This is a genomic window from Paracoccus hibiscisoli, from assembly GCF_005048265.1.
GTDB lineage: Bacteria > Pseudomonadota > Alphaproteobacteria > Rhodobacterales > Rhodobacteraceae > Paracoccus > Paracoccus hibiscisoli.
On sequence record NZ_SUNH01000001.1, the window covers coordinates 1 to 55111 of the forward strand.

56 protein-coding genes (1 of these 56 cut by a window edge) are annotated in these 55111 nt (G+C 69.3%); 25 read left to right on the top strand and 31 right to left on the bottom strand.

All coding sequences use genetic code 11. The features are described from left to right. Positions 1 to 120: 120 nt before the first annotated feature. Positions 121 to 1767: an MFS transporter gene (locus FA740_RS00010; RefSeq protein ID WP_246053351.1), complete on the bottom strand. Its 1647-nt coding sequence runs from the start codon at positions 1765 to 1767 to the stop codon at positions 121 to 123. 363 nt (positions 1768 to 2130) lie between these two features. Between FA740_RS00010 and FA740_RS00015 the strand changes: the two genes are divergently transcribed. The 3 genes from FA740_RS00015 to FA740_RS00025 all read left to right on the top strand — a co-directional run bounded on the left by FA740_RS00015 (position 2131) and on the right by FA740_RS00025 (position 5204). Then, entirely contained in the window at positions 2131 to 3072 is a 942-nt protein-coding gene (locus FA740_RS00015; protein WP_136854726.1) for a L,D-transpeptidase, read from the top strand. 141 nt (positions 3073 to 3213) lie between these two features. Beyond that, entirely contained in the window at positions 3214 to 4215 is a 1002-nt protein-coding gene (locus tag FA740_RS00020) for a hypothetical protein (RefSeq protein ID WP_136854727.1), read from the top strand. Between the two features lie 53 nt (positions 4216 to 4268). Further along, entirely contained in the window at positions 4269 to 5204 is a 936-nt protein-coding gene (locus FA740_RS00025) for a lytic transglycosylase domain-containing protein (RefSeq protein WP_136854728.1), read from the top strand. Here FA740_RS00025 and FA740_RS00030 read toward each other — a convergent pair whose 3' ends face one another. Continuing rightward, the gene (locus tag FA740_RS00030; protein WP_136854800.1) at positions 5205 to 7403 is read right to left on the bottom strand and encodes a primosomal protein N'; all 2199 of its coding nucleotides are present in this window, start codon (positions 7401 to 7403) and stop codon (positions 5205 to 5207) included. Between the two features lie 119 nt (positions 7404 to 7522). On the opposite strand from FA740_RS00030, the gene fsa reads away from it, so the two are divergent. From fsa to FA740_RS00055, 5 genes are read left to right on the top strand one after another with little or no spacing between them, the layout of a single operon-like run. Beyond that, positions 7523 to 8176: a fructose-6-phosphate aldolase gene (fsa, locus tag FA740_RS00035; protein WP_136854729.1), complete on the top strand. Its 654-nt coding sequence runs from the start codon at positions 7523 to 7525 to the stop codon at positions 8174 to 8176. A 24-nt stretch (positions 8177 to 8200) separates the two neighbouring features. After that, positions 8201 to 8881, top strand: a complete 681-nt coding sequence (locus FA740_RS00040; RefSeq protein ID WP_136854730.1) for a DUF484 family protein — start codon at positions 8201 to 8203, stop codon at positions 8879 to 8881. Beyond that, positions 8878 to 9813: a tyrosine recombinase XerC gene (locus FA740_RS00045; RefSeq protein WP_136854731.1), complete on the top strand. Its 936-nt coding sequence runs from the start codon at positions 8878 to 8880 to the stop codon at positions 9811 to 9813. The genes FA740_RS00040 and FA740_RS00045 overlap by 4 nt, the downstream gene beginning before the upstream one ends. A 52-nt stretch (positions 9814 to 9865) precedes the next feature. Then, on the top strand, positions 9866 to 10441 hold the full coding sequence (gene msrA, locus FA740_RS00050) for a peptide-methionine (S)-S-oxide reductase MsrA (RefSeq protein WP_136854732.1): 576 nt from the start codon (positions 9866 to 9868) through the stop codon (positions 10439 to 10441). Next, complete coding sequence (locus FA740_RS00055) at positions 10441 to 11310, top strand: 50S ribosomal protein L11 methyltransferase (protein ID WP_136854733.1); 870 nt, start codon at positions 10441 to 10443, stop codon at positions 11308 to 11310. The genes msrA and FA740_RS00055 overlap by 1 nt, the downstream gene beginning before the upstream one ends. Before the next feature lie 88 nt (positions 11311 to 11398). Here the strand turns inward: FA740_RS00055 and FA740_RS00060 are convergent, their stop codons facing one another. Together FA740_RS00060 and FA740_RS00065 are read right to left on the bottom strand one after the other, a co-directional pair. Continuing rightward, a complete protein-coding gene (locus tag FA740_RS00060; protein WP_136854734.1) occupies positions 11399 to 11593 on the bottom strand; it encodes a DUF1127 domain-containing protein in 195 nt (64 codons plus the stop codon). Positions 11594 to 11784: 191 nt separating this feature from the next. Further along, on the bottom strand, positions 11785 to 12504 hold the full coding sequence (locus FA740_RS00065; RefSeq protein ID WP_136854735.1) for a 16S rRNA (uracil(1498)-N(3))-methyltransferase: 720 nt from the start codon (positions 12502 to 12504) through the stop codon (positions 11785 to 11787). Positions 12505 to 12519: 15 nt separating this feature from the next. Here FA740_RS00065 and ubiA point away from each other — a divergent pair, with 15 nt between their 5' ends. The 3 genes from ubiA to FA740_RS00080 all read left to right on the top strand — a co-directional run bounded on the left by ubiA (position 12520) and on the right by FA740_RS00080 (position 16011). Beyond that, positions 12520 to 13458 (top strand): 4-hydroxybenzoate octaprenyltransferase, encoded by a 939-nt coding sequence (gene ubiA, locus FA740_RS00070; RefSeq protein ID WP_136854736.1) that lies wholly within the window; start codon positions 12520 to 12522, stop codon positions 13456 to 13458. A gap of 61 nt (positions 13459 to 13519) precedes the next feature. Beyond that, positions 13520 to 15685, top strand: a complete 2166-nt coding sequence (locus FA740_RS00075; RefSeq protein WP_136854737.1) for an OmpA family protein — start codon at positions 13520 to 13522, stop codon at positions 15683 to 15685. Further along, on the top strand, positions 15682 to 16011 hold the full coding sequence (locus FA740_RS00080) for a hypothetical protein (protein ID WP_136854738.1): 330 nt from the start codon (positions 15682 to 15684) through the stop codon (positions 16009 to 16011). Before FA740_RS00075 ends, FA740_RS00080 begins: the two co-directional genes overlap by 4 nt. 18 nt (positions 16012 to 16029) lie before the next feature. Here the strand turns inward: FA740_RS00080 and FA740_RS00085 are convergent, their stop codons facing one another. From FA740_RS00085 to smpB, 3 genes are all read right to left on the bottom strand, one after another. Beyond that, entirely contained in the window at positions 16030 to 17211 is a 1182-nt protein-coding gene (locus FA740_RS00085; protein ID WP_136854739.1) for an amino acid aminotransferase, read from the bottom strand. Next, positions 17211 to 18062: a 3-mercaptopyruvate sulfurtransferase gene (gene sseA, locus FA740_RS00090; protein ID WP_136854740.1), complete on the bottom strand. Its 852-nt coding sequence runs from the start codon at positions 18060 to 18062 to the stop codon at positions 17211 to 17213. The genes FA740_RS00085 and sseA overlap by 1 nt, the downstream gene beginning before the upstream one ends. A 62-nt stretch (positions 18063 to 18124) precedes the next feature. Next, the gene (gene smpB, locus FA740_RS00095) at positions 18125 to 18598 is read right to left on the bottom strand and encodes an SsrA-binding protein SmpB (protein WP_136854741.1); all 474 of its coding nucleotides are present in this window, start codon (positions 18596 to 18598) and stop codon (positions 18125 to 18127) included. 91 nt (positions 18599 to 18689) lie between these two features. On the opposite strand from smpB, the gene FA740_RS00100 reads away from it, so the two are divergent. From FA740_RS00100 to FA740_RS00120, 5 genes are all read left to right on the top strand, one after another. Further along, positions 18690 to 19127, top strand: a complete 438-nt coding sequence (locus FA740_RS00100; protein WP_136854742.1) for an ion channel — start codon at positions 18690 to 18692, stop codon at positions 19125 to 19127. 3 nt (positions 19128 to 19130) lie between these two features. Beyond that, complete coding sequence (locus tag FA740_RS00105) at positions 19131 to 20789, top strand: thiamine pyrophosphate-binding protein (RefSeq protein WP_136854743.1); 1659 nt, start codon at positions 19131 to 19133, stop codon at positions 20787 to 20789. Continuing rightward, positions 20786 to 21775 (top strand): P1 family peptidase, encoded by a 990-nt coding sequence (locus FA740_RS00110; RefSeq protein ID WP_136854744.1) that lies wholly within the window; start codon positions 20786 to 20788, stop codon positions 21773 to 21775. The genes FA740_RS00105 and FA740_RS00110 overlap by 4 nt, the downstream gene beginning before the upstream one ends. 190 nt (positions 21776 to 21965) lie before the next feature. Then, positions 21966 to 23438, top strand: a complete 1473-nt coding sequence (locus FA740_RS00115; RefSeq protein WP_136854801.1) for an NAD-dependent succinate-semialdehyde dehydrogenase — start codon at positions 21966 to 21968, stop codon at positions 23436 to 23438. A 99-nt stretch (positions 23439 to 23537) separates the two neighbouring features. Continuing rightward, positions 23538 to 23792: a GlsB/YeaQ/YmgE family stress response membrane protein gene (locus FA740_RS00120; RefSeq protein ID WP_136854745.1), complete on the top strand. Its 255-nt coding sequence runs from the start codon at positions 23538 to 23540 to the stop codon at positions 23790 to 23792. 160 nt (positions 23793 to 23952) lie between these two features. Here FA740_RS00120 and FA740_RS00125 read toward each other — a convergent pair whose 3' ends face one another. Continuing rightward, the gene (locus FA740_RS00125; protein ID WP_136854746.1) at positions 23953 to 24711 is read right to left on the bottom strand and encodes a DUF1013 domain-containing protein; all 759 of its coding nucleotides are present in this window, start codon (positions 24709 to 24711) and stop codon (positions 23953 to 23955) included. Between the two features lie 146 nt (positions 24712 to 24857). Here FA740_RS00125 and FA740_RS00130 point away from each other — a divergent pair, with 146 nt between their 5' ends. Then, the gene (locus FA740_RS00130) at positions 24858 to 25535 is read left to right on the top strand and encodes a ribonuclease T2 family protein (protein WP_338119650.1); all 678 of its coding nucleotides are present in this window, start codon (positions 24858 to 24860) and stop codon (positions 25533 to 25535) included. Here the strand turns inward: FA740_RS00130 and FA740_RS00135 are convergent. Further along, positions 25532 to 26518: an NAD(P)H-quinone oxidoreductase gene (locus FA740_RS00135; protein WP_136854747.1), complete on the bottom strand. Its 987-nt coding sequence runs from the start codon at positions 26516 to 26518 to the stop codon at positions 25532 to 25534. The two genes, FA740_RS00130 and FA740_RS00135, sit on opposite strands and share 4 nt — an antisense overlap. Before the next feature lie 9 nt (positions 26519 to 26527). Beyond that, entirely contained in the window at positions 26528 to 27181 is a 654-nt protein-coding gene (locus FA740_RS00140; RefSeq protein WP_136854748.1) for a COQ9 family protein, read from the bottom strand. Positions 27182 to 27273: 92 nt separating this feature from the next. On the opposite strand from FA740_RS00140, the gene rpsU reads away from it, so the two are divergent. Continuing rightward, positions 27274 to 27480 (top strand): 30S ribosomal protein S21, encoded by a 207-nt coding sequence (gene rpsU, locus FA740_RS00145; RefSeq protein WP_081994671.1) that lies wholly within the window; start codon positions 27274 to 27276, stop codon positions 27478 to 27480. Positions 27481 to 27563: 83 nt separating this feature from the next. On the opposite strand, the gene FA740_RS19870 is transcribed toward rpsU, so the two are convergent. Continuing rightward, a complete protein-coding gene (locus tag FA740_RS19870) occupies positions 27564 to 28232 on the bottom strand; it encodes a hypothetical protein (protein ID WP_211243614.1) in 669 nt (222 codons plus the stop codon). 67 nt (positions 28233 to 28299) lie between these two features. Next, a complete protein-coding gene (locus FA740_RS00155; RefSeq protein WP_136854749.1) occupies positions 28300 to 28761 on the bottom strand; it encodes an Lrp/AsnC family transcriptional regulator in 462 nt (153 codons plus the stop codon). Positions 28762 to 28893: 132 nt separating this feature from the next. On the opposite strand from FA740_RS00155, the gene ald reads away from it, so the two are divergent. Continuing rightward, on the top strand, positions 28894 to 30012 hold the full coding sequence (gene ald, locus FA740_RS00160) for an alanine dehydrogenase (RefSeq protein WP_136854750.1): 1119 nt from the start codon (positions 28894 to 28896) through the stop codon (positions 30010 to 30012). A gap of 4 nt (positions 30013 to 30016) precedes the next feature. On the opposite strand, the gene mscL is transcribed toward ald, so the two are convergent. The 3 genes from mscL to FA740_RS00175 all read right to left on the bottom strand — a co-directional run bounded on the left by mscL (position 30017) and on the right by FA740_RS00175 (position 31746). Then, the gene (mscL, locus tag FA740_RS00165) at positions 30017 to 30463 is read right to left on the bottom strand and encodes a large conductance mechanosensitive channel protein MscL (protein ID WP_136854751.1); all 447 of its coding nucleotides are present in this window, start codon (positions 30461 to 30463) and stop codon (positions 30017 to 30019) included. 105 nt (positions 30464 to 30568) lie between these two features. Then, entirely contained in the window at positions 30569 to 31192 is a 624-nt protein-coding gene (locus tag FA740_RS00170) for a DsbA family protein (protein WP_136854752.1), read from the bottom strand. A gap of 29 nt (positions 31193 to 31221) precedes the next feature. Beyond that, entirely contained in the window at positions 31222 to 31746 is a 525-nt protein-coding gene (locus FA740_RS00175) for a DUF721 domain-containing protein (protein WP_136854803.1), read from the bottom strand. Positions 31747 to 31831: 85 nt separating this feature from the next. On the opposite strand from FA740_RS00175, the gene FA740_RS00180 reads away from it, so the two are divergent. From FA740_RS00180 to FA740_RS00190, 3 genes are all read left to right on the top strand, one after another. Further along, complete coding sequence (locus tag FA740_RS00180; RefSeq protein WP_136854753.1) at positions 31832 to 32857, top strand: A/G-specific adenine glycosylase; 1026 nt, start codon at positions 31832 to 31834, stop codon at positions 32855 to 32857. A gap of 10 nt (positions 32858 to 32867) precedes the next feature. Then, on the top strand, positions 32868 to 34001 hold the full coding sequence (locus FA740_RS00185) for an alkane 1-monooxygenase (RefSeq protein WP_136854754.1): 1134 nt from the start codon (positions 32868 to 32870) through the stop codon (positions 33999 to 34001). 272 nt (positions 34002 to 34273) lie between these two features. Beyond that, the gene (locus FA740_RS00190) at positions 34274 to 34717 is read left to right on the top strand and encodes a BLUF domain-containing protein (RefSeq protein ID WP_136854755.1); all 444 of its coding nucleotides are present in this window, start codon (positions 34274 to 34276) and stop codon (positions 34715 to 34717) included. Between the two features lie 105 nt (positions 34718 to 34822). On the opposite strand, the gene FA740_RS00195 is transcribed toward FA740_RS00190, so the two are convergent. The 5 genes from FA740_RS00195 to FA740_RS00215 all read right to left on the bottom strand — a co-directional run bounded on the left by FA740_RS00195 (position 34823) and on the right by FA740_RS00215 (position 40064). Next, entirely contained in the window at positions 34823 to 35953 is a 1131-nt protein-coding gene (locus tag FA740_RS00195) for a site-specific DNA-methyltransferase (protein ID WP_136854756.1), read from the bottom strand. A gap of 89 nt (positions 35954 to 36042) precedes the next feature. Beyond that, positions 36043 to 36672 (bottom strand): ribonuclease HII, encoded by a 630-nt coding sequence (locus FA740_RS00200; RefSeq protein ID WP_136854757.1) that lies wholly within the window; start codon positions 36670 to 36672, stop codon positions 36043 to 36045. After that, entirely contained in the window at positions 36669 to 37148 is a 480-nt protein-coding gene (locus tag FA740_RS00205) for an ureidoglycolate lyase (protein WP_136854758.1), read from the bottom strand. The genes FA740_RS00200 and FA740_RS00205 overlap by 4 nt, the downstream gene beginning before the upstream one ends. Before the next feature lie 10 nt (positions 37149 to 37158). Then, positions 37159 to 38859, bottom strand: coding sequence for a glycosyl transferase family 90 (locus FA740_RS00210; RefSeq protein WP_136854759.1), 1701 nt, complete (start codon positions 38857 to 38859; stop codon positions 37159 to 37161). Next, positions 38856 to 40064: an MFS transporter gene (locus FA740_RS00215; RefSeq protein WP_136854760.1), complete on the bottom strand. Its 1209-nt coding sequence runs from the start codon at positions 40062 to 40064 to the stop codon at positions 38856 to 38858. The genes FA740_RS00210 and FA740_RS00215 overlap by 4 nt, the downstream gene beginning before the upstream one ends. A 195-nt stretch (positions 40065 to 40259) precedes the next feature. Between FA740_RS00215 and FA740_RS00220 the strand changes: the two genes are divergently transcribed. After that, complete coding sequence (locus tag FA740_RS00220; protein ID WP_136854761.1) at positions 40260 to 41015, top strand: GntR family transcriptional regulator; 756 nt, start codon at positions 40260 to 40262, stop codon at positions 41013 to 41015. 4 nt (positions 41016 to 41019) lie between these two features. Here the strand turns inward: FA740_RS00220 and FA740_RS00225 are convergent, their stop codons facing one another. The 11 genes from FA740_RS00225 to FA740_RS00275 are packed head-to-tail and all read right to left on the bottom strand — an operon-like array spanning position 41020 to position 52909. Beyond that, positions 41020 to 42522, bottom strand: coding sequence for a class I adenylate-forming enzyme family protein (locus FA740_RS00225; protein ID WP_136854762.1), 1503 nt, complete (start codon positions 42520 to 42522; stop codon positions 41020 to 41022). Beyond that, entirely contained in the window at positions 42519 to 43328 is an 810-nt protein-coding gene (locus FA740_RS00230; RefSeq protein ID WP_136854763.1) for an oxepin-CoA hydrolase, alternative type, read from the bottom strand. The genes FA740_RS00225 and FA740_RS00230 overlap by 4 nt, the downstream gene beginning before the upstream one ends. Next, a complete protein-coding gene (locus FA740_RS00235) occupies positions 43325 to 43723 on the bottom strand; it encodes a PaaI family thioesterase (protein ID WP_136854764.1) in 399 nt (132 codons plus the stop codon). Before FA740_RS00235 ends, FA740_RS00230 begins: the two co-directional genes overlap by 4 nt. Next, positions 43720 to 44718 carry an acyl-CoA dehydrogenase family protein gene (locus tag FA740_RS00240; protein WP_169306179.1) on the bottom strand — a complete coding sequence of 333 codons (999 nt, stop codon included), beginning with the start codon at positions 44716 to 44718 and terminating at the stop codon, positions 43720 to 43722. Before FA740_RS00240 ends, FA740_RS00235 begins: the two co-directional genes overlap by 4 nt. A gap of 4 nt (positions 44719 to 44722) precedes the next feature. Beyond that, positions 44723 to 45904: an acyl-CoA dehydrogenase family protein gene (locus tag FA740_RS00245; protein WP_136854766.1), complete on the bottom strand. Its 1182-nt coding sequence runs from the start codon at positions 45902 to 45904 to the stop codon at positions 44723 to 44725. Next, on the bottom strand, positions 45904 to 47079 hold the full coding sequence (locus FA740_RS00250; protein WP_136854767.1) for an acetyl-CoA C-acyltransferase: 1176 nt from the start codon (positions 47077 to 47079) through the stop codon (positions 45904 to 45906). Before FA740_RS00250 ends, FA740_RS00245 begins: the two co-directional genes overlap by 1 nt. After that, positions 47076 to 49160 carry an FAD-dependent oxidoreductase gene (locus tag FA740_RS00255; RefSeq protein ID WP_136854768.1) on the bottom strand — a complete coding sequence of 695 codons (2085 nt, stop codon included), beginning with the start codon at positions 49158 to 49160 and terminating at the stop codon, positions 47076 to 47078. The genes FA740_RS00250 and FA740_RS00255 overlap by 4 nt, the downstream gene beginning before the upstream one ends. A gap of 10 nt (positions 49161 to 49170) precedes the next feature. Continuing rightward, positions 49171 to 50013, bottom strand: coding sequence for an IclR family transcriptional regulator (locus tag FA740_RS20300; RefSeq protein ID WP_136854769.1), 843 nt, complete (start codon positions 50011 to 50013; stop codon positions 49171 to 49173). Continuing rightward, positions 50013 to 51341: a TRAP transporter large permease gene (locus tag FA740_RS00265; RefSeq protein WP_136854770.1), complete on the bottom strand. Its 1329-nt coding sequence runs from the start codon at positions 51339 to 51341 to the stop codon at positions 50013 to 50015. The genes FA740_RS20300 and FA740_RS00265 overlap by 1 nt, the downstream gene beginning before the upstream one ends. Continuing rightward, positions 51341 to 51847 carry a TRAP transporter small permease gene (locus FA740_RS00270; RefSeq protein ID WP_136854771.1) on the bottom strand — a complete coding sequence of 169 codons (507 nt, stop codon included), beginning with the start codon at positions 51845 to 51847 and terminating at the stop codon, positions 51341 to 51343. The genes FA740_RS00265 and FA740_RS00270 overlap by 1 nt, the downstream gene beginning before the upstream one ends. A 3-nt stretch (positions 51848 to 51850) precedes the next feature. Further along, complete coding sequence (locus FA740_RS00275) at positions 51851 to 52909, bottom strand: C4-dicarboxylate TRAP transporter substrate-binding protein (protein ID WP_246053353.1); 1059 nt, start codon at positions 52907 to 52909, stop codon at positions 51851 to 51853. A gap of 145 nt (positions 52910 to 53054) precedes the next feature. Here FA740_RS00275 and FA740_RS00280 point away from each other — a divergent pair, with 145 nt between their 5' ends. Both FA740_RS00280 and FA740_RS00285 read left to right on the top strand, forming a co-directional pair. Next, complete coding sequence (locus FA740_RS00280; protein WP_136854772.1) at positions 53055 to 54338, top strand: L,D-transpeptidase family protein; 1284 nt, start codon at positions 53055 to 53057, stop codon at positions 54336 to 54338. After that, positions 54335 to 55111, top strand: partial view of an extensin-like domain-containing protein gene (locus FA740_RS00285; protein ID WP_136854773.1) — the 5' portion only. It continues 36 nt past the right edge of the window; only the first 777 of its 813 coding nucleotides appear in the window; its start codon is at positions 54335 to 54337; its stop codon lies beyond the right edge, outside the window. Before FA740_RS00280 ends, FA740_RS00285 begins: the two co-directional genes overlap by 4 nt.

Consider the following 55111-nt stretch of genomic DNA (forward strand, 5'->3'; position numbering starts at 1 on the left):
CGCGGCAAGCCGCATAAGGTTGTCATCATCGCCATTGCACGCAGGCTGGTCACCATCGCAAACGCAATCCTCAAAACCGGCAAGACATGGCGGACTCAGCCCCGCTGATAGACGCAATTGCTAGGCGATCTCGATCTTGCCGACCAGGGGCACGTCGTCCTGGGGGCCAACGCTGTGGCGCTCGATCATGCGGTGGACCAGGGGATCGCTGTCGCCCTTGTGCAGCGCACGCAGGGCCACGGCGACCTCGGCATCGGATTTGGTGCGGCGCAGGTTGTGGCGGACATATTCGTCCCAGGTCGCGATGTGATAGCTTTCGCTCCACTGGTCGGGGTGCTCAAGGTCGCGCAGCAGCGCCCAGTTGCGCGCCCCGTCGCGCCTGCGGATGTTGCGGCGGCGCTGCATCAGGCGCAGGAATTCCGGCACGTCGGCCTGGTCGATGCGGTAATCGACCATGACCATGATCGGCCCCGACCGGCCGCGCAGGTCCAGCATCAGCGCGGGTTCGCGGAACCGGTTGACCGGGTCCAGATCGACCGTGCCGAATTCCGGCGCCCGCAGCCACAGCCCGATCAGCGCGCCCGCCAGCAGCACCAGCCCCGCCGCCGTCAGCGCCGTGTCCAACCCCTGGGCGCCCGCGACCATGCCCCAGATCCAGGCGCCCGCCGCCATGCCGCCAAAGGTCGCCATCTGATACAGCGCCAGCGCGCGGGCCACGACCCACCGCGGCGTGGATAGCTGCACCGTCACGTTGAACAGCGACAGCGCCAGCACCCAGGCCGCCCCCGCCGGCAACATCGCCGCCGCATGCAGCCAGACCGAATCCGTCTGGCCCAGCACCAGCGCGGCGACCGCAAAGCCCGCAAAGGCCATGCGCACGACATGTTCGTTGTCCAGCCGCGCCCGGATGCGCGGGTTCAACAGTGCCCCCATAATCGCACCGACGCCGTAGCAGCCCAAAAGCCCCCCGAACAGCAGAGAGCCCCCCTCGGGGTGGCTTTTCGCCACCAGCGGCAGCAGGGCCAGCACCGCGATGGCCGCGAAGCCGAACAACCCCCCGCGCAGCAGCACCCGCATCAGGTTGGGCGACAGCGCGACATAGCGCAGCCCCGCCCCCACCGCGGCCAGGAACGGCTCGGGCGTGGTGACGCGGGGGGCCAGCCGCGGCTTCCAGCGCGCCATCGCCCCCAGCAGCGGCAGATAGCTGAGCGCGTTGACCGCGAAGGCCGCCGACGCGCCAAGCGTCGCCACGATCAGCCCGCCCGCCGCCGGACCCACGCTGCGCATCAGGTTGAAGCCCACGGAATTCAGGCTGACCGCCGCGGGCAGGTCCTTGCGCGCGACCAGATCGCCCATGCTGGCCTGCCAGGGCGGGTTGTAGATCGCCTGCCCCGCCCCCAGCAGGAAGGTGAACCCCAGCAGCAGCCAGGGCGTCAGCCCGCCGCTCCAGGCGACCACCGCCAGCGCCAGCGACACCGCCGCCATGAACAGCAGCGACCCCATCAGCAGCGCCTTGCGGTCGAAGATGTCGGCCAGCGCGCCCGACCCGATGGCCAGCAGCATGATCGGCAGGGTGTTGGACGCCTGGACCAGCGCGATCAGCGTGGCGCTGTCGGTCAGCTGGGTCATCAGCCAGGCCGCCCCCACCGCCTGCACCAGGCCGCCGAAATTCGACACCAGCGTCGCGCTCCACAGCAGGCGGAAATCGGGATAGGAGAGGGGCGCCAGGGCTGCGGGGCGGGCGGGGTCTGGGGACGGGCGGGTCACGAAGTCAGCCTCCTGGAACGCGGTCGGCAGGGGCAGCCTAGGCCCCCCGGCCGGGGGCTGCAACGGCACAGCCCCCATGAAAAATGCGGATATTCGCATCCGGGGGTGCAACCCGAATACACGCCAAGTTGTTCAACCCACGCACAAAGGTGATTCACCTGACGCCGTTTCGCCACATAGGCTGGACGCAGACGGCGAACCGACCGCGTGACGGGTGGCGCGGGGTTGACGACGCTTTGCGGTCGGCCTCATGGAAGCGCATGCGAATCGTGCCCGACCCCGGTCCGGGCGCCAGAGAACATAGATGCTGCCTCGGGCCTGCCTCTGCCGGTGGGTCCGACGATGAACAAGGAACATGCAACGATGCGCCTCGCTTCCCTTTTCGCGGCGCTGGCCCTGGGGCTGGCGGCTTGCGGTCCCACGCAGGAAACCGCCGCCCCCACGACCCAGCAGCCGGTCCAGATCCCCGAGATCTATCAGGCCCGCACCGATACCGGCCCCAATGGCGAGCCCATCCCGATCCAGGCGGTGCGCGCGGCCTATCTGAACGACCGCAACCGCCGTCAGTTGGTGCCCTATAACGGGTCGGAATCGGCGGGCACGATCGTCGTCGATCCATATGCGCGGGTGCTGTATCACGTGCAGCCCGGCGGGCAGGCAATGCGCTATGGCGTGGCCGTGGGCCGCGCGGGCCTGACCTTCGAAGGCCGCGCCACCATCGCGCGCAAGGCGTCCTGGCCCAGCTGGCGCCCGACCGACAACATGCTGCGCACCGAGCCGCAACTGTATGGCCAGTTCCGCAACGGCCTGCCCGGCGGCATGCAGAACCCCCTGGGGTCGCGCGCGCTGTATCTGTATCAGGGCAGCGTCGACACCTATTACCGCATCCACGGCACGCTGGACCCCTCGTCCATCGGCAAGGCGACCTCGGCGGGCTGCATCCGCATGTTCAACCAGGACGTGATGGACCTGTTCGAGCAGATCCCGACCGGCACCCAGGTCATCGTCCGCTCTCAGGCCGAGAGCGTGCGCATGGAAGGCCCGATGATCGAGACGCCCGAGGGCTATGTCGTGCCCGCCACCGCCGTTGCCGACCCGGCGATGGACCCGGCCGCGGCGCCCATGGCCGCCCTGCCCATGCAGACGGCGATGGCGCCGGTCGCCTCGGCTCAGCCGGTGATGGACCCCTATGCCGCGATGTCGGCGGTGCCCGCCGCAGGGTCGATCCAGCCCGCGCTGGTCAGCGACCCCTTTGCCTCGGGCGCGTTCTTGTCGCCGGTCGAAAGCGCGGTTCCGGCCCGCTGATCGGTCCTCCGCCGCGACCTGCGGCGCTTATGCACATGGTTCATGGCCCCGGTTTCGACCGGGGCCTTTCCAATTGCAAAATCCCGCATTCCTGCGCAATGTCATGCGCGACAGCCCTCCCGCCCTGCCGAAGGTCCCGCGATGCCCAATTACGCCAAGCGCGAACAGGAAACGCTGAGCGCCGACCAGCTGAGGCTGGCCGAGCAAAGCCGTCAGCCCGTGCTGGGCGGGCTGGACGATCCGACCCTGCTGGCGCTGATTCTGGCGCTGCGGTCGGCGCGCCGGGAGGCCCAGACAGGCGACCGTTCGGGCGACCCCGGCCCCGCCGAGATGCTGAACGCCGCCCTGCGCCGCGCCGACATGGAGCGGCGCAAGCGTGGCCTGCGCCTGCCGGCCGCCACGGACGCATCGCCCGAGCCCGGTCCCCCCAAGCCCGCCACCGCTGCGACCATCGCGGTCCCGCCCAAAGCCGTCACCGCGCGGCGCAAGCCCGCGACGCTGCCGCGCACCCCCGCAGGACGCAAGCCCGCCGAGGCGCGCAAGACCGATCTGCGCACCGAACCCCATCGCGTGCCCAAGCGCCGGGCCAAGCCGGACGTGGCACAGACGCCCCCCTCCCCCACCGATCCCGTAACGAGGACCTCTGTCATGAGCGACGATCAGGCACAGAAGGCCGCGAAACAGGCGGCGCGCAAGGCCCAGAAGGACGCCGAAAAGGCTGCCGAGAAAGAGGCTGCCAAGGCCGCCCGCAAGGCCGATAAGCAGGCCGCCAAGCGGGCGGAGAAGGACGCCGCGAAAGCCGCTCGCAAGGCGGAGAAGGAAGCCGCCAAAAACGCGCGCCGCGCCGCCCGCAAGGCCGAGAAGCAGGCCGAAAAGCAGGCCGCCAAGGCCGCTGGCACCGCGCCAAAGCCGAAGGATGCTGGCAAGGCCAAGGATGCCAAGCCCGCCTCCGGCAAGGCAAAGGCCGCCACTGACACCGGCAGCCAGGATCAGGCTGTCGCCGACAAGCCCAAGGCCGGGCCCGGCAAGGCAGCCGCTGGCAAGGCTGGCGGCAAGGCGGGGGCGGCCAAGGCGGGCGGCGGAAAAGCCGCCTCGGGCAAGGCGGGCGCGGGCAAGCCCGGCGCCGCCAAGAAAGCCAAGTGAGGTCTTGGCCTGCGCCCTGACCCGGGCGCAGGCAGCTCCGTTGTGATGCCCGCATGATCCGCCCCCTTCTGCACGCCGTCCTGGTCCTGGCCCTGGGGTTCGTCCCGGCGTCAGAGCTGTCGGCGCGCCCGGCGGTCGACGCGCTGCATGGCCGTCCCGCCCCCCGGGTCACCGAGGACCGGCGCTGTTCGGATGACGGGCGCGACTGCATCGACCGCGACAGCTATGCCGCCGATGTCTGCAAGCTGATCGAGCGCAACGCCGCCGATCACGGGCTGGACCCTGCCTTCCTGGCCCGTCTGCTGTGGAAGGAAAGCCGGTTCGAACCCTCGGCCGTCAGCCCGGCGGGGGCGCTTGGCATCGCGCAGTTCATGCCCGGCACGGCTGATCTGTACTGGCTGGACGACCCGTTCAACCCCGCGCAGGCGATCAGCAAGGCGGCGTGGTATCTGGCCCATCTGCGCGACCGGTTCGGCAATATCGGCCTGGCCGCCGTCGCCTATAACGGCGGAGAGAACCGCGCCGCGCGGTTCATCGGCCAGATGACGACCCTGCCCTATGAGACCATCGACTATGTCGAATCGATCACCGGCTTCAGCGCGCATCGCTGGCGCGACAACCCGCCCGCGCCGGGAGAGCTGCGCCTGGCGCTGGCCCCGGATCAGCCCTTCCGCCCCGCCTGCGAACGCATGGCCGGAGAGCGGTCGCTGCGCGAATTCAACACCCAGCCCCCGGCGATGCCCTGGGGCGTGGTGGTGGCCAGCCATCCCAGCCAGGCTGGCGCGGCCCAGCAGGTCGCCCGCCTGAACCGCACCCTGCGTCCGATCCTGGAGGACGGGGCCCGCGTGGGCTATGTCCGCAAGCGGATGAACGGCATGCCGCGGGCGGTCTATACCGCCCAGATCGGCTATGGCAGCCGGACCGAGGCCAACCGCTTTTGCGCGCGGTTCAAGACCCTGGGCGGGCGCTGCATCGTGCTGAAGAACTGATCACAGAAAGCTCTGCGGGTCGATATCGACCGACAGGCGCAGGTTCGTGGGCAGCTTGACCCCCGCCAGCCAATCCGCGATCGCCGCCTGGATCGGTGCCTGACGCGGCGCGCGGATCAGCATGCGCATGCGGTGCCGCCCCCGGACCCGCGCGATGGGCGCGGGCGCGGGGCCCCACAGCTCGGCCCCGACCTCGGCCAGGGGGGCGGCGCGTCCGGCCAGATGGCGCGCGAAATCGGCGACGGTGGCCAGGTCGGGATGGGACAGGATGATCCCCGCCAGCCGGCCGAATGGCGGCATGCCCGCCGCCTGACGGCCCGCGGCCTCGGCGTCCCAGAAATCCTCATCGCGCCCCGACAGGATGGCACGGATCACCGCGTGATCGGGCTGGTGCGTCTGCAGCAGCGCCAGCCCCGGCGCGGCGCCGCTGATGCGCCCCGCGCGCCCCGCCACCTGCCGCATCAACTGAAAGCTGCGTTCCGCCGCGCGCAGATCGGCGCCCTGCAGGCCCAGATCGGCATCGACAACCCCCACCAGCGTCAGGCGCGGAAAGTTGTGCCCCTTGGCCACGATCTGGGTGCCGATGATGATGTCCGTGTCACCGTCCGAAATCTGGGCGATCGTCTCCTTGAGCGCGCGGGCCGAATGGAACAGGTCCGATGACAGTACCGTGGCCTTGGCGTCGGGAAAGCGCGCTGCCACCTCCTCGGCGATGCGTTCGACGCCGGGACCAATGGGGGCCAGCTTTCCCTCGACCCCGCAGGACGGGCAGGCGGTGGGGATGGGCCGCGTCTCGCCGCATTGGTGGCAGACCAGGCGGTTCTGGAACCGATGTTCCACCATCCGGGCGTCGCATTGATGGCAGCCGATCTGCTCGCCGCAGGCACGGCAGACGGTGACGGGCGCGAAGCCGCGGCGGTTCAGGAAAATCAGCGACTGTTCGCCGCGCGCCAGCCGCGCGGTGACCGCCTGCGCCAGCGTGGGGGAGATCCAGCGCCCCTGCTCCATCGCCTCGGCCCGCAGGTCGATGGCGGCCATCTGCGGCAGCTCGGCCTCGCCATAGCGGGACCGCAGATCCAGCCGCGCATATTTGCCGCTGGCTGCGTTCACCCAGCTTTCCAGGGACGGCGTGGCGGATGCCAGCACCACCTGCGCGCGGTTGATGGAGGCGCGCAGCACCGCCATGTCGCGGGCGCTGTAATAGACGACGTCTTCCTGCTTGTAGCTGCCGTCATGCTCCTCATCGACGACGATCAGGCCCAGATCCGCAAAGGGCAGGAACAGCGCGGACCGCGCGCCGACGACCAGTCCGACCTGCCCCCGCCCGGCCATGTGCCACAACCGGCGGCGTTCGGTGCGGGTGATGCCGCTGTGCCATTCGCCGGGGCGGGCGCCGAACCGCGCCTCGACCCGGTCCAGGAATTCGGCCGACAGCGCGATCTCGGGCAGCAGGACCAGCGCCTGCCGCCCCTGCGCCAGGCATTCGGCCACGGCCTCAAGATACACCTCGGTCTTGCCCGACCCGGTGACCCCGCGCAGCAGCGTGGTGCCATAGCCGCCCGCCCGGATCGCGCCGCGCAAGATGTCGGAGGCCGCCTGCTGGTCGGGGGCCAGCGGCTTGCCCGCCCGCGTGGGGTCCAGCGCGGGATAGGGCAGATCGCGCGGCGCCTCGATCTCGGCCAGGGCGCCGCTGGCGACCAGGCCCTTGACCACGGAGGTGCCGACACCCGCCAGTTGCGCCAGCTCGGACGCGGCGAAGCTGGCGCCGCCGTGATCGGCCATGACCTGCAGCACGCGGGTCCGGGCCTCGGTCGCGCGGCCGGGCTGGCCCGATCCGGGGACGATGATCCGGCGCGCGGTGGGCGGCTGGTCGATGTCGGGCGCGCGCGTCGCCATGCGCAGCATCAAGGGCAGCGGCGTCAGCGTGTAATCCGCAGCCCGGGTCAGAAAATCCAGGAACCCCGCGTCAAAGGGCTGCGCGTCCAGCACGCGGGCCACGGCGCGCAGCTTGGCCAGGTCGAAATCGCCGACCCCCGGTCCCCAGACCAGCCCCAGCACCCGGCGCGGCCCCAGGGGGACCAGCACCAGCTGGCCCTGTCGCACGCCGTCATCGGGGGACAGATAGTCCAGCACACCGACCGTTTCGGCGGTCAGCACCGCGATGCGGGCGCGGGGGGGGAAGAATTCGGGCGGGGTCATGGTGGCGCGATAAAGACGGGGCGCGGGGCGGGTTGCAAGCCCCCGCATGGGTTGTGCCCCTTCCAGCCCGGCCCCATCTGCAGTATCACCCAGACAAACGCACCCTGAGGAGACGGGCCATGAAATTCTTTGTCGACACCGCCGATATCGCCGCGATCAAGGAACTGAACGACCTGGGGATGGTCGACGGGGTCACCACCAACCCGTCGCTGATCCTGAAATCGGGCCGCGCCATCGCCGAGGTCACCGCCGAGATCTGCGCCATGGTCGAGGGCCCGGTCAGCGCCGAGGTCGTGGCCGAGAAGGCCGACGACATGATCGCCGAGGGCCGCCACCTGGCCAAGATCGCGCCCAATGTCTGCATCAAGGTGCCGCTGACCTGGGACGGCCTGAAGGCCTGCCGCGTGCTGTCCGACGAGGGCCACAAGCTGAACGTCACGCTGTGCTTCAGCGCCGCGCAGGCGATCCTGGCGGCCAAGGCGGGCGCGACCTTCATCAGCCCCTTCATCGGCCGGCTGGACGACATCCACATGGACGGCATGGACCTGATCGCCGACATCCGCGAGATCTATGACAATTACGGCTACGAGACCCAGATCCTGGCGGCCTCGATCCGCACGGTGAACCACATCGTGGACGCGGCCAAGATAGGCGCCGACGTGATCACCGCGCCGCCGTCGGTCATCAAGTCGATGGCGAACCATGTCTTGACCGACAAGGGCCTGGCGCAGTTCAATGCGGACTGGGCACAGACCGGCCAGAAGATCCTCTGACCGCCACGGCCCCCGGAGGACCGCATGACCGACGCGCTGGACCCTGAAACCCGCGACCGGCTGCTGGCCGATCCGGGGGCCATCCTGGCCGACCGCGACCTGATGCGCGCCCTGGTGGCCGCGCGCGAGGCCGAGGTCGGAGAGAATGTCATCGACATCCGCGGCCGCGCCATGCAGGTCCTGGAGACCCGGCTGCAGCGGCTGGAATCCACGCATGAAAGCGTGATCGCCGCCGCCTATGACAACCAGTCCGGCATGGCGGTGATCCACCGCGCCGTGCTGGGCCTGCTGGAGACGGCCGATCTGGCCGATTTCACCGCCGCCCTGCAGACCGACATCGCGCCGCTGCTGCGCGTCGAGACCCTGCGCCTGGTGGTCGAGGAAGACCCCCCGCTGGACCTGCCCCCTGATGTGGTGATCGCGCCCCCGGGCACGCTGGACCGCATCCTGACCGCCGGGCGTCGTGCCCCGCGCGGCGACGACATCGTGCTGCGTGCGGCCCTGGTGGTGACGCGGCCCCTGCATGGCCGGACCGTCGCCTCGGAGGCGCTGCTGCCGGTCGATCTGGGGGCGGAGCGTCCGCGTGCGGTGCTGTTGATGGGCAGCGCGGATGCCGACCGCTTCATGCCCGCGCATGGCACCGACCTGCTGCGCTTTTTCGGGCAGGTGTTCCGACTGGCGCTGCTGGCGCGGCTGCCCGCATGACGGATGACCCCTGGGGCGGCCTGCTGTCTCCGGCCATGGCCGAGGCGCTGGACCGCTGGCTGCTGACCGAGGCGGCGACCCGCGACCGATCCATCCATACCGTCACCGCCTATCGCGCCGACCTGCTGGCCTTTCTGCATTTCCTGGCGCTGCATTGGGGCGAATCGGTGCCGCCATCCGGTCTGGCGCGGCTGCGGCAGACCGACATGCGCGCCTTTGCGGCCTCGGAACGCACGCGGGGCCTGGGGGCGCGGTCGCTGGCGCGGCGCATGTCCGGGGTGCGGTCCTTTCTGCGCTGGACCGCCGACCGCGAGGGGCTGGACGTGTCCGCGGCCCTGTCCACCCGCAGCCCGAAATACACCCGCAGCCTGCCCCGCCCCCTGACCCCCCTGCAGGCGCAGGACACGCTGGACCGGGTCGCGGATCACGGCACGCCTTGGGTCGGCGCGCGTGATCTGGCGGTGCTGACGCTGCTGTGGGGGTCGGGGCTGCGCATCTCCGAAGCCCTGGCGCTGGAAGGCACCGACTGGCCCTTCCCCGAGGGTCTGGTGATCCGCGGCAAGGGCGGGCGCGAACGTCAGGTGCCGGTGCTGGATGTCGCCCGGCAGGCGGTGGCGCGCTATCTGGACCTGTGCCCCTGGGGCCATCAGGCCGACCGCCCGCTGTTTCGCGGCATCCGCGGCGGCCGCCTGACCGCCGGCGCGGTCGAGGCCGCGATGCGTCAGGCCCGCGCCGCCCTGGGCCTGCCCGCCAGTGCCACGCCCCATGCGCTGCGCCACAGCTTTGCCACGCATCTGCTGTCGGCGGGCGGCGATCTGCGCACGATCCAAGAACTGCTGGGCCATGCCAGCCTGTCCACCACCCAGGTCTATACCGGGGTGGACAATGCCCAGCTGATGGCCGTTTATCACGCCGCCCATCCGCGCGGGTGAACCCTGACCCCGCCTTGCGCGTTCGCTCCATCATCTAGACACGAGGCCCCCGATGACCGACCACGCCATCTTTCACCGCCCCCTGGGTGCCACCCCGCCCGCCGGTTACGATCAGGCGATCTTTGGCATGGGCTGCTATTGGGGGGTCGAACGCCTGTTCTGGAAGCAGAGCGGCATCTGGCTGACCGAGGTCGGCTTTGCCGGCGGCGATGTCCAGAACCCGACCTATGACCAGGTCAAGCGTGGCGATACCGGCCATGCCGAGGTGGTGCGGGTGATCTATGACAGCTCTCTGGTCAGCTATGACCACCTGCTGCAGCTGTTCTGGGAAAACCACGACCCGACGCAGGGCGACCGGCAGGGCAACGACGTGGGCAACCAGTATCGCAGCCTGATCATGACCTTCACCGACCTGCAGGAAGCCGCGGCCGAGGCGTCCAAGATCGACTATGACAACCGCCTGGCCGTTCAGGGTCTGGACAAGATCACCACCCAGATCGTCCCTGCGGGCCCGTTCTGGCTCGCGCATGAGGCACATCAGCAATATCTGGAAAAGAACCCCGACGGTTATTGCGGGCTGAAGGGCACCGGCGTACAGGCCAGCATTCCCAACCCGGACCCGATCTGATGCCCACATACACCGCGCTGACCCATCTGAAAGGCCGCGAGGCTGCCGAGGCCCTGGCCGAAGCCTGCGAGGATCTGACCCCCGAACCCGTCGGCACCGGCATTTTTGAGATCGAGGATGGCAGCGAGCGGTGGGAGGTCGGCGCCTATTTCACCGAGGCCCCCGACGAGATCACGCTGGCGATCCTGGCTGCCGCCTATGGCGCGAACCCCTTTGCCATCTCGGAGCTGCCCGAGGTGGATTGGGTGGCCCATGTCAAACGAGAGCTGACCCCCGTGCGCGCGGGCCGGTTCTATGTGCATGGCAGCCACGATGCCGACGATATCCCCGAGGGCGTCGAGGCGCTGTGGATCGAGGCCGCGATGGCCTTTGGCACCGGCCATCACAACACCACCAAGGGCTGTCTGGAGGCGCTGGACCGCCTGGCGACCGACGGGTTTCAGGCGACCCGCATCGCTGATATCGGCTGCGGCACGGCGGTGCTGGCGATGGCTGCGGCGCGGCTGTGGCCGGTCACCGTGCTGGCCAGCGACATCGACCCGGTCGCGGTCGATACCGCCGCCGCCAACGTCATCGCCAACGGGCTGGACGGCCGGGTGGAATGCCTGGAGGCTGCGGGCTTTGACCACCCGATGCTGGAGGGGGCGGCGCCCTATGATCTGGTGCTGGCCAATATCCTCAAGCAGCCGCTGATCGACCTGGCGCCCGACATGGCCCGCCACGTGGCGCCCGCCGGGCGGATCATCATGTCGGGCATCCTGACCACGCAGGCCGACGAGGTCGTGGCAGCCTATCGCAAGGCGGGCTTTGCGCCCGGCCGGCGCGACGACATGGGCGACTGGACCACGCTGGTCATGACCCACGGCTGATCCCGCCCGCCGGACATCGACAAGCCGGACATGGAAAACCCCCGCAAGCGCAAGCTTCGGGGGTTTGATCGTCATGGGGTGCGGGCTGTCAGACGCCGCGCGCAATCCGCTCGATGTCGCCGCGGCACAGACCGATATCGTCCAGCTCGCGATCCGACAGACGGCTCAGTTCGCGGCGCGTCACGCGGGTTTCCCGCCAGGACGCCACCAGCGACACGATATGCGCGACGACGTTGCCCACGCCTCCGACAGCCACGCTGCGGTTCGTTTCGATCGTCGACATCAGTTCACCTGTTTTCATTTTGCCCGACCTTCGGGCAGATTTCCGATGAACAGGAGATAGTTTGGGCAGCCCACAAAGAGTAGCCGTGAAACCGGCAACCCCGCCATGCGATTTCTGCAACAGCGGGGGCCGATTCTGTCGCAAAAAGGCCACGAATGGCCGCTTGCGTTGATTCGCTAAAGAAACCGTGGTTAACGCCAATCGCCCAAGGCCGCCTGCCACAGCGCCAGCGCCGCGACCGCCGCCGTATCGGCGCGCAGGATGCGCGGACCCAGACTGACCGGCGTCACGAAAGGCAGGCGCGACAGACGCGCCCGTTCCCCGGCCGAGAACCCGCCCTCGGGGCCGATCAGGATCGCCCAGGGACCGGGGGGCAGCCCGGCCAGCGTCTGCGCCGGGCCCGCGCGCGATTCGTCGGCCCACAGGATGCGCCGCGCGGGGTCCCACCCGTCCAGCAGGCGCGACAGGGGTGCCAGATCGGCCACCGGGGGCACGAAGGTGCCGCCACATTGCTCGGCGGCCTCGATCGCGTGCGCCTGCAGGCGATCCTGGCGGATGCGGTCGGAATTGGTGTGGTCGGTCTGCACCGGCAGGATGCGGGCCGCGCCCATCTCGGCGGCCTTTTCAACGATGAAATCGGTGCGCGCCTTCTTGATGGGCGCAAAGATCAGCCACAGGTCGGGCGGGTCCTGCTGGGGCGCGGTCTGGGCCAGCACGATCAGGCTGCCGCCGCGTTTGCCGGCCTCCTGCAGGCTGGCCTGCCATTCCCCGTCGCGCCCGTTGAAGACGGCCACCGCATCGCCCTGCCGCAGGCGCATGACGCCCGAGAGATAATGCGACTGGCCCGCGTCCAAGGGGACGGCTTGTCCTGCAACCAGCGGGTGATCTATGAACAGTCTGATCTTAGCCATGATGGGCGCGACGCTATGCAAAGCCAGACCGAAAGGCCAGATGCCGTCTTTGACGCGCCGCCCGACAATTGGGTGGACCGCTTTGCGCCGCCTGCCTCCCGCCCCTGGCTGCGCCTGAGCCGGGCTGACCGGCCCATCGGGACATGGCTGCTGCTGATCCCCTGCTGGTGGGGGATCGGGCTGGCGATGATGGCGGACGGGCCGCGGCTGTTCGATCTGTGGATCGCGCTGGCCTGCGCTATCGGCGCCTTTGTCATGCGCGGCGCGGGCTGCACCTGGAACGACATCACCGACCGCGACATCGACGCGCAGGTCGCGCGCACCCGGTCGCGGCCGCTGCCCTCGGGGCAGGTCAGCCTGCGGGGGGCGTATTTCTGGCTGCTGGCGCAGGGGTTGGTGGGGCTGGTGATCCTGGTGACCCTGGGGCGGGCGGCGGTGTGGATGGGGGTGGCGTCGCTGGCGCTGGTCGCGATCTATCCCTTTGCGAAACGCTTTACCTGGTGGCCGCAGCTGTTTCTGGGCTTTGCCTTCAACTGGGGGGTGATGCTGGCCTATGCCGCGCATATGGGGCGTGTCGATCCGGCGCCGGTGGTGGCCTGGCTGGGCGCCATCGCCTGGACGATCTTTTACGACACGATCTATGCCCATCAGGATGCCGATGACGACGCGCTGATCGGGGTGAAATCCACGGCCCGGCTGTTCGGCGACCGCAGCCCGGCGATCCTGGCGGGCTTTGCGCTGGTCTCGGTGGCCGTGCTGGCGGTGGCGGTGGCGCTGACGGGTCGCAATCTGTTGATGGCCTGGGCGGGGGTTCTGGCCTTTGGCCTGCATCTGTTGTGGCAGCTGCGGAATTTCCAGCCCGATCAGGGGGATGTCTGCCTGCGCCTGTTCCGGTCGAACCGCGATGCGGGGCTGATCCTTGCGCTGTTTCTTGCTGTCGCGGGGCTGGCATGATTGCACCGCAGCGACCCCCTCGCTAGACGTGACCCGCTTGCAACAGCACAAGGTTTCCCGCATGGCCCGACCGCGCCGCCTTTCGACCTCATTGGCCACCGTCCTTGTCCTGGCCGGGGCGGGCGGATTGTCCTGGATGGGCGCCGAGGCTGCCGCCACCTATATCGAGACGCGATCGGCGGGTGCGGTCGCGGCGGCGCTGCAATCGGGCGGGCATGACTGGGCGCAGGTGCAGACCGACGGACTGCGCGTCACCCTGACCGGCACCGCCCCCTCCGAGGTCGAGCGGTTCCGCGCCTTGGGTCAGGCCGGCACGGCGGTCGATGCCAGCCGCCTGCAGGACGCGATGACCGTCGCCTCGATCGAGGCGATGACACCCCCCGACTTCAAGGTCGAGATCCTGCGCAGCGATGAGGGGCTGTCCCTGATCGGGCTGGTGCCCGCCGCGACCGACCGTGACGCGATGCTGCGCGATCTGCGCCCGGCGGGGAATGCGGTGTCCGATCTGCTGGAACAGGCCGACCACCCCGTCCCCGACGGCTGGCCCGAGGCGCTGCGCCTTGGGCTGCAGGCGGCGGGCATGACCGAACAGGCCAAGATCTCGGTGGCGCCGGGCCAGGTCACCGTCGCGGCGCTGGCCGCCGACCGTGACGACCAGATCCGACTGGAGACCGCGCTGCGCCGCGCGGCCCCGCCGCAGGTGACGCTGGATCTGCAGATCACCGCGCCGCGCCCGGTCATCGCGCCCTTTACGCTGCGGTTTGTCATCGACCAGACCGGCCCGCATTTCGATGCCTGCGTGGCCACCGACGACGATGACCGCGCCCGCATCACCGCCGCCGCCCAAGCGGCGGGCATGGCCGCCGTGCCGTCCTGCACCCTGGGCCTGGGCGCGCCGTCCGAGGATTGGGCCGATGCGGCCACCGCGGCCATCGCGGCGGTCGCCCAGTTGGGCCAGGGCCAGGTCACCCTGTCGGACGAGGATGTCACGCTGAACGCCCCGGCTGCGGTTCCGCGCGCCCTGTTCGACCAGGTGACCGGCCAGCTGGAGCGCGCCCTGCCCGCGACCTATCATCTGCAGGCCCAGCTGGAGCAGGCCGAGGTCGTCCAGACCGCCCCCATCGAGTTCCAGGCCACCCTGCCCCCCTCGGGCAGCCTGTCGATGCGGGGCCGCATCGCGGATGCGCAGATGCGCCAGGCGGTCGACAGCTTTGCCCGGTCGCGCTTCACCGTCGCGCAAAGCGGGCTGCGCACCGACCCGGCCGTGCCCTCAGGCTGGACCGTCCGCGTGATCGCCGGGCTGGAAGCGATGGGCACGCTGCAGGCGGGCGAGGTTCGCGTGACGCCCGACCTGATCGACCTGCGCGGCGTCTCTGGCGACCCGCAGGCCAGCGACCGCGCGGCGGCCCTGCTATCCGAGCGGCTTGGCACCGGCGCGCGCTATCAGTTGACGATCAGCTATGACCGCCGCCTTGACCAGGCGTTGGGCCTGCCCAGTGGCGAGGAATGCGTCGCCCGGCTGAACATCATCATGTCCGAGAGCGAGATCGGGTTCGAGCCCAACCGGTCGTCCATTGCGGGCAACCCGGAACAGACGATGGACCGCTTTGTGCGCGCCATGGCCGATTGCAGCGATTTCCAGATCGAGGCCGGCGGACATACCGATTCGCAGGGCTCGGAGGCGTTCAATGCCGAACTGTCACGCTCGCGCGCGCAGGCCATCGTGTCGGCCATGGCCGAGGCCGGGATCAGGGTCGCGAACATGACCGCCCGCGGCTATGGCGAAAGCCGCCCCGTCGCCACCAACCAGACCGAGGAAGGCCGCGAGATCAACCGCCGGATCGAGTTCCGCCTGCTGTCCCCGCATCCGCTGGACGCGACCGGCCTGCCCGCCCCCGTCACCGTGTCGGGCATCACCGGAGAGACCACTGAGCCCGATCCGGCCCCCGAACCCGCACAGGGCCCGCAGCTGCCGCCGATGCAGGGGCCGGACCTGCCCGCCTCGACCGCGCAGATGCAGGGACCGCAGCTGCCGCACAGCCGCGACGCATCCGGCATGGTGCCGATGACCGTGGGCGTCGCCGAAGAGTTCCAGACGCTGGACGAACGCGAGGAAAACCTTAGGGTACCCGTGCTGACGCCCGATGATGACACCCCCCGTCCCGGTCCCCGCCCCGACAGCGTCGCGGCCCGGTCCGGTGGCCAAGACGAAGCGACAGACGAATGAGCAGATCAGAATTCATCGCCGTGACCGCCCTGATCCTGTTCGGGGCCTTTGTCCTGGGCTGGATCGCCAGTTGGCTGGTGCATCGCGTGGCCCGTCCGGCGCGCGCCGACATGTCCGAGCTGGACCGCATGGCCCAGCAGCTGCACGAGGCCGAGGATCAGCGCGACGCCGCCAACGCCGCCCTGCAGGAGCGTGAGGCCGCGCTGACCGCGCGTCTGGCGGGCACCCAGGCCGAGCTGCGCGCGGCGATGGACGGGCTGCGCGACAGCCGCAGCGAGGTCGAGGAATTGCGCGATTACATCGAACAGGCGCTGGCGCGCCGCTGACGCGCCAGCAGGTGGGGATCAGATCCCTGCGTCGATGATCGCGCGGGCCAGCACCGGCACGGTGTCGCGGTTCAGGCCCGCGATGTTCAGCCGCGAATCGCCCACCATATAGATGGCCGCATCGGTCTTGAGGCGCTGCACCTGTTCCGCCGTGGCGCCAAGGCGCGAGAACATGCCGCGATGGTTGCGGATGAAATCGAACCGGTCGCTGCCCGACAGATCGCGCAGCTCTGCCGCCAGCTGATCGCGCAGGCCCAGCATGGTGTTGCGGACCTCCTCCAGCTCGGCTGCCCAATCGGCACGCAAGGCGTCGTCGGTCAGGATGGTGCTGACGATGCGCGCGCCATGATCCGGCGGGAAGGAAAAGTTCTGGCGGTTCAGGAAGGCCATCGACCCCTGCGCCAGATCGCGCGCCTTGGTGTTGTCGGCCAGCGCGATCAGGATGCCCGTGCGTTCCCGATAGATGCCGAAGTTCTTGGAGCATGACGCCGCGATCAGCACCTCGGGCAGGCTGCGGGCGACCAGGCGGGTGGCCTCGGCATCCGCGTCCAGACCGTCGCCAAAGCCCTGATAGGCCAGGTCGATCAGCGGCACCGCACCCGATTTCTCCAGGATCGCCACGACCTCGGACCATTGATCCAGGGTCAGGTTGGCGCCGGTCGGGTTGTGGCAGCAGCCGTGCAGCAGCACGATGTCACCCTTGCCTGCCTGCGCGATGTCGGCCTTCATGCCCTCGAAATCGACGCCGCGGGTTTCGGCGTCAAAGTAACGGTATTCGGTATAGGGCAGGCCCATGAAGGCCATGATCGACAAATGGTTTGGCCAGGTCGGGTTCGAGACGAACACCCGCACGCCCGGATTGGCCAGCCGCGCCAGCTCCAGCGCCTGACGGATCGCGCCCGTGCCACCGACCGACGCGACCGAGGCCAGACGGTCGGCAGGCAGTTCGCCCAGCACCATCGTGGCCAGCGCGTTGCGATAATCGGCCTCGCCCGCCAGCCCGGTATAGGCCTTGGTGGTCTGGGTCTCCCAGATGCGCTGTTCGGCGGCCTTGACCGCGCGCATGACCGGAGTGACGCCCTGCGGGTCCTTGTAGACGCCCACGCCCAGGTCGATCTTGCCCTGTCGGGTATCGGCCTTGAACTCCTCGATCAGCATCAGGATCTTGTCGGGGCTTTGGGCTTTCAGGTCGGTCAGCATCAGGCGTCTCCGGTTGCGATGTTCAGGTCGGCAAAGCTGCCCCATTCGGTCCAGCTGCCGTCGTAAAGCGAATGGTCGCGGTGGCCCGCGCGCTCCAGCGCAAAGGACAGCGCCGCCGCCGTCACGCCGCTGCCGCAGGTGGTAATGACCGGGCGCGCAAGGTCGATGCCCGCATCCGTGAAGGCCGCGCGGATCGCATCCGGCGCGATCATCGTGCCGTCGGCGTTGAACAGCCGACCGAATGGCAGGTTGCGCGACCCCGGAATATGGCCTGCGCGCAGGCCCGCGCGGGGTTCGGGCTGATCGCCGCGGAACCGTTCCGGGCTGCGCGCGTCCACGATCTGCGGATCGCCCAGCTTGCTGGCGGCAGCCACCTGCGTGACGTCGCGCACCAGGCCCGCCTGGCGCTGGACGGTGATGTGGCGGTCGCGCATGACGGGGGGCATGTCCTCAGTCGGGCGGCCTTCGGCCAGCCATTTGGCAAAGCCGCCGTCCAGAACGGCCACGTCGGTCTTGCCCATCAGGCGGAAGGTCCACCACACGCGAAACGCGCTGCGCACGTCGGAATTGTCATAGATGACCACCTGATGCCCGTCGCCCACGCCCATCGCGCGCAGGCGGCTGATGAACATCTCGGGCGGGGGGGCCATATGCGGCAGGGTCGAGCGTTTGTCGCTGATCGCGTCGATGTCAAAGAACCGCGCGCCGGGAATGTGGCCTGCGTCATAGTCCGTACGCGCATCGCGACCCGATGCGGGCATGTGCCAGCTGGCGTCGATGATACGCAGATCGGGGTCGGCCAGATGCGCCGCCAGCCAGTCGGTCGAGACCAGTGTCTTCGGATCGTCCATGGCCCGCCCCCCTTGTTGCGCCGCGCCCCGATTTACAGGGGCGGAGGCGGGGCTGCAATGGCCTATCCCTGCTTCAGCAGGCGCGCCTTCTGGCGGTTCCAGTCGCGGGCGGCGCTGGTTTCGCGCTTGTCGTGGTTCTTCTTGCCCTTGGCGACGGCGATCTTCAGCTTCACGATGCCGCGGTGGTTGAAATACATCACCAGCGGAACCAGCGTCATCCCCTCGCGCGCGGTCGACTGCCACAGCCGGGCCAGTTCACGCGATTTCACCAGCAGCTTGCGGCGGCGGCGCTCCTCGTGGCCGAACACGCCTGCCCGCGACAGGGCCGCGATATAGCTGTTGATCAGCCACAGCTCTCCGCCCTCGACCGAGGCATAGCTTTCGGCAATGTTGGATTGGCCGACGCGCAGCGACTTGACCTCGGAGCCGGTCAGCATGATGCCCACCTCAAGATCGCTCTCAATGGCATAGTCATACCGGGCCCGCCGGTTCTCGGCGATCACCTTGTAGTTCTTGCTGTCGTCATCCTTGGCCATGGCTGGTCAGATAGGCGCGGCGGGGGCATCTGTAAAGGCATGCGTTGCGCGATGGCAGCGCCCTGGGCTAGGTCTGTCGCCAGGGGGGACCATGCTGGGACAGATCGCGTTCGGGTCGGTGCTGATGGTGATCAGCGTGCTGATGGCCGCCTTGGCCATCTGGGCGCTTGAGACGGCGTTCGCGCGCAATGCCCGCTGGCTGGCCCGCGCGCCGCACCGGCCCAAGCTGGCTTTGGTCATCGTGGCGACCAGCCTGGCGGTGCTGGCGATGGTTACGGCGTCCGTCTGGCTGTGGGCGGGGGCGTTCCACCTGCTGGGCGTCTTCGCCAGCTTCGAGGAGGCCATGTATTTCACCTTGGTCACCTTCACCACGCTTGGCTACGGCGACGTGCTGATGCCGCAGGACTGGCGCATCCTGGGTGGGCTGGCGGCGGCGAACGGGCTGTTGCACTTTGGCCTGATGACGGCATTCATGGTCGAGGCGTTGCGCCACGTCCGCGTGCGCCAGATCGAATTCACGGAAGGGTAGCCGATGCGGCATGGCGGTCAGATCTTGGTGCAGGCGCTGCGCGCGAACGGCGTCACGCGGGTGTTTTCGGTTCCGGGCGAAAGCTTTCTGGCGGCGCTGGACGGGCTGGTCGACAGCGGCATCCGCAATGTCGTCTGCCGCCACGAAGGCGGCGCCGCGATGATGGCCGAGGCCACGGGCAAGCTGACCGGCCGGCCCGGCGTGGCCTTTGTCACCCGTGGACCGGGGGCCACGAACGCCAGCGCAGGCGTGCATGTGGCGCGTCAGGACAGCACGCCCATGATCCTGTTCGTGGGCCAGATCGCCCGCGGCGATCAGGACCGCGAGGCGTTCCAGGAGGTCGATTACCGCGCCATGTTCGCCCCCTTGGCGAAATGGGTGGCCCAGATCGACGCGACCGACCGCATCGCCGAATATGTCGCCCGCGCGTTCCACGTGGCGATGTCGGGCCGCCCCGGCCCCGTGGTGCTGGCCCTGCCCGAGGACATGCTGTCCGGCCATGCCGACATTCCCGACCTGGCCGCCGCCACCACCCCGCTGTCCCATGTCGCGCCGCAATCGGTGCAGGCCGTGGCCGATGCGCTGGCGACGGCAAAACGCCCGCTGGTCGTCGCCGGCGGCAGCCAGTGGTCGCAGGACGCGGCCGAGGATCTGGCCCGCTTTGCCACGGCCTGGGATCTGCCCGTGGCCGTGCCCTTTCGCCGCCAGGACCGCATGGACAACACCTTGCCCCATTACGTGGGCGATCTGGGCGTGGGCATGAACCCGGCCCTGGGGGCGGCGCTGCGCGAGGCGGATGTGATCCTGTCGCTTGGCTCGCGTCTGGGGGACACGCTGACCGGGGGCTACAGCGCGATGGACCCGGTGCGCCCGCATGCCCGCGTCATCATGGTCCATCCCGACCCCGATCAGCTGGGTGCGCTGTGGCGGGCCGATCCCGGCCTGGTCGCCGATCCGCGCCGCGTGGTGGCCGCGCTGGCCGACCTGCCCGCGCCCACGACGCGCTGGTCCGATTGGCGGGCCCGGCTGCGCGCGTCCTATGACGACTGGCAGACCCCGCGCCCCACGCCCGGCGCGCTGCGGCTGGAACAGGTGGTGGGCTGGCTGGCGCCGAACCTGCCGGCCAATGCGATCGTCACCAACGGCGCGGGCAACTATGCCAGCTTTCTGCACCGCTATTATCGCTGGCGCTGCTTTGGCACGCAGCTGGCGCCGACGTCGGGGTCGATGGGATACGGGCTGCCCGCGGCCATCGCCGCCAGCCTGACGCATCCGGACCGGACCGTCGTCTGCCTGGCGGGTGACGGCTGCCTGCAGATGACCGTGAACGAATTGTCGACCGCCGCCCAATATGGCGCGACCCCCATCGTCATCGTCGCCAATAACGGCCGCTATGGCACGATCCGCATGCATCAGGAGCGTCACTATCCCGGCCGCGTGTCGGGCACCGACCTGTTCAACCCCGATTTCGCGGCTTTGGCCCGCGCCTATGGCGGCCACGGAGAGCTGGTCGAACGCGATGCCGATTTCGCCCCCGCCTTCGAGCGCGCGCGCCTGTCTGGCCGCCTGTCGGTGATCGAGCTGCGCCTGAACCCCGAGGCGCTGACCCCCGGCGCGACCCTGACCCAGACCCGCGATGCGGCCTTGGCGGCGCAGGCATGATTGCCGGCCCGCGCAACCTGATCACCGATGTGGCCGGGCTGCGCGTGGGTCATGCGCAGGATGCCACGCTGCGATCGGGGGTGACGGTGCTGACAGCCGATGCGCCCTTCGCGGCCTCGGTCCATGTGATGGGCGGTGCGCCGGGCACGCGCGAGACCGACCTGCTGGCCCCCGACAAGCTGGTGCCGGGCGTCGACGCGCTGGCTCTGTCGGGCGGGTCGGCCTTTGGGCTGGCGGCCTGCGACGGGGTGATGGCGGCGCTGCATGCGGCGGGGCGGGGCTTTGCGGTGGGACCGGCGCGGGTGCCCATCGTGCCGGGGGCGATCGTCTTCGACCTGCTGAACGGCGGCGACAAGGCCTGGGACGCGAACCCCTATCCCGCGCTTGGGGCGGCGGCCTGGACGGCGGCGGGCGCCGATTTCGCCATCGGCGCGGCGGGCGCGGGCTGGGGCGCGCTGACCGGCACGCTGAAGGGCGGGGTCGGCTCGGCATCGGCGGTGCTGGAGGAGGGCGCGACCGTCGGCGCGCTGGTCGTCGTTAACGCATTGGGGCAGGCGACCGTCGGCGATGGCCCGCATTTCTGGGCCGCCCCGTGGGAGCTGGGGTCCGAATTCGGGGGGCTGGGCCTGCCGGACCGCTTTCCGGCCGGTCGCGAACCGCCGCCCGCCAAGCGCATGGGCGAGGCCACGACCATCGCCATCGTCGCGACCGATCTGGCGATGGACAAGGCGGGCCTGCAACGGCTGGCTGTGGCCGCGCATGACGGCATGGCCCGCGCACTGGTGCCCAGCCACACGCCGCTGGACGGCGATCTGGTCTTTGCGCTGTCCACCGGCGCGCGGGTGCCGGTCGATGCGGTGGGGGATGCCTTTGCCGTGGGTCACGCGGCGGCCTGCGTTCTGGCGCGGGCGATTGCGCGGGCCGTCCATGCCGCGACCCCGCAGCCCGGCGATCTGCAGCCCTGCTGGCGCGACCGTTTCGCATAGAAAAAGGGCGGCGCGACCTGCGCACCGCCCCCGAGAGATCGCCAAGAGGGACAGCTCAGCGATTGGAGGTGCAACGCCGCCGGCGCCCGCCGGTTGCGCCCGCCCGTTCACATTCGCGGCATCGGCTGCGCTTTGACTTCCCCCTGCCGGGCATGGTCTCATGGCCCGACGCAATCACCCCGAGGATGCCATGACCGATCACCAGACCGACCTGAAAAGCCTGCTCAGCGATCCGTCGCTGCTGGAGACCCGTGCCTTCGTCGCGGGCGAGTGGGTCGATGCCGATGACGGCGCGACATTCGAGGTCAGGAACCCCGCCCGCGGCGACGTCATCGCCCATGTCGCCGATCTGGGACGCCCCGAGACCGCCCGCGCCATCGACGCCGCCGCCGCTGCCATGAAGGACTGGGCCGCGCGCCCGGCCAAGGAGCGCGCCCAGGTGATGCGCAAATGGTTCGACCTGATGATGGCCAATCAGACCGATCTGGGCACCATCCTGACCGCCGAACAGGGCAAGCCCCTGGCCGAGGCCAAGGGAGAGATCGCCTATGGCGCCAGCTTCATCGAATGGTTCGGAGAGGAGGCCAAGCGCGTCTACGGAGAGACCATTCCCGGCCATCAGACCGACAAGCGAATCAGCGTCATCCGCCAGCCCATCGGGGTCGTGGGCTCGATCACGCCGTGGAATTTCCCGAACGCGATGATCGCGCGCAAGGCGGGCCCGGCGCTGGCCGTGGGCTGCGGCTTTGTTGCGCGGCCCGCGACGGAAACGCCGCTGTCGGCCTTGGCCATGGCGGTGCTAGGCGAACGCGCGGGCCTGCCCAAGGGCATCCTGTCGGTCGTTCCATCGTCGCGCGCCAGCGACATCGGCAAGGAGTTCTGCGAGAACCATCTGGTGCGCAAGCTGACCTTCACCGGCTCGACCGAGGTGGGCCGCGTGCTGCTGCGCCAGGCCGCCGATCAGGTCATGAAATGCAGCATGGAGCTGGGCGGCAACGCGCCCTTCATCGTCTTTGACGACGCCGATCTGGATGCCGCGGTCGAGGGCGCGATGGCGTCGAAATTCCGCAACAACGGCCAGACCTGCGTCTGCGCCAACCGCATCTATGTGCAGGCCGGGGTCTATGACGCCTTTGCCGAAAAGCTGGCGGCAGCGGTGGACAAGCTGTCGGTGGGCGACGGGTTGCAGGACGGCACCACCACCGGCCCGCTGATCAACGAAAAGGCCGTGGACAAGGTCCGCGACCACATCCGCGACGTGCTGGATGGCGGCGGTCAGGTGCTGACCGGAGGCAAGCCGATGGAGGGGCTGTTCTTTCAGCCCACCGTCGTCACCGGCGTCACCCGCGACATGAAGGTCGCGACCGAGGAAACCTTTGGCCCGCTGGCGCCGCTGTTCCGTTTCGACACCGAGGAGGAGGCGGTGAAGGCCGCCAACGACACCATCTTTGGCCTGGCGTCCTATTTCTACGCCCGCGACATCGGCCGCATCACCCGCGTCCAGGAGGCGCTGGAATACGGCATCGTCGGCGTGAACACCGGCCTGATCTCGACCGAGGTCGCGCCCTTTGGCGGGGTCAAGCAGTCGGGCCTGGGCCGCGAAGGCAGCCATCACGGATTGGAGGACTATCTGGAGATGAAGTATATCTGCCTCTCGGTGTGACATTTTCGCAGGGCCTGCGGGAACCTCAGGCGAAAGGCGACGTTGCGATGCCAGAAGGTGCCGACCGACAGGGTCGGCCAAGGTCTTAAGGAGAGTAACATGGGCTGGCTTGCAGCAATCATCGTCGGGGGCATTGCCGGTTGGCTTGCCGAGCAATTCATGAAGTCCAACATGGGTCTTCTGGCGAACATCCTTCTGGGGATCGTCGGTGCGGTTCTGTTCAACTTCATCTTCGGCTCGCTTCTGGGCCTGTACGCTGCGGGCGCAAGCTTCAGCTTTGCCTATCTGCTGGCGGGCTTTGTCGGCGCGTGCATCCTGATCGCCATCGCGCGTGCGGTGCGCGGCCGCGCCTGATCGCAGGATCGGTCGTGTTGCGGGCCGCGTCGGGGAAACCCGGCGCGGCCTTCTTCATGGCCGCCCGCAAGGCAGGCCGGTTGCCTGACCGACAGGCGGCATCCACGCCATAAAAAAGGCCGGGCAATTGCCCGGCCTTTTGCATCATCACGCGTGGGGATCAGCGGCGACGGCCCTGACCCTCGTCCTCATCATCCTCGTCATCCGTGTCCGGCAGGTTGAAGAACGTGTCCTTGTTCAGCTCCCGCTCGGGCTTGTCCTCGTCGCGCGACAGGCTGAAATTCTCCAGCCCCGCGATCGAGCTGGGCAGGCGCGGCTCGTCCGACATGGCCAGCGAGGTTTCGGTGCTGACCAGCTTGCGGCGTTCGTCGTCGGTCATCACGCCACCCTCGGCGGCCTTCTTCTTGGCGGCCTTCTGGACGGCGGCGTCCAGCTCGGTCTGGCGGCACAGGCCCAGGGCGACCGGATCGATCGGCTGGATGTTCTGGCTGTTCCAATGCGTGCGTTCGCGGATCGACGCGATCGTGGGCTTGGTCGTGCCGACCAGCTTGGCGATCTGCGCATCGGCCAGCTCCGGGTGGAACTTGACCAGCCACAGGATCGCGGCGGGACGGTCCTGACGCTTGGACAGCGGGGTATAGCGCGGGCCGCGACGCTTTTCCTCACCCTCGGATGCGGGGTTGTGCTTAAGGCGCATGCGATAGATCGGGCTGGCCTCGGCGCGCTTGATCTCTTCGGGGTCCAGCTGGTTGGATGCGATCGGGTCGAAACCCTTGACGCCCGCGGCCACGTCGCCATCGGCGATGCCCTGGACCTCAAGCTCGTGCAGACCGCAGAAATCGCCGATCTGCTTGAAGCTGAGCGTCGTGTTGTCGACCAGCCAGACGGCGGTGGCCTTGGCCATCAGCGGCTTGCTCATGTCAGTCTCCTTCGCGTGTCTCTTGGTCCCGAACATGGGGGTGAGGGCCGGAAAAACGGCTTCGGCTTGCGCCATTCCTCGTTTTCGGGGGGAATTGGCAGGTCATATACCGATTTCAGGGGCCGGGGAAAAGAGGATTCGCACAATTGTCCGATGCGCGCGCGCGCAGCCGTCGCTATTGTGGCGGGATGCGCATCCTGATCCTGTCCCTGGCCATCCTTTTGTCCCCCCTGCCCCTGGCCGCCCGCGACGTGGCGGGGCGGTTCGATTACTATGTCCTGGCGCTGTCCTGGCAGCCCGCCTGGTGCACCCGGACCGGCGACGGACGCGATGCGCCCGAATGCCGCGCAGGCACCGGGCGCGATTTCACCACCCACGGATTATGGCCGCAATACGAACGCGGCTGGCCGCAGGATTGCACCACGCCCGAACGCGACCCCGCGCGCCGCGAGACGGCGTCGATGGAGGATATCATGGGGTCGGGCCGGCTGGCCTGGCACCAATGGCAAAAGCACGGGCGCTGCACCGGCCTGTCGGCGGCCGATTACTATGACGCGACCCGGCGCGCCACGGCGGCGATTACCATTCCCGCCGTCTTCAACGACCTGGCGCGCCCCATCACCCTGCCCCCCGCCGTGATCGAGGAAGCGTTCCTGGAGGCCAATCCCGACCATGAGGCCGACGGCATCACCGTCATCTGCCGCGACGGCGCGCTGACAGAATTGCGCATCTGTCTGACCCGCGATCTGGAACCGCGCGCCTGCGCCCCCGACGTGCGGCGCGACTGCAGCCAGCCGCGCCTGCTGATGGAGGCGGTGCGCTAGCCCGCGACCTTCAGGACGATCTTGCCGATATGGTCGCTGCTTTCCATGCGGCGATGGGCGTCGGCGGCCTCGGCCAGCGCGAATTCGCTGTCGATGGTGACGGCCACCGACCCGGCGGCGATCATCGGCCACAGCTGTTTGCGCAGGGCGTCGGCGATCTCGGCCTTGGCGACGTCGGATTGCGGGCGCAGGGTCGATCCGGTGATCGTCAGGCGGTTCACCATGATCTGGGCAAAGTTCAGTTCGACCTTGGGGCCTTCCAGAAAGGCGATCATGACCAGCCGCCCGTCCTGGGCCAGCGACTTGATGTTGCGGGGGATATAGCTGCCGCCGACCATGTCCAGGATCAGGTCGGCGCCGCCCGCCTCGGCCAGGATCTTGGTGAAATCCTGGGTCTTGTAGTTGATGGCCGTCGCGCCCAGCGCCGTGATGGCCGCGCATTTGTCATCGCTGCCCGCAGTGGCAAAGACGCGCGCCCCCAGGGCCCGCGCGATCTGGATCGCCATCATCCCGATGCCGGAGGTGCCGCCATGGACCAGGAACCGTTCCCCCCCGGTCAGGCCGCCGCGCTGCACCACGTTCGACCAGACGGTGAAGGCCGTTTCCGGCAGGCAGGCCCCCTCGCGCAGGGACAGGCCCTTGGGGATGCGCAGCGCGTGATCGGCGTGGCAGACAGCGTATTCGGCATAGCCCCCGCCCGGCAGCAGGGCGCAGACCTGCTCGCCCTTTTTCCAGCGGGTGACGCCCGCGCCCAGGCCCACAATCTCGCCCGAGGCCTCCAGCCCCGGCAGGTCGGACGCGCCGGGCGGGGGCGCATAGCTGCCCGCGCGCTGCAGCACGTCGGGGCGGTTCACGCCCGCATAGGCGATCTTGATCAGGATCTGGTCATGGCAGGGCACCGGTACGGGCCGGGTGGTGGCGCGCAGCTGATCGGCGGCGCCGGGGGCGGCGATCTCAATCGCGGTCATCTGGTCGGGGAACATCGTCTCTCCTCAGCGGCTACGGCCGGGCAGGGCGCGGTCGCGCGGCGCGCGGACCCAGCCAAAGGCCGCACGGGTCAGGCGGCCCGCACCGGGCAGCTTGCCCAGGCTGGCCTTCAGCGTCTCGATGGACATGACGCCGTCGATGCGGCGGTCGATGAAGGCGCGCGTGTCGGCCCGCCCCTCCGATTCGTCGCCCAGCCAGAACAGCACCGTGGCCGAAATCACCGCCGTCAGCGTGGCGCGTTTCGAATACCAGTTCACGTCCTGCGACCGGTCGCCCAGACCCGTCCAGATGACGTCCGCCGTCTCCCAGATCAGGCGCGCGGCCAGGGTCGCGTTCTGCGGCAGGGCCAGCGTGGACGCGCCCGCCCGGACCAGTTCGGGGTCCGACAGCTGCAGCCTGCGCCACACGGCCTCGGCCACGCGGTCGCGGAACCGGCCCTCGGGCGAGGTCTCGGACAGCGCCTGGCGCAGGGCCGCATCGGCGCGGCGGTGATAGGCCGCGGCCAGCCCGGCGCCGCCCTGGGGGAACAGCACCCGGACCAGGTCCGCGTCCATGCCGATGTCGCGGGCGCCGGCGGCCAGGGCCAGGTCGTTCATCCCCTCGAAGGGAACATGGATCAGCGCGGCATCCAGAAGCGCGTCTCGGTCGGTCTGGGTCATGCATACCTCGTCTGGACAAATGCGCCCGGCTTTGTTAGGGGGACGCTTCCTGCAATCTATCAACTCTAACCTAGGAAGGTGGTGACAACCACATGCAGGTCAATGTTCGCGACAATAACGTCGAACAGGCGCTCCGTGCTCTGAAGAAAAAACTTCAGCGCGAAGGTGTCTTCCGCGAAATGAAGCTCAAGCAACATTTCGAGAAGCCGTCGGTCAAGAAAGCCCGTGAAAAGGCCGAGGCCGTTCGCCGTGCCCGCAAGCTGGCCCGTAAAAAGGCACAGCGCGAAGGCGCGCTGTAAGACGACGCGATCTTGTGTCATTTGAAAACCCCCGCGGCGCCATGCCGCGGGGGTTTTCTTGTTCCAACGGACGGTCCGGTCGATCAGCCCTCGCTGTCCGAGCCGCCATCCGATTCGCCGCCATCCGAATCGGACCCGCCATCGGTGTCGGAGCCGCCATCCGCGCCGCCATCAGCACCCCCGTCCGCACCGCCATCGGCATCGCCGCCAGCGTCCGTGCCCGTATCGGCGCCCGTATCGGCGCCGGTATCGGCATCCGCGCCATCGGTGTCGGCGCCCGCATCATCCGCGCCATCCGTCGCGTCGCTGCCGGTCCCCGACTGGCTGCCGGTCGCCGCCCCCGTGATGTCGCCCGCGGACGAGCCTTCGGCATCGCGGCGGGTCTCGACCCCGTCGACCGAGACCAGGCGCGCATTGGCCGTGCTGTAGACCAGCTCGATCGGCACCCCGGCGCGCTGCGCGGTGATGGTCAGGATCGGGCCTTCACGCTGGATGTAGATGTCGGAATAGCCCTGCGCCGAAAGGGTTTCGGCGATGGTCTCATAGTTCTCGATGCTTTCCAGCCGCGGATAATCGCCCTCCAGGACAAAGCCCTGGGACGGCTCCTCCTGCAGGGCGGCGTCGGGAACGATCACGGTCGTTCCGGCGGGCGTCTCGACCTGCGTGGTCTGGGCGATGGCGGTGGTGGCCAGCAGGCTGGCCGCGGCGATCTGGGTGCCCACAAGCAGGGCCTTGAACGGGGTCTTCAGCATGGTGCATCTCCTGATGGGTTCTGGCTGCATAACGCGCCAGATGCCGTCAGGGGTCCGCGGGCGGCCCTCAGACCGGAATCGCGGTCGTGCGGAACACCGTGCGCAGTGCAAAGCTGGAATGCATCTGCGCCACGCCGGGCAGGCGCGACAGGTGCTGGCGGTGGATGCGGGCGAAATCGTCCGTATCCTCGACCACGATCTTGAGCAGATAGTCGGCGGTGCCCGCCATCAGGTGGCATTCCAGCACGTCGGGAATCGCCCGCACGCCGCGTTCAAAGGCGTCCAGGACCTCGTCGGCCTGACCGGACAGGGTGATCTCGACAAAGACGGTCGTCTGGCGGCGCAGCGCGCGCGCATCCAGCAGCGCGACATAGCCCGCGATCACGCCCGCCCCCTCCAGCCGCTGCACGCGGCGGTGACAGGCCGAGGGCGACAGATGCACCCGGAGCGCCAGTTCGGCATTGCTGATTCGCCCCTCCTTTTGAAGGAGCGACAGGATCCGGCGGTCTATTGCGTCAAGGTCGGCCATGCAGGCAGATTCTTCGAACCACGCCGCCGATGCCAGCGGATTCTTCGCCGCCGGGGACGCAATCCGACCCATCTTCGCAACACCTTGCGGCGGGGCGGTGTCAGGATGGGCGAAACGGCAAGGGAGGACGCCATGAAGATCGGATGCCCGAAAGAGGTCAAACCGCAGGAATTCCGCGTGGGCCTGACGCCCGCCGCCGCCGCCGAGGCCGTGGGCCGGGGCCACGCGGTCATCGTCCAGACCGGCGCCGGAGAGGGCGCGGGCTTTGAGGATGCCGACTATCAGGCCGCAGGCGCGACCATCGCCGCGGATGCCGCCGCCGTCTTTGACGCGGCAGAGCTGATCATCAAGGTCAAAGAACCGCAGCCGGCCGAGCGCAAGATGCTGCGCAAGGGCCAGATCCTGTTCACCTATCTGCATCTGGCGCCCGACCCGGTCCAGACCCGCGACCTGCTGGACAGCGGCGTGACCGCCATCGCCTATGAGACCGTGACCGATGCGCGCGGCGGCCTGCCCCTGCTGGCGCCGATGTCCGAGGTCGCGGGCCGTCTGGCCCCGCAGGTCGGGTCGTGGGCGCTGCAAAAGGCCAATGGCGGGCGCGGCGTGCTGATGGGCGGTGTACCCGGCGTGCGGCCCGCCAATGTGGTGGTGATCGGCGGCGGGGTCGTGGGCACGGCCGCCGCGCGGGTGGCCGTGGGGATGGGCGCGAACGTGACGGTCATGGACCGCTCGGTCCCGCGCCTGTCCTATCTGGACGACGTGTTCATGGGCCGCCTGACCACGCAATTCGCCAGCGCCGCAGCCACCGCCGAGATCATCCAGACCGCCGACATGGTGATCGGCGCGGTGCTGATCCCCGGCGCCGCCGCGCCCAAGCTGATCACCCGCGACCAACTGTCCAGCATGCGCCCCGGCGCGGTGCTGGTCGATGTGGCGATCGATCAGGGCGGCTGTTTCGAGACCTCACGCGCGACCACGCATCACGACCCGATCTATGAGGTCGACGGCATCGTGCATTACTGCGTGGCGAACATGCCGGGGGCCGTGGCGCGGACCTCAACCCAGGCCCTGGGGAACGTGACCATGCCGCATCTGCTGGCCCTGGCCGACAAGGGCTGGCGCCGCGCGCTGAGCGATGACGCGCATCTGCGCGCGGGCCTGTCCACCCATGAGGGGCAGCTGACCTCGCCCCCGGTGGGCGAGGCTCTGGGCCTGGACGCGGTCACGCCCGAGGCCGTGCTGGGGCTGTGACCCCTCAGACGGGGTTGGCGCGATCCGCCAGCAGGTCGCGGATCTGCGCCAGCAGCTCCTCCTGGCTGGGGCCTGTGGGGGCCACGGCCTCCTTGGCCTCCTCCTCGCGCTTGACGGTGCGCTGCAGGCGGTTGACGCCCTTGACCAGCAGGAACACCGCCCAGGCCACGATCAGAAAGTTCAGCACCGCCATGGCGAAGGCGCCATAGGCAAAGATCGCAGCGCCCGAATCGCGCGCGGCGGCCAGGCTGGCGCCATCGGCGACGGTGCCGGACAGCACCACGTATTTGTCGGTGAAATCGATGCCGCCGGTCATCAGCCCCAAGATCGGGTTGATCAGGTCCACGACCAGCGAATTGACGATGGCCGTGAAGGCCGCGCCGATGATGATGCCCACGGCAAGGTCGATGACATTGCCGCGCGCGATGAAAGTCTTGAATTCCTGAATCATGACGCCCTGTCCCCGTGATGCGCGACGTTCGGTCGCGCGCCGATCCTGCGGCCACGGGCGGGGAAAATCAATCGCGCCCGGCAGCGGCTGCCGGGCGCGACGGCGTCATTCGGCGGGTGCGGCCTCGGCCAGTTTTTCGTCGATGACGGCCTTCATGCTGTCCCAGGCCTGGTTCGGCACCTTGTCGCCGCCGATGATGAAGGTCGGCGTCGCCTCGACCCCGTCGGCGGTGGCATTGGCCTGGAAGGTCGCGATCAGCTGTTCGACCTTGGCGGTGTCGTTCCAGCAGGCGGTCATCTGATCCTCGGTCATTCCGGCCTTGAGGCCGATGCGGCGCAGGTTCGACGCGATCTCGTCGCCCGATCCGCCGGCCAGCCAGGTGGACTGCTCATCGAACAGCATGCCGCTGACGGGATAGAATTTCTCGTCCCCGCCGCAGCGCGCCAGGATACCGGCCCACAGGCCCGGCTGGTCGAAATAGACGTCGCGCTGCACGAAACGGACCAGGCCCGTGTCGATATAGTCGGCCTTCAGCTGCGGATAGACATCGGTGTGGAAATTCGCGCAATGCCCGCAGGTATAGCTGGCATATTCGATGATGGTCAGCGGCGCGTCCTCGGCCCCCAGGGCGATGTCGGGCAGGGTCTCGGGCGTGGCGTCCTGCGCCAGGGCGGGGGCGGCCAGGGTCAGGGTCAGGGCAATCGCGGTCGCGGCAGAGCGGAGATACATGGAAGGTCCTTTCAGGTCGGGCATGGGGGTCAGGTCCGGCGGCTGGCGACGTTCAGCGCCAGTTGCGCCATGGCCTGCGCCAGGGTCGGGTCAGAGAATTGCGCCGCCACGCCCTGGGCCTGCGCCACCACGGCGGGGTCGGGGGCCTTGGGCGCGCGCGGGGCATGGGAAAAGGCCGCATGCCCTTCGGCAAAGCCGCTGGCGGCGGTCTGGGTCAGGGTGATCCGGCTGACCGCGTTATAGCCGTAACAGGCGTTCACCCGGTCGCGCAGCTGCGGCAGCTGCATCTCGACCATGGGGGCCATGGGGCCGGTGGTCAGCAGCGTCAGCGTGGCGCCGAACCCGCTGCGGGCATGGCTGATCTTGACCGGGCGTGTCACGGCGGCCAGCTGGGGACCGGCGATCTCGGCCCAATGGGTCAGCAGGCGGGTGACCGCGAATCCCCGCCCCTCGGCCGCCTTCTGGACCCGGTCGGCCAACAGCGTGGCCGCCGCCTGAAAGCCGCGGCTGCGGCGACGGGGCGTGGTCTGGAAGGGTCGGGACGGGTGGGCCATGGCCGCCTTTGCTGCTATCACGCGCCCATCCTTAGCCAGCCATCCCCCCGGATGAAAGCGCGCCCTTCTGCAAAGGCCCACATAATTGCGTGAAAGCAAGGTGATCGCCCCCGACCTGCTGGACTGGTATGACCGCCACGCCCGCACCCTGCCCTGGCGCGTCCCGCCGGGCGGGCCGCCCGCCGACCCCTATCGCGTCTGGCTGTCCGAGGTGATGCTGCAGCAGACCACCGTGGCGGCGGTCAAGGCCTATTTCCTGCGCTTCACCACCCTCTGGCCCACGGTTCAGGCGCTGGCCGGGGCCGATGACGCGGCGGTGATGGCCGAATGGGCGGGCCTGGGCTATTACGCCCGCGCCCGCAACCTGCTGGCCTGCGCCCGCGCCGTGACCGCGATGGGCGGGTTTCCCGACACCCGCGCGGGCCTGCAGGCGCTGCCCGGCATCGGGGCCTATACCTCGGCCGCGATCGCGGCGATCGCCTTTGACCGGGCCGAGACGGTGGTGGACGGAAATGTCGAACGGGTGGTGTCGCGGCTGTTCGCGGTCCAGACCCCCCTGCCCCGCGCGAAGCCCGAACTGGTGACGCTGGCCGAGACGCTGACGCCCCAAGCCCGGCCCGGCGATTACGCGCAGGCGATGATGGATCTGGGCGCGACCATCTGCACGCCGCGCAGCCCGGCCTGCGTGATCTGCCCGCTGCAGGCGGTCTGCGACGCCCGCGCGCAGGGCATCGCGGCCGAACTGCCCCGCAAGACGCCAAAACCCGCGAAACCGCTGCGTCAGGGGAGCGTCTGGCTGGCGCGGCAGGGGGGCGCCCTGCTGCTGGAGCATCGCCCGCCGCAGGGGCTGTTGGGCGGCGTCCTGGCCTTTCCCTCGGCCGGGTGGGACGGGCGCGACCTGCCGCCGCCGGGGCCTGCGGCGTGGTGCGATCTGGGCGCGGTGCGGCATGTGTTCACGCATTTCACCCTGGATCTGACGGTCCTGTTGGGCGATCTGACCGGCAACCCCACGCGGGGGGAGCTGACCCCCCTGCGGCAGATCGACCGCGAGGCCCTGCCCGGCCTGATGCGCAAGGTCTGGGATATGGCGCAACCCGCGCTGCGCGGCTAGCATCCGGGGCATGAGCGACTCATCCCCCCTGCCGTCTGCGGCTCCGTTCTGGCTGTCCGTGGCGCTGATCCCGCTGATCGCGCTGGCGGCGTGGCAGGGCGGTGCGTGGTGGGCGCTGGTGCCGCTTTATGCCTGGTATCTGACCACCGCGCTGGACGGGGTGCTGGGCCTCAATGAGGCCAATCCCGACCCCGAGACCGCCACCGACCAGCTGTTCTGGCACCGGGCCGTGACGCTGATCTGGTTCCCGCTGCAGATCACCGCGATCCTGGCCTGCGTCTGGCTGGCGGGGCGCACGGATCACCTGTCGGGCTGGGAATCGGTCGGGCTGTTCTTTGCCCTGGGGGTCGTGTCGGGCAGCGTGGGCATCGTCTATGCCCATGAATTGCTGCATCAAAAATCGCCCACCGAGCGCTGGCTGGGCGATCTGCTGCTGGCCTCGGTGCTGTATTCGCATTTCCGGACCGAACATCTGCTGGTGCATCATTCCTGGGTCTCGACCCCGCGCGATGCGGTCTCGGCCCGCTATAACGAGGGGTTCTACCGGTTCTTCTGGCGGGTGCTGACCGACGGGCCGCGCAGCGCATGGGCGGCCGAGACGCGGTTTCTGGCCCGCGCGGGCCGCAGCCCCTGGGACCGGCGCAACCCCTTCTGGCGATACGCCGCGCTGCAGGGGCTGATGCTGGCGGCGGCGCTGGCCCTGGGCGGATGGACGGGGCTTTTGCTGTTTCTTTTCCAGGCCTTCATCGCCGTCTGGCAGCTGGAGCTGACCAATTACGTCGAGCACTACGGCCTCTCCCGCAAGCATCTGGGCGAGGGGCGATACGAACCCGTCCGCCCGCGCCACAGCTGGAACGCCAGCCACACCGCGACCAACTGGCTGCTGATCAACCTGCAGCGCCATTCCGACCACCACACCAAGCCCGACCGCCGCTTCCCGCTGCTGCAGACCTATTCCGAGGACGAGGCCCCGCAGCTGCCGATGGGCTATCCGGCCATGACCATGCTGGCGATGGTGCCGCCTTTGTGGCGGCGGCGGATGAACCCCCGGGTGCGCGCCTGGCGCAAACGGTTCTATCCCGAGATCACCGACTGGACCCCCTATACGCGGGGCGATCTGCCCATGCCGCGCAACGCTCTCTGACGCGCAACGCGCGGGGGCCCTGTAACGCGCAACGCGCGGTGATGCGGGGGCAGTCCCGCAACAGGGGCCGCGACGCCCTGCAATTGCTGGCGATGCGGGTGCTCGGGGGATGCACCGGACAGGCACCATGCGTGCACAGGGCGTACACCGCTGGCGTGCATCACCTTCATGGTTCGTCAACCATGAAGGTAGATTCCCGCCCGGACCGCCGCGGCGACGCTTGCCCGGCCGTGGGCGGCTGAGGCATTCTGTCACAAGCCAAGGAGAGCGCGATGACTGACCAGCCGACCCTGCCGGATGCCGACCGGCAGACCGCCCCGGACGAACCGATCGGCTATCTGCTGTATCGCAGCGTGGCCCGTCCGGGGCTGGATCAGGACGATCTGGACCGCATTCTGGAGCGGTCGCGGCGTTGGAACCGGTCGGTCGGCCTGACAGGCTGTCTGCACCACGAAGACGGCATGTTCTTTCAGTGGATCGAGGGGCCGCGCCCCCGGCTGTTCCAGCTGCTGGAATGGCTGCGCGACGATGACCGGCACGTCAACGTGACCGTGCTTGATCAGGGCCAGCTGTCCAAACGCCTGTTCGATGACTGGGAGATGCGGTTTTCCGACCGACAGGTGGCCTCGCTGCTGGACTGGCTGGCGGCGCGGCGCGACCGGGCTGATACGGGCGACGCGCAGGGCGTGGCTGATTTCATGCGCACCTTGCGCTGACGCAGCGGCGCCTGACACGCATGAAAAGACCCCGCCATGCGGACATGGCGGGGCAAGGTGGTCCGGCCCGCAGGTCGCGGGCGCGGACTGGCGAAAGCATGGCGGTCAGTTCGGGCGGGGGGCCTCACCCTCCATTTCGGCGCGGATCTGCTGGCGCAGGATGTCCAGGGGGATCATCTTGCCCTCGCGCCGGAAGTGCCAATAGGTCCAGCCATTGCAGCTGGGCGCGCCCTCCAGCGCGGCGCCGACCTGATGGATCGAGCCCTTGACGTCATTGCCGATCAGGCTGCCATCGGCGCGGACCTTGGCCTTGTGGCGGTTGCCGATGGAATACAGCTCCTCTCCGGGGCGCAGCATGCCGCGTTCGATGACCTGGCCGAACGGGATGCGCACCTCGGCGCGTTTGGCGCGTGTGGTGGCGATGGCGTCGGCGTCCAGACGGCGGACCCGGGACAGGCGGCGGGTGGCGACCTCGCGATAGGTCTCCTCGCGCTCGATGCCGATATAGTCGCGGCCCAGCATCTTGGCGACGGCGCCGGTGGTGCCGGTGCCGAAGAACGGGTCCAGCACCACATCGCCCGGATTGGTCGTGCCCAGGATCACCCGGTGCAGCAGCGATTCGGGCTTCTGCGTCGGATGCGCCTTGTCGCCCGCCGCGTCCTTGAGCCGCTCGCCGCCGTTGCAGATGGGCAGGACCCAGTCGCTGCGCATCTGGATGCCTTCGTTCAGCGACTTCAGCGCCTCGTAGTTGAAGGTGTATTTCGACGATTCCGATTTCGCGGCCCAGATCAGCGTCTCATGCGCGTTGGTCAGCCGCTTGCCGCGGAAATTCGGCATGGGGTTCGACTTACGCCAGATGACGTCGTTCATGATCCAGAAGCCCTGGTTCTGGATCTCGGCGCCGACGCGAAAGATGTTGTGATAGCTGCCGATCACCCAGATCGCGCCGTTCGGTTTCAGCAGGCGGCGGGCGGCGGCCAGCCAGTCGCGGGTGAAGGCGTCATAGGTGGCAAAGCTGGAAAACTGGTCCCAATGATCGTCCACCGCATCGACCTTGGAATTGTCGGGACGGTGAAGATCGCCCTTCAATTGCAGGTTGTAGGGCGGGTCGGCAAAGATCAGGTCCACGCTGCCTTCGGGCAGGCTGTTCATGATCTCGATGCAGTCGCCGCCCAGGATCTGGTTCACCGGTAAGGGCCGCGCGGAATCCGCGCGTTTTTCCTTGGTTTTCGTCATGCTCTGCCTCTGGGGAATGCCGACTTTTGCCGGTCTGGTATCCCCCAAAGATGAGTCAGAAGTGATTCGGCGTCAATTTCTTTTTCGAATCAGAGTGTTACGGTTTCAGCTTTACACAAGATATTGTGGACGGGCTTGAAGGACCGCCTATGATGTGGGGTTATCCCCAGATCTAGCAGCGCGCGTTTATGCGCGGGCGTGGGGTAACCGGCGTTCACATCCCAGCCATATCCGGGGTGCTGTTGCGCCAAATCCACCATGATGCGGTCACGCAACACCTTGGCGATGATGGAGGCCGCGGCGATCGACAGGCAGACCGCGTCGCCCTTGACCACGGCCTGCGCGGGCAGGGTCAGGTCGCGGGGCAGCATGTTGCCGTCGATCAGCACATGGCAGGGCGTCCGGCGCAGGCCCGCCAGCGCGCGGCACATGGCGACGTGGCTGGCGCGCAGGATGTTCAGGGCGTCGATTTCGGGCGGGTCGACATGGGCGACGGACCAGTCGCAGGTGGCCATGATCCGGGCTGCCAGCGCCTCGCGCCGGGCGGCGGTCAGGGCCTTGCTGTCGTTCAGGCCGGGGGGGATGGCCGTGGGGTCCAGGATCACCGCCGCCGCCGTCACGGGTCCGGCCAGCGGGCCGCGACCGACCTCGTCCACGCCCGCGATCAGGCGCGCGCCGAGGTCGATGGCGGCCTGTTCGTGGCTGTAATCGGGGGTCATGGGACGATCCGTACCGAGGGGATGGTGATTTCCTGCAGGTTGATGCCCGCGCCTTCGCGGTCCACGACCAGGAAATCGGCGGCGCGGTCCAGGGGCGTCAGCACGCCGTGCCAGACATTCGCGTTCAGGTTCACGCCGGTCCCGGCGGGCACCAGAAAGGCGCGCAGGGGGCCGGGCTGTCCGTCCCGGTCCGGGGCCACGACGGACAGCCAGGGGTCGGCGCCCAGGGGCATGAAGGCCTGCGAGCCCAGGGGATGACGCTCCAGCAGGGTGCAGTCATAGGGCAGGCTGACGGGGTCGCTGCGGAAGATGCTGATGATCGCCTCTCCGCCGCCGCGTTCGACGGTGGCCAGGGCGTGGTGACGCTCGCAGCGGCCCGCATTGATCATGCGGTCGGGCGTGGCGCGGGGGGTCAGCACCTGGCCGAAGGGGGCGAAGGCTGCGGCGGTCAGGGGTTCGATGCGGATCTGGGTCATGGCCCGGCTTTTAGCGCAGCGCCGCCAGCCCGTCGAGGATCAGCCGGTGCAGCGCCCTGCGCGCGGCGGGGTCGCGCAGATTGGCGGCCTCACGGCGGGCGGCGCGGGACATGGCCTGGCATTCGGCCGGATGGGCGCGGGCCCAGGCCAGCTTGTCGCGCAGGTCGGTCAGGTGCCGGGCAACAGGGATGTAATGGACCCAAGGCCGGAAGCGGCCGGAATAGAACACCTGCCAGCCGTCCTCCTCGGCCAGAAGGACGCCGTTATGGTCCAGCCCCGAGATGAAGTTCGAACCGTGGTCATAGCCGGTCATGCACAGCTGATAGCGATAGGCGCGAAAGTCGCGCGGCCCCATGCGCGGGCGGCAATAGGGCGCGATCAGCGGGTCATCGGCGAAATGGCGGAAGGCATGGGCCAGCACGATGCCTGCGTCGATGTCGGGGTCGTCCTGATGCGCGCGCAGGAAGGCCATGCGGTTGGTGCGGCACAGCCCCGCCCATGCGGCGTCGCGGTCGGCGGGGGTGGCGGCCTCGGCCAGGCGGGCCAGCCAGACATGGCTGGCGGCGCCGGGCTTGACGCCGTCGCGCATTTCGGAGCCGGAGATCATGCCGCGCCAGACCAGGCGGTCGTGTTTCTCCTCCCACGGGATGTCGTCGGGCGGCGCCGCCGGGTCGAAGCCCGGCAGGCCCACCGCGTGCTGGTCGGGCAGCGGCCACAGGACCGCGTTCACCGCGCCCGCGCGGCGGTTGTGGCACAGGACCGGGCGGACCAGCGCGTCGCCCTGGGGGCTGCCGAACCAGCGGCTGTCCTCCATGTCGATCCAGACCGGGTCGCGGCGGTCCAGGGCCAGGATGTCGTTGATGACACCCTCGGCCCGGATCAGCTTGAAGGGGCGGCCCTCGCGGGTCAGGGCCATCGCGCGGCCGCCGGGGGGCGTCACCAGGGTCATCTGGCGCGGCGCGCCCTTGGCGTCGGTCACCGCGCCCCGCCCCGCCAGCGTGCCGTCCCAATGGCAGGCAAAGCCCGACAGGCCGTCAGGCCCGCCCGCCGCATCGGGGTCCAGACCCGCCAGGCAAAAGCGCGCGACATCGGCGGCCCAATCCTCGGGCGCGGTCGGGGTGTCGGGCAGATCGGCCAGCGCCCCCAGCCCAGCCATCGGGTCGGGCAGCGGCCAGCGCCTGCGCGGCAGGACCGGCAGGGCCAGGTCGGGCGCCAACCGGGCGGCCAGATCGGCGGGGGTGGTGGCGGACAGGTCCAGCGTGATCAACCGCGGATCGCCTGCGAACAGCGCCCGCATCGCGGCCAGGTGGTCCTCCAGATCGGCCTGCCAGCGGGGCGGCAGGGCGGCGGCGGGGTGCCCGCCCGCAGCCCGCGCGGGCGTTGCCGCGCGCCACAGCGCCCAGGCATCGGGCGGCGGCACGGTCAGCAGAAAGCGCGCCTCGGGCAGACGCTCGCGCAGGAAGGCGGCGCAGCGCCAGGCCTCCAGCGGGGGGCGCCAATGGGGCTTGTGGCGATAGAGGCCCGCGACCAGCCGCGCCTTGGGCCAGTCGCGCAGGGGGCGCGTGCCCTGCCCCATCGCATAGAGGATGTCGGCGGCCAGGCGCCCGCCCTCGTGACAGGCGACGGCGTGACCATTGGCGCGAAACAGCGCCGCCAGCGCGTCATCGGCGGGGCTCTCGGGGCCGATATGGATCAGCGGGCCTGCCGTCACGCAAGCGCCCGGCGCGGCAGCAGGATCGTCAGAAGCCCCAGCACCGGCAGCACCGAGCAGAGCAGGAACACCGACCGGATGCCCTGCGCATCGGCCAGCACCCCAAGCGCCGCCGCCGAGATGCCGCCCATGCCGAAGGAAAAGCCGAAGAACAGCCCCGCGATCATGCCGGTGCGCCCCGGCACCAGCTCTTGTGCAAAGACCACGATGGCGGGAAAGGCCGAGGCCAGGATCACCCCGATGGCCACCGCCAGCACGCCCGTCGGCACCAGCCCCACATGCGGCAGCGCCAGCGTCAGCGGCAGCACGCCCAGGATCGACACCCAGATCACCGTCAGCGGCCCGACCCGGTCGCCGATCACCCCGCCCAGCATCACCCCGGCGGCCATGCCCAGCAGGAACAGGAACAGCATGATCTGCGCGCCCTGGGTGGTCAGGCCGAACTTGTCGATGGTGAAGAAGGTGAAATAGCTGCTGATCGACGCGGTATAGATGTTCTTGGTAAAGACCAGCACCGCCAGCACCGCGATGGCGCGGATCACCACCGCGCGCGGCAGGCGCAGGGTCCGGTCGGGGGTGGCGGCCGAGGCGCGGCGGCGATCCTCGGCCCAGCTGCCCACGCGCCACAGGATCGCCACGCCCAGGGCGGCGGCCACCGCGAACCAGGCCACCGCCGGACGCCCAAGCGGCACCACGATGAACGCTGCCAGCAGCGGCCCCATCGCCTGCCCGCCATTGCCGCCCAGCTGGAACAGCGACTGCGCCGTGCCGAACCGCCCCCCCGAGGCCAGCCGCGCCACGCGCGAGCTTTCCGGATGGAACACCGCCGAGCCGATGCCGATCAGCATCGCCCCCGCCAAGAGCCAGCCATAGCTGTCCGCCAGCCCCAGCATCAGCACGCCGGTCAGCGTCGACATCATCCCGAAGGGCAGAGAGCGGGGCTGGGGATGGCGGTCGGTCGCCATGCCGATCAGCGGCTGCAAGAGCGACGCGGTGACCTGAAAGGCCAGCGTCATCACCCCGATCTGAGTATAGGACAGCGAGAATTCGACCTGCAGCAGCGGATAGATCGCGGCCAGCATCGACTGCATCACGTCATTGACCATGTGGCACAGGCTGATCGCCATCAGCACGCCCCAGGAGGTCAGCCGGGCCGCACCTGCCGCCGGTGCCACGGTCGCCGCGGGGAAAATCTGGGGACGCATCGGATACCGCCTTGAGTATTGCACAGCATGCACTTACCAGAGATCCCATAAAAGAAAAGCACCCCAAGGGGGCGCGCACCGGCCCCTCCAGAGCCGGAGCGAGCGGTTTTTGACGCCCTAGCCGTTAGGATAGCTATCTTTTTTGCGCACATCATTTATTAATACGGAGATGGTTCCCGTAAAAAGTGCGTCAAGATGAATAATATTTCACCGGCCCCTGCCCTGTCCTTCCGCTCCTCCGGAGCAGACGAGGGACGGCGGCGGCTGAACACCTGGCAGGCGATCCGCGCCGATGTGCTAGCGCGCATCCGGTCGGGCGAATGGGCGCCCGGCGCCCTGATCCCCACCGAACAGGCCCTGTCGGTCGAGATGGGCTGCGCCCGCGCCACCGTGAACCGCGCGCTGCGCGAGCTGGCCGACAGCGGCATCATCCAGCGCCGCCGCAAGGTCGGCACGCGGGTGTCGGCCACCACATCGCGGCGCACGGTGCTGTCGCTGCCGGTGATCCGGGACGAGGTCGAGGCCTTGGGCGCGCGCTATGGCTATCAGATGACGGATTGGGTCAGCTGCCTGCCCAGTGCGGCGGCGATGCGCGCGCTGCAGGTGGATGGCGCGCAGATGCTGGTGCTGATCAAGTCGCGCTATCTGGCCGATGACCGTCCGCATTGCTGCGAGGCGATCTGGCTGAACCCGCAGGCCCTGGACCTGCCCGACCTGCGGGATTTTCACGACGAGCCGCCGCAGGAATGGCTGGCCCGCACCCTGCCTGTCACGCAGAGCCGGTTCTCGATCCTGGCCGAGGGGGCGACGGGGTCCTGTGCGGTCAATCTGGGCATCACCCCCGGCACCCCCGTCATGGTGATCGAGCGGGTGAACACGCTTGGCGGGCTGCCGGTGTCCTTTACCCGGCAGTTCTATCCGCCGATGCACCGCCTGGTACTGGGCGAATAGGCCGTCAGCCGGCCGGGTCCTTCAGCAGATCGGCGAAATGCTGGGTCAGGCGGTGCTTCAGCACCTTGCCCGTGGCGGCCGCGGGCAGCGGGCCGGTCAGGATGATCCGCGTGGGCCGCTTATAGGCCGACAGCCGTTCGGCGGCATGCTGCGCCAGCGCCTGCGCGGTCACAGCATCCGGCGCGACCAGCTGGCAGAAGGCCAGGATATCCTCGTCCCCGCCGTCGCGTGGGCATCCGATTACGGCGGTCTGCAGGACCGCGGGGTGGTCGTTCAGCGCGGCCTCGACCTCGGGGGGATAGACGTTGAAGCCGCCGCGAATGATCAGCTCCTTGCAGCGGCCGACGATGTGCAGGCGCCCCTGCGCGTCGATGCGGCCCAGATCGCCGGTGCGCATCCAGCCATCCCGCAGCACCTGCGCCGTGGCCGCGTCATTGCGGAAATAGCCGCGCATGATGTGAGGGCCGCGGGTCAGGACCTCTCCGGTGCCGGGTTCGCGGCCGACCGTCTCGTCCAGGGCGATGTCCACGCCGGGCAGCGGGTGACCGGCCGAGGGGTCGGGATCGCCGATGGCGTTGTTCGTGACGGTGACGCCCGCCGTGGTTTCGGTCATGCCATAGCCGTTCTGCAGCGCGATGCCATAAAAGGCCTCGGCCCGGCGCTTCCAGTCGGGGTCCAGGGGCGCCGCGCCGCTGCTGACATAGCGCAAAGGTCGGGCCAGGCGGTCCAGGCCCTGGCCGCGCGCCTCGGCCATGATGGCGGCGTGCATCTGGGGGACGGCGGGCAGGACGGTCACGTCCGATTGCAAGGCGGCCAGCGTCTGTGCGGCGGAAAAGCGCGGCTCCAGCCGGATATGCGCGCCCGTGGCCAGCCCCGCGGCGAGCATCGAGGTCAGCCCGAACACATGCGTCAGCGGCAGCACGCCCCAGATCACGTCATCCGCCTGCATCCCCCGCAACCGGGCCGAGCTTTCGCCGCCAAAAATCAGGTTGCCATGGGTCAGCATCACCCCCTTGGGCGTGCCCGTGGTGCCGGTGGTATAGAGGATCACCGCCGTCATCGCGTCCTGCGGCTCGACCTGTTCGGGCGCGACATCGAAGGGGCCCGCGACCTGCAGCGCGGCGCCAGCCAGGGTGATGGTGGGCGCATCGCCCGCGTGCAGGCGGGCCGGGTCGCTGACATCGGACAGAAAGACCGTCAGGCGCGGTTCGGTATGGGCGGTGATCTTGGCCAGCTCGGGCGCGGTCATGCGCGCGTTCACCGGGACCAGCACCGCGTCCATGCGGCTGGCCGCCAGCAGCAGAACCGGCACGGGGGCCGCGTTCTCGGCCACCACCAGCAGCCGGTCGCCGGGACGCAGGCCCATCGCCGCCAGGTCCCCCTGCGCGCGGCGGACCAGATCGTCCAGCGCAGCATAGGTCAGGCTGCGTCCCGACCCGTCGGTCAGGGCGGGACGGTCGGGATGGGCCGCGCGGGCGGCGTCGAACAGCTGGTGGATCCGGGTCATGAGTCCTCGCGTAGGCGGCGGAAATCGGGGGGGCGCTTGGCCAGAAAGGCGGTGATGCCCTCGGCCGCCTCGCGCGAGGCCAGCGCCGTGGCCATCGCGTCGCGTTCGGCGGTCAGCTGCGCCTCCAGCAGGGCGGCGCGGGCGCCGGTCAGCAGATGCTTGATCGCGGCCTGTGCCTCGGCGGGGCCTGCGGCCAGGTGGTCGGCCAGGGCCATGGCGGCCATGATCGCCTCTCCGGGGTCGGTCAGCTCATGGATCAGGCCCAGGGCGTGCAGCCGTTCGGCGCCCACGGGCTGGCCGGTCAGAGCCATGGACGCGGCCATCTGCGGCGGCAGGCAGGCGGTCAGCGCCGCCGTCAGCCCGCCATCGGGCACCAGCCCGGCATTCACATAGGCCGCCGTAAAGCGCGCGTCGCGGGCCGAGACGATCATGTCGCAGGCCAGGGCCAGCGACAGGCCCGCGCCGGCGGCACCCCCCTCGACCACGGCGATGACCGGGCGGGGGCAGGCCACGACCGCGCGGATCAGGTCGTTCAGCGCGTCGATGCGGGCGCGGCGCTGATCCTCGGGCATCTGCTGGGCCTTGATCAGCATGGTCAGATCGCCGCCCGCGCAGAAGAAATCGCCCTCGCCCATGATCAGCACGGCGCCGATGCGGGGGTTGTCGGTGGCCAGCTCCAGCGCGTGGTGCAGGCCCTTGTAGAAATCGGGCGTCAGCGCGTTGCGGCGGGCGGCGTTGCGGTTTTCCACGACCAGGCGGTCGCCCAGGTCGCTGATTTCGCAATGCGGATTGGTGAGGTCGGTCATGGGGCGGCCCTTGTCTTGCGGAAGACGCCGGTCGCGGTCGCGATCAGCGTGCCGTCCTCATGCCGCAAGGCGCCCTCGATGAACAGGGTCGCGCGCCCGCCGCCGGTGACGCGGCCGGTGGCGGTGACGCGCCCCGGATGGCCTGGCGCCAGATAGTTCACCGTCAGCGCCAGCGTGGTGAAGGGATGCCGGCCCGTGGCATCGACCGTCAGGCTACCGGTGGCGCCCATCGCGCTGTCCAGAAGGGTCGCGGCCAGCCCGCCATGCAGGATGCCCTGCCGGTTCAGGTGGCGGTCGTCCAGATCCAGCCAGCAGACCGCCCCCGCCCTGTCGCCCACGTCCAGGACATAGCCGATCAGGGACTGGGTGCCGGTTTCCCCGTGGATCAGGGTCATGCGAAGGCGGGCTCGCCGCGCGCGAACCGCTCCAGGTGGAAATCCGCGTCGCCCATCGCGGTGTCGGCGGCCAGCAGGCGGCGGATCATGCCGCCAAGCGCATATTCCTCGGTCATGCCGATGCCGCCATGCAGCTGAACCGATTCCTCGGCGACCAGTCGTGCGGTGCGGCCCACGGTGACCTTGCAGGCCTGCAGGTGGCGGTCGCGCAGCGCCGGTTCCGCGTCCAGATGCGCCGCCAGGTTGGTCACGGCAGAGCGCGCCTGCTCGACCTCGACCGCCAGATCGGCGGCGCGATGGGCCAGTGCCTGGAATGCGATCAACGGCTGGCCGAACTGCTTGCGCTGTTTCAGATAGTCCAGCGTCAGGTCCACCGCCGCCGTGATGCCGCCCAGGGCATAGGCCGCATGGGCCAGCACCCCCCGCGCCAGCGCGCCGTCGAAATCGGACAGCGCCCCAAGGCGGGTGGCGGGCGTGGCCTCCAGGATCAGGTCCGCGCCGCGCTGATCGTCCAGCAGCGGATAGGGCCGGATGGTCAGGCCAGCCGCGTCCGAGGCCACTGCCCATAGCGCATCGGCGGTGGTGACGAGGATGGTGTCCGCGGCCTCGGCCCCCGCCACCATCGTCTTGCGCCCGGTCAGGCAGTCGCCATCGGCGGCAATCGCCACGCCGCGATCATAGCGGGTGCCCGGCTCGGCATCGGCAAAGGCCAGCGCCGCGCCCTCATCGGCGGGCCGACCGGCGGCGGACAGGGCGGCGGCGGCGATCATCGCGCCGATCAGCGGCAGGGACGCCCCGGCGCGGCCCAGTTCCTCAAAGACCAGCGCCACGGCGGCGCCCGATCCGTCGAACCCGCCCTCGGCCTCGGTCAGCAGGGCCTGGGGCACGCCCAGTTCGGTCAGGGCCGGCATCAGGTCGTCGCCGGCATGGCGGCCCAGCACGCCGCGCAGGCTGTCCTGCAGCATGCGCAGATCGTCGGAAAGCTGAAAGTTCATGGGCTTATCCTTTCGCCAGCGCGCCAGAGATGATGCTGCGCTGGATCTCGTTCGAGCCGCCATAGATCGACAGCTTGCGGTTGTTCAGCCAGGTGGCAGAGGCGGCCAGCGCGCCGTCCGCGCCGTCCGGGCCTTCATTGCCCTCCAGCGTCAGGGCCATCGCCTGGCCGCCATAGGCGCGGCGCGTCAGGGCATCCAGGCGCTGGCGGATCTGGGTTCCCTTGATTTTCAGCATGCTGCTCTCGATGCCGGGGGCCTGGCCTTGGGCGGCCGCCGACAGCATGCGCAGGTTGGTGGTGGACATGGCCATCAGCTCGATCTCGACGCCCGCCATCTCGGCGGCGAACAGCGGGTCGTCGGACAGCGGCTGGCCGCGATGGCGCTGCGATTTCGCGACGCGTTTGAGGTTGTCCAGCGCGGCGGTGGCAAAGCCCACGCCCGCGATGTTGGTGCGCTCATGCGTCAGCAGGTATTTCGCATAGGTCCAGCCGTCGTTTTCGGTGCCCACCAGATTGGCGACCGGCACGCGGACATTGTCGAACCAGACCTCGTTCACCTCGGCCGTGCCGTCCAGCAGCACGATGGGGCGCACGGTGACGCCCGGCGTGGTCATGTCGATCAGCAGAAAGCTGATGCCTTCCTGTTTCTTGCCGGTGGCATTGGTGCGCACCAGGCAGAAGATCATGTTGGCGTGCTGACCAAGCGTGGTCCAGGTCTTTTGCCCGTTGACGACATAGTGGTCGCCATCGCGCTTGGCCTCGCAGCGCAGGCCCGCCAGATCGGACCCGGCGCCGGGTTCGGAATAGCCCTGGCACCACCAGTCGTCACCGTTCAGGATGCGCGGCAGCCAATAGTCCTGCTGTTCCTTCCACCCGAATTTCTGCAGGACCGGTCCCAGCATGGCGATGCCGAAGGGCACGATGCGCGGCGCGTGCGCGCGGGCCGATTCCTCCTCGAAAATGTGGCGCTGGATGGCGGTCCAGCCCGCGCCGCCGAATTCCTTGGGCCAGTTCCCGGCCAGCCAGCCGCGCGATTGCAGCTTGGCGTGCCAGCCCTCCATCTCGGCCTTGGTCAGGTCGTGATGCAGGCGCACCTTGCGCGCCAGCGCCGGATCCAGCTCGGCCTTGAGAAAGGCGCGGATATCGTCGCGGAACGCGATCTCGTCAGCGGTAAAGCTCATGTCCATCAGAAGATCTCCAGAAGTCCGGCGGCACCTTGGCCGCCCCCCACACACATGGTGACGACGCCCCATTTGGCACCCCGCCTGCGACCTTCACGCAGCAGATGGCCCGCCGTGCGCGCGCCCGTCATGCCGAAGGGGTGCCCGATCGAGATCGCGCCGCCATTGACGTTGTATTTCGCCGGATCGATGCCAAGCGTGTCGCGGCAATACAGACACTGGCTGGCGAAGGCCTCGTTCAGCTCCCACAGGTCGATATCGTCCACCGACAGCCCGTGGCGCTCCAGCAGGCGCGGCACGGCAAAGACCGGGCCGATGCCCATCTCGTCGGGCGCGCAGCCCGCGACAGCAAAGCCGCGAAAGGCGCCAAGCGGCTCCAGGTTCAGCGATGCGGCAAGACCCGCCTCCATCACCAGCAGCGCCGCAGCGCCATCGGACAGTTGGGACGCGTTGCCCGCGGTCACGAACTGGTCTGCTCCGCGCACCGGCTCCAGCTTCGCCAGCGCCTCCCGCGTGGTGCCGGGGCGGTTGCCCTCGTCGGCGGTGATGGTCACGTCGCGGTCGCGGGTTTCGCCGGTTGCCTTGTCGGTGACGGACATGGTGACGGACATCGGAATGATCTCGTCGTCGAAGACCCCGGCGGCCTGGGCGGCGGCGGTGCGGGCCTGGGATTCGACGGCATAGGCGTCCTGCGCCGCGCGGCTGACGCCGTAGCGGGCGGCCACGATGTCGGCGGTCTGGATCATGGTCATGTAGAGGTCGGGGCGCATCGCCTCGATCCAGGCCTCGCGCGAATGGCGAACCGGAGGTTGCACCATGGAAATGCTCTCCACCCCGCCGACCAGCACGGCGCGCGCGCCCTCATGGGCGACCATCTGCGCGCCCTGCGCCAGCGCCTGCAGGCCCGATGCGCAGAAGCGGTTGACCGTGGCGCCGGCGATGCTGTCGGGCAGGCCCGCGCGGATCACCGCCTGGCGGGCGATGTTGCCGCCCGTGACGTATTCCGGATAGCCGCAGCCCCAGAGGCTGTCCTCGATCAGGGCGGGGTCGATGCCCGCGCGTTCGACCACGGCGCGGGCCACGGCCCCGGCCAGCACGGCCCCGTGGGTCTGGTTGAAGACGCCGCGTTTCGCGCGACCGATGGCGGTGCGGGCGGTGGACACGATGACGGGGTGTTTCATGACTGCGGTTCCTTGTTCAGGTCGGCAAACCGGCGGCCGGTGGCCACCAGATCGACCAGCAGCGGCGCAGGCCGCCAGAAATGGTCATCCGTTTCGGCAAAGTGGCGGATGTCGGCCAGGATGCGGTCCAGGCCATGGGCGTCGGCCCAATGCATCGGCCCGCCGCGCCAGCGCGGAAAGCCATAGCCGTTCAGCATCACCACATCGACATCCAGCGGCCGGGCGGCGGTGCCGTCGGCCACCACGCGGGCGGCCTCGTTCACCAGGGCGGCCATGGTGCGGGCCACGATCTCGGCGTCCGTGAAATCGCGGGGCGTCAGGCCCAGTTCGGCGCGCACGGCCACCAGCAGCGCGGGCAGATCGGGGTTCGGCACCGGGGGCTTGGCGGCGTAATCGTAATAGCCGCGCCCGGATTTGCGGCCCAGATGGCCCTGTTCGTACAGGCGGTCGGCAAAGACCGGCACGCGGTCGCGCGGATGGCGGTCGGCGGCCTTGCGCTGACGGGTCATGTAACCGATGTCCAGCCCGGCCAGATCGGTCACCGCATAGGGGCCCATCGCGAAACCGAAATCGGTCAGCGCGCGGTCCACCGCGATCGGATCGGCCCCGTCCAGCACCATCGCATCCACCGCCGCGCGGTAATGCGACAGGATGCGGTTGCCGATGAAGCCGTCGCAGACGCCCGCCCGCACCGCGATCTTGCCCAGACGTTTCGCCAGCGCGAATCCGGTGGCCACGGCGCGGGGGCTGGTCCGGTCGGCCACGACGACCTCCAGCAGGCGCATCACATGCGCCGGAGAGAAGAAATGCAGCCCCAGCACGTCGCCCGGCCGCGCGGTCGCATCCGCTATGGCGTTCACGTCCAGGTAGGAGGTGTTGGTCGCCAGCACCGCGCCCGGTTTCGCGACCCGGTCCAGTTCGGCAAAGACCTGATGCTTGACGTCCATGGATTCGAACACCGCCTCGATCAGCAGATCGGCCTTGGACAGGGCGGCGTAATCGGTGTCGGTGCGGAAAGCGCCCGACAGGATCGTGTCGCGCCGGTCGGCGGCCAGCTTGCCGCGCGCGACGGCTCCGTCCAGCAGGCCCGCCACGGTGCCGCGCGCCTTGCTCGCGGCGGCATCGTCGCGTTCGATCAGCGTGACGTCCAGCCCGGCCAGCAGGCAGGCGGTGGCGATGCCCGCGCCCATCAGCCCGCCGCCGACGATGCCCACGCCGTCCAGCGGCGCGGCCTGGGCCTGGCGCAGTTGCGGCAGGTGGCCGACCGCGCGTTCAGAGAAGAACGCGTGGATCAGGGCGGCGCGCTGCGGGCTGTCCATCAGCGCCAGAAAGCCCGCGCGTTCCACCGCCATGCCCTGGTCGAAGGGCAGCGCCAACCCTTCGGTCACCACATCGACGGCGATGGTCTGGGCGATCTGACCGGGCAGCTTGCGCGCCAGCGTGGCCTTGAGCGCATCGGTGGCGGCGGGGTCCGCGTCGGGCGCGGGCAGATCGCCCGTGCGGCGCGGCGGCTGGCCCGCCAGGGTCTCGGCCAGGGCGATGGCGTCGGCGGTCAGGTCGCCCGTGGCCAGCGCGTCGATCAGCCCCAGCTCCAGCGCCTGCGCGGCGGGGATCTGGCGGGCGCTGGTGATGATGTCCAGCGCGGCGGCCAGCCCGGTCAGGCGCGGCAGGCGCTGCGTGCCGCCCGCGCCGGGCAAGAGGCCCAGGGTCACCTCGGGCAGGCCCATGCGGGCGGAGGGGGCGCTGATGCGGGCGTGGCAGCCCAAAGCCAGCTCCAGCCCGCCGCCCAGGGCGGTGCCGTGGATGGCGGCGACGACGGGTTTCTCCAGCGCTTCGATGGCGGTGATCACGTCGGGCAGGAAGGGCGCCTGCGGCGGCTTGCCGAATTCCGAGATGTCGGCCCCCGCCACCCAGGTGCGGCCCGCGCAGAAGATGACGGCGGCCTGCGCCCGGTCGTCGGCGGCAAAGGCCTGGGCGGCCTCCATCAGGCCGGCGCGCACGGCCTGGCCGGTGGCGTTCACCGGCGGGTTGTCGATGGTGATCAGGCCGATGCGGCCCTGGCGTGCATAGGTGACGGGCATGGGAAACCTCTCAGTCGTTCGGGCTACCGGACCAGGCGGGGATGCCGTCGGTGCCGACCAGCCGCTGCAGGCGGGCCACGGTGTCGCGCAGCATCGGGCCGACCTGGGCCTGGATGCGGTCGGCGGGCAGCACATCGTCCAGCGCGCCGCAGGAAAAGGCCACCGGCCCCGCCAGCCGCGCCGAGCGGAACGGCACCGACACCGCCGAGATGTTGGTGGAATAGCGCAGCCCCTGCGGCACCACCGCAAAGCCCTGCGCGATCAGCTGGTTGCGGGCCTGCATGCGCAGATCGGCCAGGGGCGTGCCGTCCAGCGGCGCCTCCGGCCCTTCGGCCAGCAGCGCGGCGAATTCGTCCCGCGTCGAGGCCCCCAGCAGCGCCAGCCCCGAGGATGAGCTGCCGATGGGCAAGCGGTGCCCGACCTCCAGCCAGATCGAGGCCGCGCGCTGTGGCCGCCAGGTGCGCATCAGGGCGACCTTGTCCCGGTCGCGCACGGCGAACAGGACCAGCGTACCGGTCTGGTCGGCCAGCGCCTGCATCATGTCCTGCGCGGGGTCCAGAAAGGCCAGCGACGCCGCCGCGACATGGCCCATCGCCAGCAGCGTCGGGCCGGGCCGATAGCGGTCGTTGCGCTGCGGCTGCGTCAGATAGCCCAGGCAGCCCAGGGTGAAGGTCAGCCGCGACACGGTCGATTTCGGCAGGCCGGTGCGTTCCGCGATCTGGGCATTGGTCAGGCCGTCATCGCCCGCCCGGAACGCGCGCAGCACGGACAGGCCCCGCGCCAGGGTGGTGGCAAAGTTGCGGTCATCCTCATAGTCGGGGCGCAGGTCGTCGGTTTGCAGATCCGGGGTCATCACATCGACCCCGGGATCAGCAGCGAGATGATCGGGAACAGGATCAGCAGCACCAGGACCAGCACGTCGATCACCAGGAACCGGCTGACGCCCGCAAAGATCTTGTCGATGCCCACGTTCTTGGTCACGTTGCTGACCACGAAGACGTTCAGGCCCACGGGGGGCGTGATCAGCCCGATCTCCAGCAGCTTGACCACGATGACGCCGAACCAGATCAGGTTCAGGCCATAGCCCTCGACCAGCGGCACCATAAAGGGCAGCGTCAGGACCATGATCCCGATCGGGTCCAGGAACATGCCCAGCACGATATAGATCACCACCACGACCAGCATCAGCATGGCAAAGGACAGCTGTGCATCCGACACCATGCCCACGACCGCGCCCGCCATGCCCGTCAGCGCGACGAAGCTGACAAAGATCTTGGCCGCCCCCGCGATCAGGAAGATCGCCGCCGTCTGGACCAGGCTTTCGCGGATCGCGCGCCACAGGATCTCCAGCGTCAGGCGGCGTTGGGCGAAACCGATCAGCGTGGTCAGCACGACGCTGACGGCGGCGGCCTCGGTCGCGGTGAAGATGCCGCCATAGATGCCGCCGACGATGACGACGAACAGCATCAGCGCGGGCCAGGCGGCGATGGCCGCGTCCATGCGGCTGGCGGTGCCCGCCTCGCCCGCAGGGGCCGCCTTGGGGTCGCGGGCGACCCACCAGGCGATGACCAGCAGCATCCCCGCCAGGGACAGCAAGCCCGGGAGAATGCCCGCCAGGAACAGCTGCGCGATCGAGGTCTCGGTGAAGATGCCATAGAGGATGAACAGGACCGAGGGCGGGATCAGCGACCCCAGGGTGCCGCCCACCGCCACCGATGACGTGGCCAGGCGCGGATCGTATCCCATGCGCAGCATCTCGGGGACGCAGATACGGCCCATGGTCGAGGCGCAGGCGATGGACGACCCCGAAATGGCCGAGAACCCGCCGCAGCCCAGCACCGATGCCATCGCCACGCCGCCCGGCAGCTGCCGCAGCCAGACCGCAGCGGCGTCATAGATGCGCGTGGTGATGCCCGCATAGAAGGCGATGTTGCCCAAGGCCACGAACAGCGGCACCATCGACAGGTCATAAGAATGCACCAGGTCGAAGAAGTTCGAGAACACGACCGAGCTGGTCGGGTTCAGCGCCCGGTCCGGCGTCCAGCCGCCGGTGCGGGTCGCATAGACCAGAAAGGTGCCCACGCTGGCCACGCCCGCCAGCGCGAAGGCGATGGGCACGCGCATCGCCAACAGCACCAGAACCGCCACCATGGCGACAAGGCCGATCGTCATCGGGTCCATCAGTTCACCTCGTTTCCGTCGGCATCGTGCAGGATGTCGCCGCGCCGCAATTGCGCCACGTCGCCCACCAGCAGGATCGCCAGCCGCACCCACATCAGCGCCAGCCCGATCAGGAACAGCGCGATGCCCGGCCAGCGGGGCAGGTTCAGGTCGCCATAATAGAATTCGCCCGACCGCCAGGCCTGACCGGTGACGCGCCAGGACGCGTAGATCAGCGGGATCAGCGCCAGCAGGCCGATGACATGGCCCAGGACGATCAGCCGCGACCGCATGCGCACCGGCATGCGGTCGGACAGGAAGGTGACGGCGACGTGGCTGCGTGCCGCCGTCGCCGCCGCCATGGGCAGGATGATGGCCGCGACCATCAGTTCACGCACCAGGATGATCGCGTCGGGCACGCTGGACCCCAGCACCGCGCGCATCACGACATTGGCGAAGATCACCACGCCAAGCGCGATCAGCGCCAGCACGGAAAGGTCCAGCAGCGTCCGCTCGATCAGGCGCATGGGTCAGCCACGCTCCCAGGGATAGCCTTCGGCCTCCAGCTCGGCCGAATATTGCGCGATGAGGGCGCGGTATTCCTCCAGCAGGGCGGGGCCGTCCAGACCGGCGGCGGTCGCACGGGCCGACCAGTCGTCCAGATAGGGCTGGGCGGCCTCGGTCAGGCGGGCGCGGTCGTCGTCGGAAAAGCGCACGATCTCTTTGCCGGCATCCTCCAGCATGGCGATCGATTCGGCATTGGCCTCGCCGATGATGCGGCCGAATTCGTCGGCCAGACCCTCGCCCGCGGTCATGATGACCTGCTGCTGTTCGGGGGTCAGGTCGTCATAGAGGGCCTTGTTCATCACGATGCCCAGGGCGCCGACCTGGCCCCAGTCGATGAAGGTGTAGCTGTCGAAGACCTCGTCGAACTTGAGCGCCGCGACCAGATAGGAATAGGTCTGGGTGCAGTCGATCAGCCCGTTCTCCAGGCCCTGATAGGCCTCGTAGACGGTCATGTCGACCAGCGTGGCGCCCAGGTCGCGGAAGGTCTGGCCATAGGCGCCGACGCCGCGGACCTTCTTGCCCGCCAGCTGATCGACCGAGGTGACCGCCGGTCCCTTGCAGCCCATCTGAACGGCGGACGTTGTGTAGGTCCCCACATAGACCAGGCCCTGATTGGCCAGGTTCTGGGTGATCTGTTCGTTATTGCGCATCAGCGCGTCGGTGGCCTTCATGCCGACCCAGGGGTCGGGATTGTCCAGCGGCAGGTCGGCGATGCCGTAAGCCACCAGATCCTGCGGGAAATAGACGCCGATGACGCTGCCCAGATCGGCCACGCCGTCGCGCAGCGACTGCACCGCGGCGCGTTCGGAAAACAGCGCACCCCCCCAGGTGATGTCCAGGCGCAGATCGCCGCCCGACTGTTCGGCGACCTGATCGGCGAACCATTGCGTGGCCTCGGCGCGGGCGCCGCGGTTGGGGCCCGGCTCTCCGTAGATCAGCACGGTTTCGGCAAGGGTGGGGGCGGCGAAAGCTGCGGTCAGGCCGACAGCCATCAGCGCCGTCCGATACGACGGTGTGGTCATGGTGAAACTCCTCCCTGTTCCACTTTGCAGGCTGCCATTCCACTATGCGGAACGCAAGCCGGAATTGACCGAAACGTGACCGCCACGCTATCTGGCGGTTTTCCGCCCAATGCCGGATGTTGCCCCCTCACGATCGGAGCTTCCCATGACGCCCCACCCTGTCCGCCCGCTGATTGCCGCCCTGTGGCTGACCTTTGGCATGGCCCTGCCCGCCACGGCCCAGACCCCCAACGTCCCCTTCACCGCCGCCCAGATCGAGGCGGCGCAATATGACGGCGGCCCGCTGCCCGCCGGGCGTTCGGCGCTGACCGCCAAGGTGCAGCTGCTGCTGGACCGGTCGGGCACCTCTCCGGGCGTCATCGACGGCTTCAAGGGCGGCATGAGCCAGAGCGCGATCAAGGCCTTTGAGCGGCGCACCGGCCTGCCCCAGGACGGGATCATGGACCCGCATGTCTGGAACCTGCTGCAATCCTTTGCCGAGCGTCCGGTCACCCAAAGCTATACCATCACCGAGGCCGATGCCGCCGGGCTGGCCGCGTCGATCCCGACCGATTACGCCGAAAAGGCGCTGATGCCCGCCATGGCCCATACCAGCGTGGCCGAGCGTCTGGGCGAGCGCTTCCACATGGACGAACGCTTCATCGAGTTCCTGAACCCCGGCGTGGCGCTGGTTCCGGGGGCCACGATCCAGGTGATGGCCCCGAACCCGCCGCTGCGCGGTCAGGTCACGCGCATCATCATCGATAAGGACAACCGCCGCGTCGCCGGATACAACGCGCGCGGCCAGATGATGGTGGATTACCCCGCCACCATCGGCAGCAGCGCCACCCCCTCGCCCGAGGGGGTGCACAATGTGCGCACGGTCGCGATCAACCCCAACTATACCTACAACCCCGACGTGAATTTCCGGCAGGAGGGCAACGACCGCAAGCTGGTGATCCCGCCGGGGCCGAACGGGCCGGTGGGCACGGTCTGGATCGGCCTGACCAAGCCGACCTACGGCATTCACGGCACGCCGACGCCGTCGCAGCTGTTCTCGAACCAGTCGATGGGCTGCGTGCGCCTGACCAACTGGGATGCAGAGGAGCTGGCCGGCATGGTCGCCATCGGCGGCACCACGGTCGAGTTTCTGGATGCGGGGGTGACCATCGCCGACGTGACCGGCAGCGGCACCGCCGTCAGCCCCCCCGTGGCCGACATCGCCCTGCCGCAGGACGGCACGCCCGCCCCCGCAACGCCCGAGCCCAGCCAGCCGCTGGCCCTGCCCGAGGCCGCCACCGCAGACATGCCCGCGCCCGCCGCCGACCCGGCGGCCTCCGCGCCCGCCGCCGACCCGGCGATCCCCTCGGCCGATCCGCTGAGCGATGCGCTGACCGATGCCCTGCCCGACGGGTTCGTCGTCCCCGCACCCGAGGCCGCCCAGCCATGACACGGGCCCTGGCGCTGGCGCTGATCCTGTCGGCACTGGCCCATCCGGCCGCGGCGCAGGAGCGTCCGCCGGAACGCCCCGCCCCGGAGGAACCCTTGGAGGCGCCCGAATCGGAGGGGGGTGACATGGACGGGGCGCAGGCCGAGGACGCCCCGGAGCCCGCGACGCCCGGCACCGACGCCGCCGCGCAGGAGCCCTTTGGCCCGCCACCGCCGCCGGTCTGGTTCACGCTGGCCGAATCGGATGCGCAATTCGATGCCTGCCGCCTGGCGCTGTCGGTGATGGGCGCGCGGTTCCGCCCGGTGGCGCCGGTCACCGACCCCGAGATGCGCGATTGCGGCATCGCCCGCCCGCTGCAGCTGGAGGCGATCCTGCCCGGCATCGCCCTGACCGGCGCGCCGGTGATGCGCTGTGACACGGCGCTGTCGCTGGCGCTGTGGACGCGCGATTTCCTGCAGCCCGCCACCGCGCTGCTGCCCGATGCGCCGCAGTTGACCGGGCTGCAGACCGGCCCCGCCTATTCCTGCCGCGACCGCGTGGGCACCGGCGAGGCCGAGCCGAAACCGTCCGAGCACGGCTATGGCAATGCGATCGACGTGATGGGGTTCCTGTTCGACCAGGGCGATCCGGCGCCGATTTTGCCACGCCAGGGCGATGGGAATACGGCCGAAAGCTTCCAGAAGGCCGCGCAGGGCACCGCCTGCCTGCTGTTCACCACGGTTCTGGGGCCGGGGTCGAATGCGGCGCATGACGACCACCTGCACCTGGACATC

Bases quoted from the DNA above. Each gene is read 5' to 3' on its own strand.
- FA740_RS00015 (WP_136854726.1), top strand. From the start codon at position 2,131: ATGCGCCTCGCTTCCCTTTTCGCGGCGCTGGCCCTGGGGCTGGCGGCT.
- FA740_RS00020 (WP_136854727.1), top strand. From the start codon at position 3,214: ATGCCCAATTACGCCAAGCGCGAACAGGAAACGCTGAGCGCCGACCAG.
- FA740_RS00025 (WP_136854728.1), top strand. From the start codon at position 4,269: ATGATCCGCCCCCTTCTGCACGCCGTCCTGGTCCTGGCCCTGGGGTTC.
- FA740_RS00030 (WP_136854800.1), bottom strand. From the start codon at position 7,403: ATGACCCCGCCCGAATTCTTCCCCCCCCGCGCCCGCATCGCGGTGCTG.
- fsa (WP_136854729.1), top strand. From the start codon at position 7,523: ATGAAATTCTTTGTCGACACCGCCGATATCGCCGCGATCAAGGAACTG.
- FA740_RS00040 (WP_136854730.1), top strand. From the start codon at position 8,201: ATGACCGACGCGCTGGACCCTGAAACCCGCGACCGGCTGCTGGCCGAT.
- FA740_RS00045 (WP_136854731.1), top strand. From the start codon at position 8,878: ATGACGGATGACCCCTGGGGCGGCCTGCTGTCTCCGGCCATGGCCGAG.
- msrA (WP_136854732.1), top strand. From the start codon at position 9,866: ATGACCGACCACGCCATCTTTCACCGCCCCCTGGGTGCCACCCCGCCC.
- FA740_RS00055 (WP_136854733.1), top strand. From the start codon at position 10,441: ATGCCCACATACACCGCGCTGACCCATCTGAAAGGCCGCGAGGCTGCC.
- FA740_RS00060 (WP_136854734.1), bottom strand. From the start codon at position 11,593: ATGTCGACGATCGAAACGAACCGCAGCGTGGCTGTCGGAGGCGTGGGC.
- FA740_RS00065 (WP_136854735.1), bottom strand. From the start codon at position 12,504: ATGGCTAAGATCAGACTGTTCATAGATCACCCGCTGGTTGCAGGACAA.
- ubiA (WP_136854736.1), top strand. From the start codon at position 12,520: ATGCAAAGCCAGACCGAAAGGCCAGATGCCGTCTTTGACGCGCCGCCC.
- FA740_RS00075 (WP_136854737.1), top strand. From the start codon at position 13,520: ATGGCCCGACCGCGCCGCCTTTCGACCTCATTGGCCACCGTCCTTGTC.
- FA740_RS00080 (WP_136854738.1), top strand. From the start codon at position 15,682: ATGAGCAGATCAGAATTCATCGCCGTGACCGCCCTGATCCTGTTCGGG.
- FA740_RS00085 (WP_136854739.1), bottom strand. From the start codon at position 17,211: ATGCTGACCGACCTGAAAGCCCAAAGCCCCGACAAGATCCTGATGCTG.
- sseA (WP_136854740.1), bottom strand. From the start codon at position 18,062: ATGGACGATCCGAAGACACTGGTCTCGACCGACTGGCTGGCGGCGCAT.
- smpB (WP_136854741.1), bottom strand. From the start codon at position 18,598: ATGGCCAAGGATGACGACAGCAAGAACTACAAGGTGATCGCCGAGAAC.
- FA740_RS00100 (WP_136854742.1), top strand. From the start codon at position 18,690: ATGCTGGGACAGATCGCGTTCGGGTCGGTGCTGATGGTGATCAGCGTG.
- FA740_RS00105 (WP_136854743.1), top strand. From the start codon at position 19,131: ATGCGGCATGGCGGTCAGATCTTGGTGCAGGCGCTGCGCGCGAACGGC.
- FA740_RS00110 (WP_136854744.1), top strand. From the start codon at position 20,786: ATGATTGCCGGCCCGCGCAACCTGATCACCGATGTGGCCGGGCTGCGC.
- FA740_RS00115 (WP_136854801.1), top strand. From the start codon at position 21,966: ATGACCGATCACCAGACCGACCTGAAAAGCCTGCTCAGCGATCCGTCG.
- FA740_RS00120 (WP_136854745.1), top strand. From the start codon at position 23,538: ATGGGCTGGCTTGCAGCAATCATCGTCGGGGGCATTGCCGGTTGGCTT.
- FA740_RS00125 (WP_136854746.1), bottom strand. From the start codon at position 24,711: ATGAGCAAGCCGCTGATGGCCAAGGCCACCGCCGTCTGGCTGGTCGAC.
- FA740_RS00135 (WP_136854747.1), bottom strand. From the start codon at position 26,518: ATGTTCCCCGACCAGATGACCGCGATTGAGATCGCCGCCCCCGGCGCC.
- FA740_RS00140 (WP_136854748.1), bottom strand. From the start codon at position 27,181: ATGACCCAGACCGACCGAGACGCGCTTCTGGATGCCGCGCTGATCCAT.
- rpsU (WP_081994671.1), top strand. From the start codon at position 27,274: ATGCAGGTCAATGTTCGCGACAATAACGTCGAACAGGCGCTCCGTGCT.
- FA740_RS19870 (WP_211243614.1), bottom strand. From the start codon at position 28,232: ATGCTGAAGACCCCGTTCAAGGCCCTGCTTGTGGGCACCCAGATCGCC.
- FA740_RS00155 (WP_136854749.1), bottom strand. From the start codon at position 28,761: ATGGCCGACCTTGACGCAATAGACCGCCGGATCCTGTCGCTCCTTCAA.
- ald (WP_136854750.1), top strand. From the start codon at position 28,894: ATGAAGATCGGATGCCCGAAAGAGGTCAAACCGCAGGAATTCCGCGTG.
- mscL (WP_136854751.1), bottom strand. From the start codon at position 30,463: ATGATTCAGGAATTCAAGACTTTCATCGCGCGCGGCAATGTCATCGAC.
- FA740_RS00170 (WP_136854752.1), bottom strand. From the start codon at position 31,192: ATGTATCTCCGCTCTGCCGCGACCGCGATTGCCCTGACCCTGACCCTG.
- FA740_RS00175 (WP_136854803.1), bottom strand. From the start codon at position 31,746: ATGGCCCACCCGTCCCGACCCTTCCAGACCACGCCCCGTCGCCGCAGC.
- FA740_RS00185 (WP_136854754.1), top strand. From the start codon at position 32,868: ATGAGCGACTCATCCCCCCTGCCGTCTGCGGCTCCGTTCTGGCTGTCC.
- FA740_RS00190 (WP_136854755.1), top strand. From the start codon at position 34,274: ATGACTGACCAGCCGACCCTGCCGGATGCCGACCGGCAGACCGCCCCG.
- FA740_RS00195 (WP_136854756.1), bottom strand. From the start codon at position 35,953: ATGACGAAAACCAAGGAAAAACGCGCGGATTCCGCGCGGCCCTTACCG.
- FA740_RS00200 (WP_136854757.1), bottom strand. From the start codon at position 36,672: ATGACCCCCGATTACAGCCACGAACAGGCCGCCATCGACCTCGGCGCG.
- FA740_RS00205 (WP_136854758.1), bottom strand. From the start codon at position 37,148: ATGACCCAGATCCGCATCGAACCCCTGACCGCCGCAGCCTTCGCCCCC.
- FA740_RS00215 (WP_136854760.1), bottom strand. From the start codon at position 40,064: ATGCGTCCCCAGATTTTCCCCGCGGCGACCGTGGCACCGGCGGCAGGT.
- FA740_RS00220 (WP_136854761.1), top strand. From the start codon at position 40,260: ATGAATAATATTTCACCGGCCCCTGCCCTGTCCTTCCGCTCCTCCGGA.
- FA740_RS00225 (WP_136854762.1), bottom strand. From the start codon at position 42,522: ATGACCCGGATCCACCAGCTGTTCGACGCCGCCCGCGCGGCCCATCCC.
- FA740_RS00230 (WP_136854763.1), bottom strand. From the start codon at position 43,328: ATGACCGACCTCACCAATCCGCATTGCGAAATCAGCGACCTGGGCGAC.
- FA740_RS00235 (WP_136854764.1), bottom strand. From the start codon at position 43,723: ATGACCCTGATCCACGGGGAAACCGGCACCCAGTCCCTGATCGGCTAT.
- FA740_RS00240 (WP_169306179.1), bottom strand. From the start codon at position 44,718: ATGAACTTTCAGCTTTCCGACGATCTGCGCATGCTGCAGGACAGCCTG.
- FA740_RS00245 (WP_136854766.1), bottom strand. From the start codon at position 45,904: ATGGACATGAGCTTTACCGCTGACGAGATCGCGTTCCGCGACGATATC.
- FA740_RS00250 (WP_136854767.1), bottom strand. From the start codon at position 47,079: ATGAAACACCCCGTCATCGTGTCCACCGCCCGCACCGCCATCGGTCGC.
- FA740_RS00255 (WP_136854768.1), bottom strand. From the start codon at position 49,160: ATGCCCGTCACCTATGCACGCCAGGGCCGCATCGGCCTGATCACCATC.
- FA740_RS20300 (WP_136854769.1), bottom strand. From the start codon at position 50,013: ATGACCCCGGATCTGCAAACCGACGACCTGCGCCCCGACTATGAGGAT.
- FA740_RS00265 (WP_136854770.1), bottom strand. From the start codon at position 51,341: ATGGACCCGATGACGATCGGCCTTGTCGCCATGGTGGCGGTTCTGGTG.
- FA740_RS00270 (WP_136854771.1), bottom strand. From the start codon at position 51,847: ATGCGCCTGATCGAGCGGACGCTGCTGGACCTTTCCGTGCTGGCGCTG.
- FA740_RS00275 (WP_246053353.1), bottom strand. From the start codon at position 52,909: ATGACCACACCGTCGTATCGGACGGCGCTGATGGCTGTCGGCCTGACC.
- FA740_RS00280 (WP_136854772.1), top strand. From the start codon at position 53,055: ATGACGCCCCACCCTGTCCGCCCGCTGATTGCCGCCCTGTGGCTGACC.